This is a genomic window from Leucothrix mucor DSM 2157, assembly GCF_000419525.1.
Taxonomy (GTDB): Bacteria; Pseudomonadota; Gammaproteobacteria; order Thiotrichales; family Thiotrichaceae; genus Leucothrix; species Leucothrix mucor.
Window position 1 is genome coordinate 1,323,388 of sequence record NZ_ATTE01000001.1, and the last position, 57,671, is coordinate 1,381,058.

The following is a 57,671-nucleotide window of genomic DNA, read 5'->3' on the forward strand; positions in this document are numbered from 1 at the left end:
TTTCGATAATATTTTGGTCCGCGAAGCGTTGTCTTACTGTGTCGATCGCGAAGCCATGATTGAATTGGTTGCTGATGGGTATGGGACAGCGGGTAACGATAGTCCAATTAATGCGGCTTACCGTTATTACGCTGATGCACCGCATAAATCTTATGATCCAAAGAAAGCGAAAGCGCTATTGGCCGAAGCAGGCTATCCAGACGGCTTGGAGCTTGAGTTGATTGCATCCGTAAAGCCTGGCTATCGCTCGACAATGGCGGTTGTACTGCGCGAGATGGCGAAGCCTGGTGGCTTTAATATCAATGTGAAGACAATGGATCACTCGACTTACCTTGATCAGGTTTGGAAAAAAGGCAAATTCTATGTTGGTTTCTACAACATGATGCCAACCGAAGGTATGTCATTTAATTTGCTATTTACCTCCGGCGCTTCGTGGAATGAAACGAAATGGAACAATAAAACCTTCGATGAATACGTACGACTTGCGGATGAAACAACTGACCCAGAAAAACGTATGGAGCTTTATGCCAACGCTCAGGCATTGATGCAAAAAGAAGTCCCCGCATTGATCCCATGCTTCTTCGATATTCTTGGCGCAAAAGCAGATTACGTGAATGGCTATGAACAGCACCCACGCGGCGCGAGTTTTGCATTCCATAAAGTTTGGGTTGGCGCTAACGCTCCCGCAAAAAGCTAAAGTACGGGGCGTCTGAACATGACTATTTCTTATGTAATAAAACGACTCATCTATTTAGTGTTTACCGCTTTGTTGGTCTCTCTGATTGTGTTCAGCGTCACGCAGCTTTTGCCAGCTAACGCAGCGACAATGATCCTTGGTGAATATGCCACGGATGAATCTTTGGCTATATTAAACAATAAGCTGGGGCTCAATGACCCAGCGATCGTTCAATACCTGCGTTGGTTGGGGAATGTGGTACAGGGGGATTTTGGTATCTCCCTGCGTACTAGTCAGCCTGTTGGGCCGACGATTCTGGAAGCGTTTGGACGATCAGCCATTTTGGCGGTCATATCACTGGTACTGGTTTGTATTATCGCGATTCCACTGGGTGTTTTAGCCGCGGCTCGTCGCGGTAAAAAAACAGATCTTGGGGTTTCTTTAGTCTCTTACATCGGCGTCAGCATGCCAGAATTTGTGTTGGCGACGTTGTTATTAGTGTGGCTGGCAAGCCCGTCTGTTGGGCTTTTTCCTGCCTCCGGTTATGTCCCTTTCTCAGAAGATTTCTGGGGAGGATTGCATCATATCGCGCTCCCTGTAATGACCTTGACGATTGTATTAACGGCGCATATTAGTCGAATGATTCGCTCTGAAATGGCAGACACGCTGGAGATGGATTTCATTCGGGCGGGTCGCTTACGGGGACTCTCTAAACGACGTGTATTGTTTCGTCATGCGCTTCGCAACTCGATGTTACCAGCCATCACCGTGATCGCCTTGGATGTGGGTTATTTAATAGGTGGCGTCATTGTGGTGGAAGAGGTGTTTGCTTTTCCCGGTGTGGGTCGACAGTTGATATTAGCCATACAAAATCGCGATTTGCCGATGATACAAGCCGGTGCGCTTATCATGGCGGCTTCTTATGCTATCGCCAATTTGCTAGCTGACTTGGCATATGGTGCCCTTGATAAAAGGATTAAATACTGATGCTCTTTTTAATAAAAACACTTCGCGCGTTAATGCGTAGCCCACAAGGTGCGGTGGGTACGGTACTGGTTTTCTTGTTATTGTTGATCTCTGTATTTGGCCCATTGCTCGCGCCACAAGACCCTGAAAGCTTTAACTTTGGCGCTCGCTTTGAGCCACCATCGGCTGAGTTTCTGTTTGGTACCGACTGGTTTGGACGTGATTTGTTCAGCCGGGTTTTAGTCGGTGCTCGCTCTACGGTTCTGCTGGCGATACTAGCAACGTTTATAGGGACTGCGTCTGGTGCCTTGATCGGTATTTTTTCTGGCTTTGTTGGCGGATGGGTTGATGAACTTATCATGCGAACCATTGATGCCATCATGGCGATTCCCGGTTTACTACTGGCACTGATGATATTAACGGTGCTTGGCTCATCAAGCCTGAATGCTGTGATTGCCATTGGTATTGCGTTTGCGCCGGGTATGGCACGGATTTCACGCTCCACCACATTAGCCGTGCGTGAGCTTGATTATGTCTCTGCAGCACGTGCTCGTGGGGAAGGTAAATTGTGGATCATTTTTGCAGAAATTTTGCCGAACATGGTAGCCCCCGTCATCGTTGAAGCGACCATTCGTGTGGCCTTTGCCATTATGACACTGGCAACTTTGTCTTTCTTAGGATTAGGCGCTCAACCACCTTCTCCTGAGTGGGGCTTAATGATTGCTGATGCGCGCGAACACATGTTCCGTAGCCCTTGGCCAATTCTCGCTCCCGGTATTTCCATCGCACTGGTGGCCATTGCATTCAATCTTCTTGGGGATGGTTTGCGTGATGTGTTGAACCCTCATTCACAGGAATAAAACTATGACGCAGACAATGGTATTAGACATAAAAGATTATAGTCTGACTTATCAAACGCAGTCAGGTCCGATACGTATCCTTGAAAACATCAACCTCCAAATTGCCAAAGGTGAAGTGTTGGGGCTGGTTGGTGAGAGTGGCTCTGCTAAGTCTTCCCTTGCGTATTCTGTGATGCGTGATTTACCGGGACAGGTAGAGTCAGAAACAGGCACTATGTGGTTAAAAGGTGAAGACCTAAGGGCCATGAATGAAGAGGAGCTAATGCAGCGCCGTGGAAAGCAGATCTCCATGGTTTTCCAAAATGCCGCAACAGCATTGGACCCGACTCAATCGCTGGGTGATCATGTCGTGGAGACGCTGCAGGCGCATCAAACAGTCAGTAAACAGGATGCACTTAAACGCGTGTATGAGTTATTTGAGCTTGTTGGTTTGCCTGATCCTAGCTTGATGGCGCAAAAGTATCCGCATGAAGTATCTGGTGGTGAAAAACAGCGCGTTGTTTTAGCCATGGCTATTTCTTCCGACCCGGATTTAATTCTGTTTGATGAGCCAACCTCAGCACTAGACGCCACAACAGCTGTGAACATGTTGGATTTGTTTGCTGAAATGCAGAAAAAAATCGGCGTTGCCGGGCTGTTTATCAGCCATGACTTAGGCGTTGTTGCTGATGTTGCAGACCGTGTTGCTGTGATTTATGGTGGCAGAATTGTAGAAGTGGCGACAGTAGAGGATTTATTTGCTAATCCACGGCATCCTTATACTCAATTGTTGTTGGCCAGCCTACCCAGACCTTCAGATATTAGAAATAAACGGGGTCTTAGGATTGACGAAGGCACACCACCCCCACGACGTGGCGAGGTTCCTAGTTGTAATTTCTCTCATCGTTGTCCTAAGTATGATTCAGCAATCTGTGATCAATCTCGTGTGCTTTTAGAGGTACAAGGAGATCGTAAACTGGCTTGTGTCAGACCCGATGTTGTCATTGAAGATACACTAGTGAATGCATCGGATATTTTACCGGCGGCAACAGACGTTGTTATAGAAGTAAAAAACCTAACAGTGAAGTTAGGTCGGACCTCACTTTTAGATCAATTACTCAAAAAAGCGCCTACGCAGGTTCATGCTGTTAATAACATCGACCTCAAAATTCACCGTGGCGAAACGGTCAGTTTGGTTGGAGAGAGTGGCTGTGGTAAATCAAGCCTAGCCCGTGCGCTGGTTGGGCTAAACCCATTTGAAGGTGAGTTACGTTTGAATGGACGAGATATCAAAACCTTGGATGCGGCTTATCGTGCCGATGTTCAAATCATTTTCCAGAACCCTGATAGCTCGTTGAACCCCAGGCACACACTAGAAACTATCTTGTCACGGGCGATTAAGCTTTACCGCCCTGAGATTGCTAGTGGACAACGGAGTGAAGCGATTCAAAAACTGCTTGAGCAAGTGCGTTTACCTGCACACTACCGTAAGCGTTACCCGCATCAATTATCGGGTGGTGAGAAGCAGCGAGTTGCCATAGCTCGTGCGATTGCCGCAGACCCTAAAGTCATTATTTGTGATGAAATCACCTCTGGGCTTGATGCGGCGGTGCAGGCCGCGATCGTCACTCTATTGCGTCAAATTCAGCAAGAGACGGGTGTCGCGTTACTGTTCATTACCCATGATCTTGCGATCTTACGTCATATTGCTCATCGAACGGCGGTTATGTATTTAGGCGAAATCATAGAAACGCGTTCAATCGCGGGACTTGATCATGCGCCTTATCATCCCTACACAGAAGCGCTTTTGTCTTCTGCCAGTAGCCCTGATCCAAATACCGAAACACGCCAAGTGCGGCTTAAAGGCAGTTTGCCAGTACGAACCGCGTTGTTATCTGGATGTGGTTTTGAAAGCCGTTGCCCTAGACGCATTGGCGATATTTGCCATCAGCAACCGCCTCCAATGAGGTCGATTGCTGAAGTATCCCACCTTTTGAAGTGTCATCATGAAATTGCTGACCTCGAACAAATTGAACCGGTTTGGAAATTTACATGAGTTCAATATTACTAAGGAAATACCGCTATGAATGGAACTGATATCTTCGATTATATCGACGTCGATTCCTGCTTAAATTTACTTTCCTCTATGGTGCAGCATAAGAGTTATACAGAAACCGAAGGCGAGCGATTATTGGCAGGCGTGATGCACGAGCGCATGACCCAACTGGGTATGAGCAGTGAATTACAACCCGTTGTGGACGATCGGGTGAATGCGATTGGACGCCTTAAAGGCACTGGTGGTGGGGCTAGCCTTTTATTTAACGGACACCTTGATACAAACCCAGCGACAGAGGGTTGGACGGTAGACCCGTGGTCCGGTCTGATCGACGACGAATTCATTTATGGTATTGGCGTTTCTAACATGAAGGCAGGCGATGCCGCTTATTTCTGCGCCGTTGAAACCATTCTTAAAGCAGGTATTAAGCTAAAAGGCGATGTGGTTCTTAGTTTTGTTGTTGGCGAGCTTCAGGCTGGTATAGGAACGGTTCGGGCCATCGAACAAGGGCTTCGCGCAGATTACTTTATTAATAGTGAGCCAACTGACTTGCAAGCACTCACTATGCATGCAGGCTCAATGATGTTTGATATTGAGCTAGTGGGCGATACTCGTCATTTGTCTAAACGAGAAGAGGCGTGTGATGCCTTAGCAGCGGCAACGGTACTTGCTCAACGGATTAACAGGCTGGTTTTTTCGGGTGCAACAACACCGGATCAGATTGCTGTAAACCGAGGCCATGTCGGCTCAATGCGTGCAGGATTGGGACGTGAGTATCACGAATGGCGACCACCGCAAGTAGCGGATCAAGCTAAACTTAAAGGCTCATGTCGCTATGCCCCAGGTCAAACCATTGAGAGCGTTACGAATGACTTAGAATTGTTGTTGGAAGCGCTTAAGCTGGAATACCCAAAACTTCAAACATCGCTTCGAGTGGGTGGTCCAACCCCGAATGCTTTGCGAATGCCACCGTTTGAGGTAGATCGTGACTCACGCATTGTGAAGGTTCTGAACTCTGCATTTGAATCGGTGATGGGCTACGCTCAACCGACAGGCCCTATAGCTCCTGCTGCGTTTTTTGGTACGGACGCTGCGCATCTTGCCGCCGCTGGCATGGAAGGTGTTGTCTGTGGACCCGGTGGGGAATTTAATACCATGCCTGACGAACGTGTGCGTAAGCAACAGTTCTTGAATTGCGTGCGGATTTACATCCTATGCATCATTGAGATTTGTGGCGTTAGTGAGTAAAGGTTTCGTTGGTACATCCAATGGTGTTTGGCTGTAACTTTAGGTGTTCAAAGCCTTTGAGTCGGTCAAACACCTGAGGGTAGGTGTGGTCCGGTTCCATTAGACCAGAATAAAGTGCGATGGATATACCGATGTTACGATTGAAATTCGCTATGAGGATAAAAAGTATGCACAGCTGGCAGAAAACGAAAGAATAGAGCTAGAAAGTAAAAAGCTGGATTCGTCAGGTTTGTAATGAATTTTAGGGGTTCCTCAGGTTCAATTTTCACCTATAAATGATCTTCTCCCCATCAGTAGTAATTAGCTTTTTGGCGTGCATTATTTTTATTAGGCTGGTTAACTCAGATTCGCTTAGCTTTTTGAAAAAGAGAGCATTTATAGTGTTTTCAAGCCCTTGAACTTTGCGAGGCTTGTTGTCTCCCATCGCTTTCAACTTGGCAACAACAGCGCTAATCCTAGCCTCAGGGGATTGCTGGCTAACTGATTGAAGCGAAGCAATTTCTGTTATATCAGCCACCCGCTGGGCAAGAATCTTACTATCTCTGAGGTGCTTAATTAGCGGGTCAAAACCGGTATCTTTAGAGATAATATGGAAGTAGGCATTGTTATCTTTCCCTGCGATCTTTCCCATATAAAATGCGATATGAAAATCCAGTGCATTCGGTCCATTGCCGTCAATTTTTATGTACGCTGCATTACTCCCCAGCGCTTGCATCGCTACAGCCAGTTCAAATGACAGCTTTGCCTGATTGGCTCCAACAAAAACGATTACCTTAAAGTTGCGTCCGTTTAAGGTATCGAGATTCGTTGGTTGAACGTTCTATAGGTCGACTAAAATATAGTTGTTTTTCAAAGTCTCATTCCATTCTTATGTGGTAATGCAGAGAGGGTGTCTAACGACACGATGAGTTTCAGTTAAAATAGATCTATACTCAGAACATTAGCTTAAAAAACTTGAACGGGAGTTGAATCCCAACACTGATACAAGCAAGGAGGATGTATGGATTTTTTATTATTACCCGGTGCAGTCATTGGCTTCGTGTTTGGAGCGGCGGTCGGATGGGGCATTTCGATGTTGGTCTGGGGCGAGCCACATGTACCAATGATCACGACCTTGGTTGTTACCTGTTCGGTTGTCGGCGCGCTTGTGTTTGAGTTGCTCACGATTCGAAAAAAGAAATAAACCGCACTGCTGCCTGATGTGCTTTGCGTAGTTTTAACCCATTGAATTTGCTCTGGAACTCCCATTTCCTTATAAACGGTTAAGCTGACAAGATGGAGCGAGTAGTTCCACGGTCGTATTCTGGTTAAGGTTAATTACCCCCTGTAATTCTCCAAGCTACCCGGACGATCGATATGCAAACCCGACCTCAAAAACTTCTAAAAATAATCATTAATACCAGTCTGTTATGTTCATTCTCACTCATGACCGCTGCTGTGAATGCAGAAGACCCTTGGGGGCGGCCTAAAGAGAGCTTTGTAAACTGGGAAAATCCCCATGTCCATCCGCTGCATATCACGCCGGATGGCAGCAAGTTATTAGCGGTGAATACTCCCGATAATAGCCTATTGGTGTTTGATATTACGGGGAGTGGCGTTAACCAAGTTGCCAGTATTCCGGTGGGTTTAGACCCTGTTTCAGTGCGCGCAAGAACGGACGATGAGGTTTGGGTGGTCAACCATGTCTCCGATACCGTGAGCGTGGTGAGTCTGTCGCAGGGAAAAGTGATTGCCACTTTAAAAACAGATGACGAGCCTGCCGATGTGGTGTTTGCAGGTTCTCCGCAGCGGGCCTTTGTTTCAGCCTCTCAGGCCAATCAGCTCAATGTGTTTAATCCATCGGATTTGGGTGCTGCGCGGCAGAATATCTTTATCAATGGTGAGGACCCCAGAGCGCTGGCCGTGAGTAAGGATGGCAGCGAGGTTTATGTCGCGATCTTTGAATCAGGTAATGGCACAACCGTGGTTACTGGCGGCAAGTCCAATAGCTTTGAAGTCGATCTGGTACGGCGTCCTGAAGGACCATACGGTGGTATCAATTTGCCGCCCAATAATGGCACGGAATATAACCCGCCGATCAATACCAATATCCCAGCTCCACCACCGACTAGCATGATCGTGCGCAAGGATGATCAGGGTCGCTGGATGGATGACAATAATGGCGATTGGTCACGTTTTATTTCGGGCGATTTATCGGGGCTGGGTGGAAGCCGGGGCGGGCGAGTCAGGGGTTGGGATCTGCCCGATCGTGATGTCGCGATTGTGAATGCTAATAGCCTTTCCGTTAGCTACCAGACGCACCTAATGAATGCGAATATGGCGCTTGGGGTAAACCCAGATTCTGGTGAAGTCACGGTGGTTGGTACCGATGCAACCAATGAAATTCGCTGGGAGCCAAACCTCAACGGCACCTTTATTCGGGTCAATCTGGCGCGCTTTTTACCAGGTGGCGAGAGTACCATTGTGGATCTTAATCCTCACCTTGATTACTCGGTTCGTACCATTGGCCAGTCTCAGCGGAATCAGTCGGTGGGTGACCCCAGAGGCATTGCGTGGAATGCCGCCGGAAATCGTGCTTATATCACAGGGATGGGGTCAAACAATGTGGTGGTGATTGATGACAACGGCAACCGCACCGGACGTATCGAAGTAGGCGAGGGGCCAACGGGAATTGTTGTGGATGCGGTCAGCAACCGTGCCTTTGTGCTTAACAAGTTTGATGCCTCGATTTCGGCAATCAATCTTGGTAATGAAACTGAAACGGCACGGGTTGCGTTTTTTGATCCGACGCCGGAGTCCATTAAGAAAGGGCGTGCGCACCTTTATGATACTCATGCAACGTCCGGCTTAGGGCATGCTTCCTGCGCGTCTTGCCATATCGATGGCCGTACCGACCGCTTAGCGTGGGACTTGGGTAATCCTGCCGGTGAGCCAACAGCTTTGCGTGGCTTTAATCGTGCGGGTAATGGCATTGTTGAGGCAAATCAGCCGCCGGTAAAAGGGCCGCTGCTGACCATGACTTTGCAAGATATTATTGGTCATCCTTCCATGCATTGGTCGGGTGATAAGCCGGATATGGGTCATTTTTCTGAGGCGTTTGTTTCTTTACAGTCCGACGATGAGCCGCTGGATAATCAGAAAATAGCCGAGTTTGAAACCTTTTTAGACTCTATTCATATTCCGGGAAATCCTTATCGTAAGCTGGATAATAACTATGCCAGTGATGTGAAAGTCCCTGGGCCGCATGGCGTTGTGTCCCGAGTTGGTAATGCCACGCGTGGTAGCGAAGAGTTTGAAGACCGCTGTCGAGATTGCCACCCCGGAAATACAGGGCGAGGCAATATGCTGCGATTTAATGAAGGCTTTGGCGTGGGCATTGCGTTGCGCCCGCCAACGTGGCGTAACTTCCATGAGCGCTTTGGGCTCTGGTTTGATAATGCGACGGCCAGTAATTCCGGCTTTGGTTTCCAACAGGATGGAAGCTTTGACTCAACGCATAATGAAAGCCGATCGGCAGATATGATGGCCTTTATGCTCTCGTTTAACGGTCGTTTTCCGTATGAGGCGGAAGGCTTGAACGAAGGTAATCAAAGTAAGGATACGCATGCCGCTGTAGGGACTCAGGTAATGCTGAAAGGCTCGGTGAGTGCTGCAGACAGTTCGTTGCTCAGCCAGCTGTTTAGCATGGCAAATGCGGAGTCGGTTGGTGTCGTTGCCAAAGGCGTGATTGCGGGCGAATCCCGAGGCTATGCCTACATTGGCAATAACCAGTTTCAATCTGATCGCGAGTCTGAAGTGTTGACCACTGCGCAATTACAAGCCTTGGCCGAAGCGGGCAATGATTTGGTATACACCGCTGTGCCCGCAGGCAGTGAAGTGCGTATCGGTATTGATCGTGATTTAGACGGTGAATACGATCGCGATGAAAGAGATCAGGCGAGTGATGCAGCAGATCAACAGGCGACCGCAGGCCCAAGGCGCTGTGTTAGTAGCAGTAATATTGCTACTTTAGGTGTTGCCAGCCAATCATCAACCCTCGGTGGCAATCGCTATCCTGCCGCATTGGCGATTGATGGTGATTTCACGAACTTCACCCATACTGAAACAGGACAAACACCGGCAAGCTGGTCGCTGGCGTTGGATAAAGATTATCTAATCGAGTCCATCGTTTTGCATAATCGGGATATTGAACAGTCCCGTTTGCGCGATATATCGGTCTATATTCTTGATGCGAGCGGTGAGCAGGCAAACTTTAAATCTCACTTCCAAAATCGCCACAACCGCAACAACAGCCCGAATAGTATTACGGTGGACCTGGTTGCAATTACGGGCGCGCCAGTTGATGGCCGTAATATCAAGTTGGTGCGTAGCCCGGACACTTTGCTGCTGTCGACTAATGGCGCGGGTAATGCCGATGAAAGTGATGTGCTATCGCTAGCCGAAGTTGAGGTGCTTGGCTGTGTGGCGGAAGTCATCGACACTACTCAGCTGCCTGTGGGTAGTGCTGATAATGTCAGTGTGGCAGCCGGTGAAACGCTAACGATTGATGTGTTGGCTAATGACCTTGGAAGTGGTTTGGTACTGGCCGAGCCAAATGCCTGGTCCTTAAAAGGCGGGAATGTATCCTTGGTCGATGGCAAGCTGGTTTACAGCCCTAAAGCTGGATTCGCCGGTGAGGATAATATTTGGTATGTGTTTAGTGATTCGTTAGGCAGAACGAATAATGGTCAGGTGAATATCACCGTGACAGGCTCTCCGGGTGGCGGGGATGACAACCCAGCACCGGTTGGTAATCCTGATGATGTGACTGCCGTTGCGGGTAGCTCTGCCACATTTGATGTATTGGCGAATGATATTGGGAATGGGTTGGTGTTATCCGAGCCTAATCCTTGGTCATTAAATGGCGGCTCGGTGTCGTTGGCTGATGGCAAGCTGGTTTACACGCCTAAAGCAGGTTTTACTGGCCCCGATAATATTTGGTACACCTTTAGCGAAACCTTGGGTCGCAGCACTTACGGGCAAGTGAATATTACGGTGACTGCTGCGGTGGATGCGCCTTATCCGGTGGCGATCAGTGACTCGGTATCAACGCCTGTCAATACCGCAGTCACCATTGATGCGCTGGCTAATGACACGGGAGATGGCTTGGCATTTCTTGAGGTGAATGAGTATTCGGTTAATGGTGGAACGATTGCCATTGTTGATAATAAACTGCGGTATGTGCCAAAGGCGGATTACTCCGGAAACGATAGCTTTTGGTATGCCATTAAGGATAGCCAGAATCGTGCAAACGCAATTCAGGTGACGGTTGCGGTGGGCAATTAACGGTAGGCCGATAGCACAACGGCGCAGGCGGTTGATCGGGTACGTGATACCTTAACCGGTTTGCTAAAAAGCGTCGGCATTGACCCCATCCCAACGTATGCCAGCTGAAATATCATCATATAAGTAGGAGCGTGACACGTGAAAGGCGTTTTAATAGCATTAGTTTTATTATTTGGCTTTGTCGGCCTTCTCCTTTGGACTTTTAGCAGTTACGACCCTGCGCCGCGTGACGAGTGGGTGACCACCACCGGCATTGTTAGTGAATCTAAAATCACCCAAACTAAAAAAGCAGGCCGCGTTTGGACTCTGATGTTTGAAAATGACCCCGACCGCTTCGCACTTAATTTTGTTGAGAAAATCCCTGAGCTTGAGCCGGTGTTAACTGGCCAGATTCGCAAAGGCACCGAACTCACCATTCAGACCGTACCGCGCAGGCAGGCACTAGCGCAGAGCGCATCGAAAATTTCTATCCCGGTTTTGGTATTACAGCTTGGCGAGCGGGTGTTGTATGACCGCGATGATCAACTCGGAAAGACCAGTCAAGCGATGACGTGGATCGGGCGTGGCGCAGCGATGATGGCATGGTTGGTGTCGCTGTCATTTCTAGTATTATTGTTTCGTAATCGACGGACATAAGTTGCCTCAGCACTATCCATTGGCTAAGTATGCCCACCGTGCTGTCAGGCAAACGTAACCAACTTATTCATCGGTAACTCACGAATCCGCGTGCCAGTCAGGGCGAAAATCGCATTGGCCAGCGCAGGAATTGACGGTGGCGTTCCGGGCTCGCCCACGCCGGTAATTTTGGGGTTATTCTCCAAAATTGCCACTTCAATCTCAGGCACTTCATTCATGCGCATCGCCGGGTAGTCATGAAAATTCGACTGCACGACTTTGCCATCTTCAAAGGTAATTTCGCCACTGATCGCCGAGGTGAGGCCATAAATAACGGCAGACTGAATTTGCGCTTCAATATTACGCGGATCAATCGCCACGCCCACATCAAGGGCGCAGTACACTTTATCAATCTTAATGCCGCGATCGGTCATGCTCACATCAATAATCTGAGCGGTATGCGCACCAAACGATAGGGTGTAAGCAAAACCACAACCGCTGCCATTCTCATGTTTACGACCGGTCCAGCCTGCCATTTGCGCAACTTTCTCAACCACTTTATTGCCTGGTGGCGCTAAATCACCAAACATCGCCAATCGCATTTGGATAGGGTCAAGTTCTTTGCTGGCGGCGAGTTCATCCATAAAGCTTTCATGCAGGAAGCCATTATAAGAGGCGCCGACCGAGCGCCAGAATCCCACCGGAATGTCCAGCTCCGGCGTATAAGTGCGAATGCGCATATTCTCAATAGCATCGGGCTGTCCGGCGGTGCCTTCGGCAATTAACGGGTCTGAACCCATCGCGGGCATGGAGGAGCGCTTCGACATGGAGAGAAAAATCGAGGAGCTGGCAATTTTGATATCCACGGCCAGTGGTTTTTTAGCGCCCATCACGCCTTTAAAGCGCGCAATGGCTGCCGGGCGATAAAAGTCGTGCTGCATGTCTTCTTCACGGCTCCACGTGACCTTGACGGGCTTGCCATTGGTTTGCGCGGCGATTTTGTAAGCCATCATCGAGAAGTCATTTTCAGAGCGCCTGCCAAAGCCACCGCCTAAATAGGTAGTGTGAATGTGTACATTGCTGGCATCTAAGCCCGCCGCGTCGGCAATGGCATCGCGATTACCGGTTGGCGCTTGTGCACCGGTCCAAATATCGACGCGGCCGTCTTTAACCTGAGCCACGGCGCTCATTGGCTCCATGGTGGAATGCGCTAAGTACGGCACGCGGTATTCTGCAGTCACCAAATCACCGGCGTCGGCAAAGATCAGTTCCACATCGCCTTTTTCCTCAAAGGTGCCATTGGGCTCGGTATTAAAGCTCTCCTCAAAGGTTTGCATAATACCGGCAGTGTCAGCAGGGTAGCTGGCGGTTTCCCATTCCACCTCAATGGCGTTTGCCGCTTTAAACGCTCGCCAGGTGTTATTAGCGATAATGGCAAAGCCGTTGTTATCCAGCTGAATGATTTTCTCAACGCCGGGCATGGCTTCGGCCTTACGGGTGTCGGATGATTTGATGCCTGCCCCAAAGCGTGGGCTCATTTTAACCGTGGCGTGTAGCATGCCTTCGCGTTTTACATCGCTGGCAAACTCTGCCGTACCAGTGGTTTTAGCCGGAATATCTACGCGTGGCATCGATTTACCAATATAACGCCATTGGGACGGGTCACGCAGCGGTGGTTCGACAGGGGCTTCAATCGCTGCAGCTTTCACGGCCAGTTCGGTATAGGCGAGTTTTTCATTATTGGCGGGATTGATCACAAAGCCATCTTCGGTTTTCAGGCCGGTAGCCACCACGCCCCATTCTTGAGCCGCAGCCAGCATTAATGCCAAGCGTGCACTGGCACCGGCGCTGCGCATTTTAATAAAGCCATCCGGTGTCGACATCGAGCCGCCGGTGAGCTGCAAGCCCATAAATTTGGCGGGGATGTGCGAGAGCTCGCGTATGAAGGTGGCTTTCTTGCCGTGGTCATACTGATGGCCCGCCATGGCTTCCATCATAATGCCGACGTAGTAGCTGTTGCTGGCAGGGCCATGTTCGGTCTTAATGGTTTTCCAATCCAAATCCAACTCTTCGGCAACCATCATGGCCAGCGCGCTGTGAATGCCTTGGCCCATTTCTGCGCGTGGGGTGATCACGGTCACGCCATCCTGATCGATTTTGATATAGGGGTTTAAGCTGGCGAAATCGGGCTTGGCTGCGTCATCAGTCTCTAATAAGGGGTTGGGCACTGGCTGCAGGTATTTATAAGTGCCGAATACGACACCACCGGCAACGGCTGCGGAGGCAACTAAAAACGTCCGACGGGTAATGGTTCCTAATTTACTCATGGCAGTCGACCTCATGTCCTATATCAGTGGCTGATGGCTGTCCTTAATTCTGCGATAGTCCTCGCGATTTGCCTAATTCTTTGTTTTGGTCGGCCTAGTTCTTGCGCGCTTTGCACTTTTAGTATTGAATCAGTGTGAAATACTATCAGCGTATGCCTCTATTTTGCGCTGTGTCTCGTAATAGATAGGATATGAAATGACTCAACAAGCAGAAACGTTATCACCCAGCCAGCTAGAGCGTGCAGTCGATCAGGTGATTCAGTCGCGTAAATCGGTCAAAGTTATTGGCGATGTCGATGCGATTCCCGAGATTCCGGAAGACTTTTTTGCCAAAGTGCAGGAAGCAATGAAGGTATCGGGTTGGGCACCGTTTCATTATATGGCCCATGCTTCACACCTTGATCGTGAGATGAATTCACCGGTGCCATGGCGTTTTTATGCCTTGGATCATCAAAATTGCTTGCGCTTGATTGACGCGCTGATTGAGCATCCTGAGTTGGGCTTAACCAAAAACGCGGCCATTTTGCGCATGATCGCGGCGTATGGTGCACTGGTGATTGTGACTTGGTTGCCTGAGCCAGAAAACTGCAGCGGCGAAGAGGGCGCAACCCGTTGCGCCATGAAAAATGAAGAACATGTTGCGGCGGCGTCGGCGGCTACGCAGAATTTATTGCTGGCGGCAACGGCTCGAAATATCGACAGCTACTGGTCAAGTGGTGGTGTGTTGAGAGAAAAAGCCTGCTTTGATATTTGCAAGATTCCAGAGCAAGAGCGTTTCTTGGGCGCTGTGTTTCTGGCACCGGACATGCCGGATAGAGAGGGCGTGCGTCCGGGTAAATTACGCGATAGTCGCGGCACACCGGACCAATGGATGACCTCGGTAGAAATCTAAGTTTTTTAGCGTAACACCGTCACAACTAAACCGTTTATCTGCTCATAATTCCTAATCAGAATAAGGGCTTATAGGCGGTTTTTCTTAAAATGGCATTCGCTTGGCAATACTGAATAACGGTATTTCTGGGTTAATGGTGTTTTTAAATACATATAAGCCATTATGGCGCGCGACTTATTAAATTATGGATAGATTACGACTCTTTCTTTGCGCGCAATTAGTCGCTTAAGTACAATGCACCTGCTATTTCTGCACACCATAATGATCTCGTACACACATCACATCTGGGAAGTTCACCATGTTAAACCAAAAGCCGTCTCGATTCGGGGCGTTGATCCTTTTCGTATTGTTAGTGATCAGCGGTTGCGAAAAGGCAGATGCACCAAAACAGGCTGAGGCTGCGAACGCGGCACCGCAACAACAACGTCCACTGCCGATGGTTGATATTATTACAGCCACGCCGGAAACGCTTACCCGCACTACCAATTTGCCAGCACGTTTACAGGCTTCTCGCTCTGCCGTGATTATTCCACGCATTAGCGGTGTGATTGAAAAGCGTGTATTTACTGAAGGCGCGACGGTTAAAGCAGGCGACTTATTATATTTGCTTGATCAAGGCACATTTAATACGGCGCTTAATAATGCCAAAGCGGGCTTAAGTACGGCGCAAGCATCGGTTGCTACCGCTCAAGCGGGCCTAAAGCGTACCGAGGCGGCACTGATCCAAGCGCAGGCTAATCGCGATTACGCACGCAAGCAGTTGATCCGTTATGAGAAGTTGATTCAGACTAATGTTATTCCTCGTCAGGATTACGATCAGGCGCAGTCAACGTTTCAGGTACAGCAAAGTAATGTGAACGCGGCGGAGGCGGATATTGCTTCGGCAAAAGCGGGATTGAATTCTGCTCGCTCAATGGTGCAAGCGGCGGAGTCGAGTGTTGAAACGGCTAAGATTAACCTGAGCTATACCCGCATTACCTCACCGATTGATGGTGTGGCAGGTGGCTCTAAAGTCACGGAAGGCGCTTACGTGGTGGCTTCTCAAACGCCGATGGTGGAAGTACAACAACTTGATCCACTCTACGTCAATATTACCCAGCCAGCTAGCGCGATCCTGAAGCTACGTGAAGCGCAACGGGCCAATAGCAGCAGTACCGGTTCTGATCGCAATATCCAAATTACACTGGATGATGGCACGCCGTATCCGCATAAAGGTCGTTTGTTATTTGTGAATCAAACGGTGAATGAAAGCACTGGTGAAGTAACGATTCGCGCCGAAGTGCCTAACCCGATGAAGGACCTGATCCCTGGTTTGTATGTGCGGGTGAATGTGCCACAAGAACGCATCGACAGTGCTTATATGGTGCCTCAGCAAGCGGTGACTCGTGGCGAAGTTGACACGGTGATGGTGGTTGAAGATGACGGCAGTTTTCGTGCACAGCCGGTCACCATTGGTGGTCAGCGTAACCAAAGCTGGATTGTCACTAAAGGCTTAACACCAAACGCCAAAGTGATTGTGGATGGCATGGGCCAGATGGCAATTAAGATGGGGGCGCAGAAAGTACAGACTCGCCCGTGGAGTAGCGATAAGCCACCAGAAGCCGCTAAGGTCGTAGGGGAATAACATGGCAAAGTTCTTTATCGACCGCCCAATTTTTGCATGGGTGGTGGCAATCTTTATTATTTTTGCGGGACTGTTTTCCGCGACTAAAATCCCCATTGAGCAGTATCCGAATATTGCGGCACCGAAGATTAATATTTCATTTTTCTATACCGGTGCAACGGCGAAAACCATTCAGGACTCGGTTATTTCGGTCATTGAAAATGGCGTGAACTCGGTTGAAAACGTCGATTATGTAGAGTCCAATGCCTATTCCAATGGGACGGGAACCATCTCGTTGACCTTTAAATCCGGTACCGATGAGGATATCGCGCAGGTCAACGTCCAGAATAAACTGTCGCAAGTAGAGTCAGGCTTGCCGCAGTCGGTGCGAAATACGGGTATTACGGTATCCAAAGGTGGAACCGGATTCCTGCTGTTTAGCATGTTGTATGCGGAAGAAGGCTCGTCCATTTTACAGACGACCATCGCCGATTACGCGGTACGTACTATTCAGCCCGATTTACAGCGAATTGAAGGGGTAGGTACGGTTCAGATTTTTGGTTCTGAGCAGGCGATGCGTATCTGGGTTGACCCGCAAAAACTTAAGAGCTATGGCTTGTCGTTTGCTGATTTAACCTCCGCGATTGGCGCACAAAACGCACAGATTACAGCCGGTAGCTTGGGCGCATTGCCCAGTATGGCAGGGCAGCAATACACCACCGCGATCAATGTTTACGGTCAGCTATCCACCACGGAAGAGTTTGAAAATATCGTTATCAAGCGTAGCGATAGCGGTGCAACGGTACGCATGAGCGATGTGGCGATTATCGAGTTAGGGAGTCAGGCTTACAGCACCAGTGCCCGCTTAAATAGCCGTCCTGCGATAGGTGTGGGTGTGCAGCTTTCCTCTAGTGGTAATGCTTTGGCGGTGGCCAGTGAAGTGAAGGAACGCTTGGCTCAAATGGCGCCTTATTTCCCGGAAGGTATGAGCTGGGAAGTGCCTTACGACACCTCTACCTTCGTTGAAATCTCGCTGAAAAAGGTGTTGTACACCTTGGGTGAGGCACTGGTCTTAGTGTTTTTGGTGATGTTCTTATTCCTGCAGAATATCCGCTACACCATTATTCCGACGATTGTTGTACCGATCTCATTGCTTGGTGCGGTGGCGATTATGCAGCCGCTGGGCTTGAGTATTAACGTACTGACCATGTTTGCGATGGTACTGGTTATCGGTATCGTGGTGGATGATGCCATCGTGGTGGTGGAGAACGTCGAGCGCTTGATGGCAGAGGAAGGACTCACGCCATATCAAGCCGCGCATAAAGGGATGACGCAGATCACGGGTGCGGTTATCGGTATTACTTTAGTACTGGTGGCGGTATTTATTCCGATGGCTTCATTGGATGGCGCAACCGGTGGTATTTACCGGCAGTTCTCGTTGGTTATGGCCGCCTCGATTGCCTTCTCCGCGTTCTTAGCGCTGTCACTGACGCCTGCATTATGTGCTTCTTTATTGAAGCCGATTAGTGCAGATCACCATGAGAAAAAAGGCTTCTTTGGTTGGTTTAACCGGATGTTTTCCAAGCTGACCAAGGGCTATCGCAGACTGGTTGGCCGCTTAATTAAGCACACGGTTGTGATGTTGTTGCTGTTTATGATGGTGATTGCGGCATCGGTTTATTTGTTCCAGAAGATTCCTAGCTCATTCTTGCCGACGGAAGATCAGGGTACAGTACTGGTGACTTATCAGCTGCCAACCGGTGCGACTCAGGAACGTACGGCGCAAATGTTGGAGAAGGCTGAGAGCATTATCCGCGCAGAGTCGACGGTTAAGGACGTTATCTCGGTACTGGGCTTCAGCTTTACGGGTCAGGGGCAGAACATGGCCTTGAGCTTTATTACGCTGCATGACTGGGCAGAGCGGACGAAGCCCGGTGAGGATGCGATGTCATTAGCCGGTGCGCTAACGGGCAAGTTGCAGTCGATTAATGATGCGATGATCTTTGCCGTGACACCGCCAGCGATCTCTAGTTTGGGTTCATCTTCAGGCTTTAGTTTTTACCTGCAAGACCGTAATAGCTTAGGTCATGATGCGCTGTTGGCTGCCCGTAATCAAATGCTTGGAATGGCCAGTCAAAGCTCCATACTGACCGGTGTTCGCCCCAGTGGTTTGGAAGATGCGACGCAGATACGGGTCGATATTGACCGTGATGCAGCCTTTGCGCAAAACGTACCGCTATCGGCGATTTCATTCACCTTGGCCAGTGCCTTTGGTTCTAACTATGTAAATGACTTCCCGAATAAAGGACGCATGCAGCGTGTGTATGTGATGGCAGAAGCCAAAGCACGGATGCAGCCGGATGATATTCTGAGCATGACGATTCCGAATGCAACCGGTGAGCTTGTGCCAATGTCATCTCTGGCGTCGGTCAATTGGACGAAAGGCCCAGAGCAGGTGACGCGTTATAACGGCTTTAGCGCCATGGCGATTCAAGGCTCGGCAGCCCCCGGTTTCTCTAGTGGTGAAGCGATTAAGCACGTTGAAGAGTTGGCGACTAAGCTCGGTAAGGGCTTCTCGGTGGCCTGGAGCGGTCAGTCACTAGAAGAGATCCGTGCGGGTAACTCGGAGCTGTTCGTGTATCTGCTGTCAGGCTTGGCGGTGTTCTTGTGCTTGTCTGCCTTGTATGAGAGCTGGTCAATGCCATTTGCGGTGTTGTTAGTTGTGCCTTTAGGTATTTTGGGTGTGACGCTGGGTAACTACTTCCGAGAGTTTGATAACGATATTTACTTCAAAATCGGCATGATAACGGTGATGGGTTTGTCGGCCAAAAATGCGATTTTGATTATCGAATTTGCTAAAGAATTGCAAGAATCTGGCATGGATCGAGTTCGCGCCGTGATGAAAGCCTGCGCGCTGCGTTTCCGTCCTATCGTAATGACTTCAATGGCGTTTATTGCTGGTGTTGTGCCGCTGTATATTGCTTCTGGTGCAAGCTCTGCCAGCCAACGTGCTATCGGTACTAGTGTACTTTGGGGAATGCTGGTCGGAACCATGCTGGCATTGCTCTTTGTGCCTATTTATTATGTGGTCGTGCGTAAGCTATTTGGCGATGGGAATGGCCCCAGAGACAAGTATGCTAAGCAGTTGAAAAAAGAGGAGCCTGCAGCGGAACAGCCTGGTGAGTAAGTGATTAGGCGCTGATGGTTCTTGTCTAAAGAGGGCTATGTGAATTGGGTTGTACGAGCTTCGTACGGTTCAAGGAACATAGCCTTTTTGTTTGCTGAGTTTATGGGATCGATACCCTAGAAAAAGGCCGCAGGGCTAATATTATATTTAGCCGATAATGCTTGAATGTGATCTTTGGTTAGTTGTCTAGTGCCATTCAATATCATGGATACCAGACTTTTACCGCCGATAACTTCTTTAAGATCATCTGCTTTAAGTTGGTACTGATCCATGATGGTTCTTAAGGTTGCGACATCATTGTCGAGGCCTGTAATGTTGGCGTTGAATTCAACGAACTCTTCAGACTCATCTTCCCAACGTTCGATGGAAACAGACAAAACTTCAATTAGAGGTTTATATAAATCGTACTCTTCGATTAGTTCTTCCATCAGCGCTAAAGCTTGATGGTATTCGTCCTCATTTGAAATATGCCCAACAAAACCAGCCATTGAAAAAAGCTCTAATGCCGTGTGTTTTACTTGGTTAAAGTTCTTCATTTTGACTCCTTTGCATACTTAGCGCATAGCTTGTCATATTCAGCATGAGACACAATATGTTTGACGAACATGCGGTTGTCACGAAACTCAATAAAAGCCAGAAGGCGTAAATTGTTGCCGCCTATATCTATGACATACCATTTATCTTTGTACTTAAAGTTATCTAAGCTGGGATACAGGTTTTTCATATCCAACGGATCATTGAAGAGGTTAGCTCTCAGCGTCTTATATAATGCTTCTATTGCGGTTGCATCGTTTGGATATTTCTTCGCGGCATCATTAAATGGCTTTCTTGATATAACGTGCATAATCGCCTCTGTTCACTAAATGTGAATATATCACTTAGCAAGCTAGTTCACAAGTGGTGAACTGGTGTATTGTCTAACCAGATCTTTTATTTGTGAGGCTTAACGCTAGGTGTGCTAACCATAAAACAATTGCCCCAGCCATAAAATAGAACTCTAGCAGGCCGAGTGTAGTCGCAAAGGCTGCACTCACTACACCCCACAAAATAGGAATAACCACTAAAGCATGTCGCCATCGTGTTGTTAGTAGCACTAATATTGCAAAGCTGACCAGAGTCACAGGTGCTGGCAGCAAAGGAAACCATTCCAACTGCGTAAAAGTTCTGCCTTCTAGCAAGCCACTAAGCGGGTAAATGACCAGACCTAATAACAGTAGAAATTGTGCCAGCCATCCACGTAGCGATGACAGTGGCACCCATGAGGCTGATTTCATCAATGTAGCAGCCAATAACAGCAGACAACCCTGACCAACAAAAGCCCAACCAAACCAAGGTGCAGCCCAATTAAGATCAGCAAAATATTGGGTATGAAATACGGCACCGGTCCAAATCCAACCAACGCCCAGCAATGCTAGTACCAAGCGAACGGACTGATGATCGCTCAGCCTTTTAGTTGGTCGAAAGAGTAAACCTAGCATGGCCAGCGTTAGCAATAGGGCGACTGGATAAGCCAACCAGATTGCCTGATTATAATCACCCACCAAATAAAACCAGCTTTGCCGGTCATAAGGCGTCATATCCAATAAGGAAAATTGCAGTAGTTGTGACATTAGAGACTCTGAATGTACGTTAGCATTTTTGCTCGCATTGCTTGGTCGGGTAACACGCCACGCGCTGCACCCATATTCTCTTTCATGTGAGCGACCTTTGAGGTGGCTGGAATCGCGCAAGTCATTGCGGGGTGCGATACCACAAATTTCAGAAAGAACTGCGCCCAGTTCGTGCAGCCAATTTCACCCGCCCAAGCAGGCAATGGCTTATTGGCAAATTGGTTAAATAGTTGCCCGCCATCAAGAGGGCGATTGGCAATTACCGCAATCCCTTTTTCCTTAGCCAGTGGCAACAGGCGCTTTTCGGCTTCACGATATCGCATATTGTAAGTGAGCTGAATAAAGTCGAGTGGCTGCGTTTTCATGATTTCTTCAAGATCTTCATGGCGGCGGCCATGGGAGGTGGTGATGCCAAGGTACCTGATTTTTCCGGCTTGCTTTAGTTGCTGAAGCCTTTTCAGATGATCTTGCCAGTTCACTAGGTTATGGATTTGAAACAGGTCGAATTTATCCAAACCCCAGAGCTGAAAAGAATCGGCGATTTGCGCTTCACCATCAGAATGTGTCCAGACTTTGGTAGTTGAAAACAGTGATTCATCAGTCTTTATACCTTGTAATTTTAGGCGTTCCAGCGCATAGCCCATTACGGCTTCAGCTGAGCCGTACATGGGCGAGGAGTCGACCATTTTGCCGCCAAGGTCGAAAAAGGTTTTCAATACCTCGGTGCGTACATTGCGCGCGTCGATATTGCGGCCCACATTAAAGGTGATCCATGTGCCCATTCCAATGACTGGTAGCTGTTCTCCAGTGCTGGGAATGGGCTTGGTGATTAATGCATTGTTGTCTGTTGCAAAGGCGTTATTTGGCAGCAAGGCTAGCAGTGCAGGGACGGACAATGCCTGCAAAAACAAGCGTCGCTCCGGCATTGTGAGGAGGGTGTTTTTATCGTTTGGGATATTAAACTGTTCATCGCTCATCTTATGCCGCCTTGATACTCGTATTTGCCAAATGGGTTTAAACATTATTAGGAGTAGAGAGTGGCGCTGTCAAATGGCTAGGTTTTCTTTATTGGCTAAAGGGATGAGGCGAAATATCGACCGTGAGCAATCAATATCCCATCCCAAATAACCAAAGCGGTATTCGCCTTCCATCCCCAACAACCACATCATCAATCGCCGCGTAGCCTTTAGGATTACCCGCTAACTGCTTGAGTGTTTTCTGTGCGCCACCAATCTCAAAGACCCATTCATCATCGATAATAAAGTCACCTTGATTGTGATAATGAATCTGATGTTGGCTGCTTAGCTGCGAGACAAAAAAGCTTTCCCGTAATGATCCAAGGTTTGGGTTTGCGCATAGCACCTGAAATAAATTGGTATTATCTAAAAGCAATTTATCCGGCTTATTGACGGTGCGCATGCCACTTCCGCCACGGATGACATGCACCAAACTCCCCGCACTCATACTATCTAAATAGCGAGACAAGGTCGGCCAAGAGGTGCCAACAGCGCCGCTGAGTTTAGATACATTCAGCTCAACTGGATTGGTCGAGCACAGCATGTACAGTATCTTTTTCAGTTTATCGAGTTTGCTGGGATCAATGCCGAAAATACCGGACAGGTCAGAATCAATGGTTAGGTTTATGACCTCTAGCAACTTTGAGGAATAGTTCTCTAATGATTCACGGTAAAACGGATAGGCACCGTATTGCAGGTATTTTTTGAACTGTTCAATCGGGCGTACCTGCTGCATTATTTCGGCAGCGATACGCGTATGGTTTTCGAGAATATCGCTCAGAGCATAGGCCTCGAAAGATTGCTCGGTTTCGATTTCTAAAAACTCGCGCAGTGACAACACGGGTAGGGTGTAAACCACTGCACGTCTCGATAGGTCAGCTAACTCATGTTGCAGTCGCAATGCAGAGGAGCCTGAAAATATCACCTTCAGATCAAACGTATCGCGTATGGCTTTGAGGTGTGCGGCAAATTTGGCGGACTTATGAATTTCATCAATTAATAGCAATTCGCCACCTTCTTGATGAAAGGTTTGGGCCAGCTCAAACAGGCTGACATCGATCATTGCCGGATGATCACAGGCGATATAAAGAATACGGTGTGGTTCATGGCCGCTTTGCTTTGCGTGTTGTAGCAACAGAGTGGTTTTGCCACAACCACGCGCGCCTTTGATGCCAATCAGTTGCTCATTGAAGTCAATCTTTTGATGTAAGAAGCGTTGATAGCCCGGCTGCTTACGAGCAAGAATATTGCTAGAGGTCTGACGTAGAATGGTAGAAATCATCTGTTTGCTCTAAAGTCTATTTTATAGCAATAGTATATTCAGTCTAAAATCTGATTACTACCGATTAAACCGCTCCGCGACATTCCCCGCAATCTCCGCCGCTGAAGCCACCAACCCAGCTGCTCGGTCCGCATCGTAGCGCGCTAAAAAGTGCAAACTCTCCGGTGCCCACGGGTAATTAATCTGTACCAATTCCCCGGACTTTAACTCATTCAACACCATTACCGCCGGCACCGTCACCACGCCCATGCCATCCGCAGCCATGTGTAAACAAGCCGCCAGATTTGTAGAGGGCACGATACGAATATTGTGCACACTATTAAAATGGCTTTCGACCTCATCATACAAGCGGGTATTTCTGGCATGCGTCAAAATAGGGTGGCTGGCCAGCTCTTCGCGGGTGACTTCGGACTTTTCATGCAGTTTGAGTTTTGGCGATGCAACCCAAATTAGCGGATAGGTACCAAGGTCTTGCGAGCCATTGAGCTGATGCACAAAGGGCTCATTTTGCAGTGCCAGATCAATCGAGCGATCCAGTAATTCCTTCTCTAGATTCACCGAAACATCAACGGTTAGCTCAACAGTGATATTGGGGTAATGCTCTTTAAGCTCCCGCAGAAAGTCACGCAGCCAAGTGTTAACCACCATTTCGGTCACGCCAAGCTTTAATGAGCCTTGAAACAGAGTGCTTTTGCCCGAGGCTTTGGCTAAGGCCTCAGCGCTGCGAATGACTTGGCGAGCGTATTTAAGAAGCTCGATACCCTGACGCGTAAGGGTAACGGAGCCCGCATCGCGCTCCATTAAATGCGCACCAAGTGCAGATTCCAATGCTGAAATTCGAGCTGAGATATTCGGCTGCGTAGTGTTCAGTCGCGAGGCAGCCTTGCGAAAACTGCCAAGGTCGGCGACCCAAATAAAGGCTTCGATTTGTTTGAGATTGAAGTTCATGGGAATGATCTATCCGCTTGGTTATCGCCCGTCATCGCGCAAGTTTAGGGCATCGCTGTGGCAAGCCCTGAGCATAGCAAACTTGCTTCGAAATAGATTGATCATCCCCATGCTGTCATCACACCGAGCTGGTTAAACCGCCACCAACCATCAATGCTACTTTTTTATCTGACATAATTATTCACTTCATGGGCCTAAATGGTTTTCTTGTCATCCACGATTTTCATCGTTGCGACGCCGCTATTGCCTAACTCAACCGAAGCAAACGGGCCGCCTTGGCACATATTGCCGGGGTCAGTCACATCCATTGGACCTTCTTCGGCGAAGATCTTCTCGGCAAACTGCTCAGCATTGTCTTTTGGGCGGTAGCCTAAGAAGCTGGCTTTGTGATTATCAACCGGTGCACGGTCATTATTCGACACGCCATACACCACCGAGAAGCCAGTGACCGGCGTATCAATGGCGCGCTCAACCAAGTGAATCAAATCATCGTAAGACAACCATGAGCCGACCGCGCGGGCGTTGCTGACTTGCGCGCAAGACAGGATGCGCATGCAAACTGATTCGACTTTGCGCTTGTCCCAGTACAGGCTGGCGAGGTCTTCTGCGAAACATTTAGCCAAGCCGTAATAAGTGTCTGGGCGGTGTGGCGCATCGGTGCCGATAAAGTCGCTTTTCGGGTGCATACCCACGGCATGAATGGAGCTGGCATACACCACGCGGCGCACGCCATGCTGATAGGCCGCTTCCCAGACATTGTAAGCGCCGACAATATTGGATTGCAGAATATCATCAAACGGGGCTTCATCACCGATTGCGCCAAAGTGCACAACCATGTCTGCACCTTCGAGTACGGCCATCATGTCATCCAGCTTTGCAAGGTCGGCTTTCACATAGGACTCGCCATCGTATAGTTTACCGATGTCATCCACTAAATCGGTAGAAACCAAAGTGTCGGCCATTTTAGAGAGTGGTTCGCGAAGGTAAGAGCCAAGGCGGCCAGCAGCGCCAGTTAGTACTAATTTTTTCATAATCATCTCACTAGGTTGGGAGGTTGTTATCGGTGAATGTTAGTTTGTTGTTGGCGTTATATCACAGCCTTTTCCACGAAGCGCTGGTTGTTGAGGATGCGATCAAAGTGAAACGGTGACAGGTCAAGTTCGCGGTATTCGCCATAGGTGATTAACTCAGCGGTACCGCGACCCATGGCCGGAGACTGCTGGAAGCCATGACCGGAGAAGCCATTCACAAACAGGAAATTTTCAACTTCATGGTGCGGGCCGATAATCGCGTTTTGGTCGAAGGTGTTATAGGCGTAATGACCGACCCAGGAGTTAATTACTTTAATCGCTTCAAACTGGGGAATACGATTGGCGATGATCGGCCAGAGCTTCTCTTCCCAAATGCTGTGGTCGGCCTCGAAGTCGTTGTAATCGACCGCAGGGTCAATATCGGGTGGGCAGCCAGCAAGGTAGTATTTGCCTTCGGAGCGCATGTGTACGCCGCTGGGGTCGATGGTCAATGGCAGGTCACGGTCTAATGGCTGCTCGGCATCAAAGATAAAGGTGTAACGCTTGCGTGGCTCAACCGGAATTTCAATACCCGCCATGCGTGAGGTGAGTACTGCGCGCGGGCCGGAGGCATTCACCACTTTGCCGCAGGAAACCACTTCACCCGATTTCAGCGTGATGCTTTCGACACGTGTGCCGCTCGCATTTTTGGCCATGGAAACGACTTCATTAGTCAGGTACTCCACGCCGCGCTCTTTAGCCGAGCGTTTCCACCAGTCAAATAGCGTACCGCCATCGAAATAGCCTTCGTCGATCAGGTTGTGATTACCGCCAATAATCCCCTCTAAATTATAGAACGGATAAGCTGCCTGAATCTCGTCAGCGGTCATGTATTGAGTGCCTGCGCCGCAAGCCTGTTGCACTTTCAGGCTTTCTTGTAGCGCATCCACAAAGCCTTGGTTGTCAGCTAGATACATATAGCCATAGCTTTGGAAATGCAGCGGCGGTACGCGCTCGTCATTGCCCATGTATTTCTGAAAGTTTTTGACAAACTTGGCGGCAAATTGCGAAATGCGTACATTAATCTCTCGCGAGAATTGCTGGCGCATACAGCTGTTGGTGTGAGCGGTCGAGGTGAACTCATAGCTGGGGTCTTTTTCGACCACCAGAATGGAGCCATCAAAATCCGGATTGTCGGTTAGAAACCACGCCACGGAGGAGCCGAGCATTGCGCCGCCGATAATCACCACGTCATAACTGGATTGCTTGGGTGCTTGGGTTGGATGATTTTTTTGCATTAGACAGACTCCCCAGATTTGGCGGTATTCAGAATGTTAGTGATCTCGGTGTCACTCAAACCATAGTCACGCTTGGCAGTCGCTGCTGAAATATAGCCACGCGCCAAGTCACGTTTTACCAGCTCAGGGTCGCGTTCAGAAGCTGGGCCATAGCCGCCACCACCGGGGAATTCCATAATCACGCGCTGGCCATGCGGTACAAATTGCTTACCTTTGGCTTTCATAATAGTGCCATCGCTGCGCTTGATATGCGTCGCTGCGCCGCTTTGACCACCTTGACGACCGTGAGCCGGATGGTCTACCCGATCCAGCATGGCCGAGAAATCAAACTCATGGCCTTCGCGGGCGCTGATCTCCATATGCTGACCCAAGCCTCCGCGGAACTTGCCCGACCCGCCGCTATCCTCACGCAACTCTTTGCGCCAGATAATCACCGGCCCCGTGTGCTCAGTCGCTTCGACCGGCATGGTCATGACGCCAGAAGGGAAGGCCGTGGCATTCATGCCATCCACCGTTGGACGAGCGCCGGAGCCGCCAGAGTTAAAGGTTAGTACTTCAGCGCGAACCGCATCGGCTGGTGCCGGTGCATCGGTACGCGGGCGCACAGAGACCTGGAAGTTACACAACGTCCCAGCACCTTCAGCAGGCACGGTATGCGGGAGAATTTTATCCAGCGCATTGTAAACCGCATCCGGCAGCATGTGGCCGATCACATGGCGCAGCGCAACCGGAGCAGGGTGCAGCGCATTCACAATGGTGTTCTCAGGAGCGGTGATCACAAAAGGCGCTAAAGAGGCCGCATTGTTTGGAATTTCCGGTGCAATAGCGCACTTTAAGGCGTAGCAAGCGTAAGCCTGTGTGTACACCAGAGGTACGTTAATACCTTTTTTATCCAGCCCGGAGCTGCCAGTAAAGTCGCATAGAATGTGGTCGTCTTTGATTTCTAAATGCACTTTTAAATCAATCGGTGTGCTGTAGCCATCAATGCGCATTTCGCCATCGGCTTCCGCATTTTTAAGCGCGGCGATACGCTCAATAGTGGCCAGACGAGAGTTTTCTAAGACGAACGCTGCAATGCCGCTTAAGTCGTCCAGTCCGAACTCTTCCATCATTTCCACTAAGCGATGATGGCCGACTTCATTACAAGTCGCCAGCGCATACATATCACCCATGGCTTGATCCGGCTCGCGCACATTGCCACGAATAATGGCTTGCAGGGTTTTATCTACCACGCCACGCTCGGCAAATTTCATAATCGGGATGTACAAGCCTTCCTCGTAAATCGAGTTGGCATCGGCCCCAAAGCCGCGTCCGCCGATATCCACGATATGCGCGGTGCAGGCGAAAAAGCCGACATGCTTGCCATGATGAAATGAGGGGCTAACCACGGTGATATCGTGCAGGTGGCCGGTGCCTTCCCATGGGTCATTGGTGATGTACACATCGCCTTCGAACATATTATCTGCACCGATACGACGAATGAAATGTCCAACTGCATCGGCCATCGCATTCACATGGCCCGGTGTGCCGGTAACGGCTTGTGCCAACATGCGACCCTGAAGGTCATACACGCCCGCAGATAAGTCGCCTGCCTCCCGCACCGAGGTTGAAAACGCGGTACGAATTAGCGCTTGTGCCTGCTCTTCAACCACCGAAATCAGGCGGTTCCACATGACCTGAAAAGCGACCGTGGAGTGTTGGTTTGGATTGCCTTTGCTCATGATTTTGTCCTCACATCAATACAACCATCGCTCTGGCGAATGGCTTGGCGGCTGGATGGCAGCACGATTGTCGTTTCGTTTTCAGTAATCACGGCGGGGCCGGTGACTAATTGACCGGCTTGCAGATCATCACGCAGGATAACGCTGGCCTCGACGCTTTGGCTTAAGGCCGGATCGAACAAGCTGCGCGTGCTGGCGACGGTGGCTGGTGAGTTACCTGCGAGTACTTCAACCGGCTCAACGGCTTCGGTTGGGGTGGTGGCATTCACCGACCACACGGTAATTTCCACATCCATGCCTTCAACGGCGCGGCCAAATAAGCTGATGTAGTCATCTTCAAACAGTTGCTTAAAGACGGCCGCATCAGGGTTTAGCGCTTGTGCTTTGGTGAGTGCAACTGGCAGCTCCCAGCCTTGGCCGGAGTAGCGCATATAAGCCTTGTACTCGGAGAGAATTTCAGCCGTGGCATCGCAAGAGCGCACAAATTTGGTGGCTTCGCTTTCAAGGTCGGTGAGTAACTGGCGAATCACCTCCGGCTGGAACTCGGATAAGCGCATATACACACTGCGGTTGGCTTCAAAGCTAAAGGGCGCGCGTAAGAAACCAATGGCAGAACCGACACCGGCACCGGCTGGGACTAACAAGCGATTCACTCCGAGCTTTTCACACAGGCGTCCGGCGTGCAATGGTGCTGCGCCACCGAAGGCGATCATGGTGTAATGGGTTAAGTCTTCACCATTTTCTACAGCATGCACGCGAGCGGCATTGGCCATGTTTTCATCGACCACTTCGGCTAAGCCGTAGGCTGCGGTGAGGGCATCCATATTTAAGATGTTGCCAAGTACATTTTCCAGTGCGGCTTTGGAACTTTCGGTGTGTAGCTGGATGGAGCCGCCTGCGAAGTTATCGGGGTCGAGCTTGCCTAAGACTAAGTCAGCGTCGGTCACCGCTGGGCGCTCGCCGCCGCGACCGTAACACGCTGGGCCTGGCTCGGAGCCTGCGGACTCGGGGCCAACGCGAATTTGGCGCATGGCATCGACATTAGCGAGTGAGCCACCGCCCGCGCCGATCTCGACCATATCAATTACCGGAATCGAGATGGGCATACCGGAGCCTTTCTTAAAGCGATAGGTGCGGGCGACTTCAAACACGCGACTGGTTTTTGGAGTTTGGTTTTTGATCAGGCAGATCTTGGCGGTGGTGCCGCCCATATCAAATGACAGCACTTTATCGAGACCGTAACGTGCCGCGATATTGGCTGCAAACACAGCACCGCCGGCAGGGCCGGACTCAACCAAACGCACAGGGAACTCTGCGGCGCTTTCGATAGAGATAATGCCGCCACCGGAGTGCATTAGGAAGATATCGCAATTCACGCCTTCGCTTTTAAGCTGGCCTTCCAAGCGACCTAGGTAGCTCTTCATCAAAGGCTTGATATAGGCATTGGCAACGACGGTATTAAAGCGCTCGTACTCACGCATTTGCGGGGAGACTTCGCAGGAGAGCGAGACCATGGCATCCGGCATTTTCTCGGCCAGTACTTCACGGACTAACTGCTCATGTGCATCGTTTAAGTAGGAGTGAAGTAAGCCAACCGCAATGCTTTGGTATCCGGCGTCTTTAATGGAATCGACCAGCGCCTCCACTTCAGCGCGATCTAAAGCAATCAGCACTTCGCCTTGCGCATCCACACGCTCAAGCAGGGTAAAACGCTGCTGGCGAGGAATAAGTGGCTCGGGGATGGTAAGGTTGAGGTCGTAATGCTCGAAGCGCGACTCGGTGCGCATTTCAATCACATCACGAAAGCCTTGGGTGGTGATCAGTGCGGTTTTTGCACCGCGACGTTCGATCAGAGCGTTGGTAGCCAGCGTGGTGCCGTGAATAATCTGTCCGATTTGGGAGGGGGCAATATCGGCTTGCTTACAGACTTGTTGCATACCATCAATGATGGCGTTTTCGGGAGCTGCGTAGGTCGTTAGGACTTTGGTTGAGAATTGGTGACTACCAATCTCAAGGACGACATCGGTGAATGTGCCACCGATATCTACGCCCATGCGAATTGAAGTTTGAGTCATCTGCGGCGGTATCCTGTGTAAGTTGATGTTGACTAGAGTACGACGCCGCTATGATTGATTCCAATTATTTTATGGGATTGATAGGATCAGGATTTGTGATCTTGTGGCGCCATATCAACCACAGTCGAGGACAGGTAATATCCTGATTCACTTAAGCGCAGCAGTAATGGTTTGGCCTGCTCAATGAGTCCAAGCCGTTTCGCAGTAGCAATCACCCCGGCGCTGCCCATCATGTCCAGAGACAATTGACGTGCGATTTTACGGCCCTTGGCTTCATTAAGCCTTATGCTCCTGAACCCACTTTTCAGCAAAGTCTGCTTCAGACTCGGCATCTTCTGGCGAGTAATCTACAACTGGTATCCCCATTTCTGATATCAGTGTAAGCATTTCAGACAATGGCTTGCCGGCTACCTTTGCTGCGGCTGCGATAGATAATTGTTTGTCCCGAAACATGGAAACGCCAAGCACCAGACGAACTTGCTCAAGGTTTGGAATACCTGTCAGTTGTTCCATGCTTACGAGTAGTGCGTCCGGTTTATTACGGTTTGTGATCATCATCAAGTCCAGTTTGGCGGCTCGTAATGCGACTGATGGGTTTGTTTTTAATTCACGAACATTGACCACTTGCATTTTATGTTCTCCTTTAATACAGGAACATTTGGAGAGTGCCATGTACGACAAACTCAGGCAAATACTATATCGGCGTAATCTCACCCGTGAAGGGGGACGGCGGGTGGCGGCCGCTGGTTACATTAAATCAGCTTCGCCTCCTGCGTCGGAAGGCGCTGATTCAATGCAACCAGCGCCCTTGTTTGGGTTTGTCAGTTTGCAGTTAAAAAATGATGTAGCCTACTGAATCTGCTCGGATGGCTTTTTATTGGTGTTTAAGTTAGCGATTTTAATTATAATCGGTACTTGGTTCTAAGAGCACAGCAGGGATACTTATTTTAGTAAGTGCTGGTAAAAGCTAAACTCCATGTTGATATTGCAGGCTACAGATAGGGTCTAGAGGTTTTTGTAAGGGCCTCTAAAAAGTACAAGCCAAACCCTATTTAGACCTGTTGCTCCTGTATATTCCTGGTGAATGCGTTAGAAATACAAAAGGAGAATCTAGTATGGGTAGTGATTATGTTATAAAAGAGGTTGAATCAAGGCTTAAATCTGGCAATAACCCACTACTGTTATTAGATTTCATTGAGTCTGAATTTAGTTGGTTACGAGATGAAATGCCTGAACTGGGGGGGGCGATTGACGAGTATCTGTCAGAAATAGAGCAAATTTTAAGTGGGCATTTGCCATTAACTGATGCACAAAAAGAAGGCGTTAATGCCCGTGTCTTTTTAATGCTAATTACTCTCAGCGTGAGAAAGCCACAGAGTGACTGCTAAGCCCTAAACTACTCTTAAGTTGTTGGCTGGATTGGTCAGAACGAAGTTAAAAACGTATCGCTAAGGTCTATTTCATCAGTATTTAGCCTTTTGGGCTGTGTCATCAAACGGTCGTCTAACAAGACACCTCGTACTCTCTAGGTTTTCTCTCAGAAACACCGAAATAATGTTCCGTAAAGCCATCTCATCAATCAAGATCCCACAAACTCATCTCGTTCAATAATAACTAGGACTCTCGATATAAGAAACTTGAACAGAATATTGCTTAGCGCGACTTTTCGTTCCACTGGGCCTCATACCTCTTAACGGTATGATTCAAGCTCTTAACTCTGAAATAAGCCCAAGTATGGAATCACTTTACAAATTCTAGCGGACTTTGCTCATCAAATGATTAAACGATAGATTTCTTTTGATTTGGTGTATTAAGTGGTAAATTTAGGCTTAATATTTATGGTAGTAAGCGCGCTATGCAGGCGTTAGGTGTTTTTCCAATTAAGGAATAAGAATGACAAAAAAAGATAGAATAGCGATCGTTGTATCAGTGATTTATTCATTGTTTCCAATATTCGTAATGATAGATAGTGAAAAAGGGGCTTTTTTCTTCCTTCTTCCAGTTTTTATTTACTGGGGGTATAGGTTCATTCAAGGTGACGTTAGCTTCATAGGGAAGAAAGATGATCATTCATAGTAGGTGCAAAAAGTGCAGCGAAATTCTCAATGTTGTTGAGCTTAAAGACAACCCTGAAGGAGTCGGTATGGTCTGTGTTGACAAATCTAAATGTAAAGAGCGTCAACAAAAGGCAAAGCAAAAACACACCTAATAAGCCCCTGGTGGCGATGTAAGAAAGCTATTCGAGCCTAACAGGAAACCTTATTTTTGATCATTTTAATGATTCCAATTACTAGGCATAACGCCGATTATGCGAACCATCACCAATCATACTTAGGAGCCAAATCCCTACGGAGTTCATCCAGAAGCTTCTCCAAACCACCGTCTCAGTATTTACCGGAGCAGCGGGCTAAGTGTGAGAAGAAGCATAAAAACGCTCGCAAACTAGGGGCGATTCAAGCAATTTCTAGTGTATTAGCCTTTGCTCTATCTAGTTTCTGGAGTACTTCAGACCAGTTAACGCTGCTACTTTGCGCTCATCAATCAGTTCCTGAGCCAAATCAGTCTCTTGTGGAATATGTTGGCAAGCAGCATGAATGGACTGCCAAAGTTGTTCTTTAGCCGTACGTTTGTGAGGCTTGAAACTATTGATAGTATCATTTCAAGACAACGAACGAGACTAATGTGTTTCGTAATTCATCCGCTCTTGTAACAACTCGCGTTCTCTTTCCAATTCAAGTCGCAGCTCTTCCTCACTGGGTAGCTCAGTCATGTATTTAGACGCAAATAGATTTGCGTTATCATTCAGGACAGAATACTTGGCAACAGTATGATTGTTTTCAGTGCAGAGAATTAAACCAATCGTGGGATTGTCATCAGACCGTCGCTTTTTCTCCTCATACATGCGCACATACATATCCATTTGGCCCACGTCTTGATGTGTGAGACGCTGCATTTTCAGGTCAATGAGTAAGAAACACTTGAGGTGGAAGTTGTAGAACACCAGATCAATATAATAGTCGCCATCGTCAGTGCTGATGCGTTGTTGGCGCTCGACAAAAGCAAAGCCTTTACCCAGTTCTAACAGGAATTTTTGGAGGTTTTCAATTAAGGCTTGCTCCAGTTCGCTTTCTTGAAGTGAATCAGACGGCAAGCCAAGAAAGTCAAAGATATAAGGATCACGTAAATAGTCTTTGGGTGAAATAGCTAATGGCTTGGTCTTTTGGTCTGCCTCCTCAAGTACCGGTTGTTTTTCCTTACTGGAGAGGAGGCGTTCGTAATAGAGAGTGCCGATTTGACGGCTTAAAGCTCTTACGCTCCAGCTTTGCTCAATCGCTTCTTTCATGTACCACAAGCGGGCTTGCTCGTTTTCAATACGAGAAAGGGTGCGATAATGCGACCAACTCAATTCGTGACACAGTGTGTCACGAATTGGAAACGCTAGATAAACCAACCGCATATAGCGCAAATTTGACGTATCAAAGCCTTTACCAAATTCAGCAGTCAATGATTGCGATAATGCCTTTAGTAACGCTTTTCCATACTCCGCACGGCTTTCACCTTGCTGTTCATGCTCGACAATCAAATAGCCAATCTGCCAGTAGGTTTGAACCATCACTGTATTGAACGTAGTTACTACTTTTTGACGGCTTTGGCTCAGCAGTTCTCTAACACTATCCAGCAATTGCTTGTCTTGAGGGGCTGGGGTGTTGGTCATAGGGTATGTCCTTGGGCTTAATATATCAGGTGATTATATACTGCTAATCACCATTACCCATGACTGGTTTATAGGAAATATCCAAACCCATATAAGCAGGCCCAAAGGCAGACAAGCCCTTACTAGTCGTAAACTCCTTCGGCGCAGGCAATAAAATCACTGCCACATTCATCCCCTCAACGGGGTTGGGATTGGTCAATGGCTCACCTTTATCCAAATCCAGCAGGCAAATCAAATCCGGTATCGTGACTTGTATTTCCCCATCCAACCAGCCCAGCATATTCTCGTTTTTCACCTGAATATGGTACTCAGAGCCTTGATGCTCACCGCTGCCATTGATGTAAATATCGCCCAGTGTAAAGCCTGCTTCTGTTCTAAATTCAGCAGCGCTAATCACGCCTCTAAAGCTTACATCACCACCACCATGACGAGCAATTTTAGCGGCTAAGTCCAGCTTATCCCGCTTAGATTCGCGGAACACGCGGCCCAGCTCCAGCGCTTTTGAGATTGAGCCTTTAATCACCGAGTCTGCAATTTCTTCAATCGCCAGAGCATGATCAATCGCGGCAATGTCATTACGGCTGATCATCGCTAAGGCTCTGACAATCTGCTCAGCGCGCATATCATCCATTACATTTTCACAGATAAAGCACTCGCCAAACTCATTCGCGGTGATGATTGGCGCGGCGGGTAAGCCATTGAAGTAATAAGTTGAGTGCGTTATCTCAGGTACGGCTCTGCCAGCCGGGTCGGCATCAATAATATGGCCATCGGTCATGGCCGCCACATAGAATGAAATGGCCGTATTAGAGCCGCCCAGCTCACAGCAAATTGTCCCGTAAAATTCACTGCCGCTGTAGTCTTGCAAGCGTTTGAAGGCGGTCATAATGGCTGGCTCGCTGGTACGTGGCAGGCGGGCGTATTGTTTTTCTTCATGCTCTGGCAGGGCTGAGATTGCGCCGAGTAAATAGGGCGTGCACACCTTGGAGCCTGCGGGTACATCATCAACGCTGACTAGGCGGAACTCTTTGCCTTGTGCCAGTGCGGAGTCAATGTATTGAAGCCCTTCGTCGAGCTCGCCACCGCCGCCGGTTCCAAGAATTGCGCAGCCGTATAAAATGTCAGTCAAATCCTGACGGGATAAAATTCTCATGATTGAAGTCCTGAAGTGAGTAGCGAATTAAGCGATGACTTTTTGTGGCAAGGTTTTGGCCAGCGCGTAGTAACAAACGGCGGCGACTAGTAAGGAGTCCAGTGCCGAGAGTGGCGTCAGAAACATAATCTGAGACTCAGACAGGTAGCCAAATACAGAGGCAATCACCCAAGCGACAATGGCGGGGATGCCAATCGCAGGTAGGCTTTCAAGCTTCGTCATCGTGTAATCTCCTTTATTGATCAGGAAGAAATCGACGATATAAATAGCCGCCAATGGTGTGGCAGCGATGCCGATAAAGATCAGGAAGTCAGTGAAGTAACGGTCCATAACCCCAGCCACTGCGCCTGCCGTGGCAATCGCCGAACCGATCAGAGTGATCTTCCAGCTGGGCACTTTTGGCATAAAGGTGGATAGGGTGAGAGTGGCCGAGTAAAGGTTGGTGATATTGGTGCTCCAGGTCGCAAACACCAGTACCAGTAGCGCTGAAAATACCACGCCCATGCCAATCATAATTAAGGTGATGTCAGCTTGTGAGGTCACGATGGCGGGAATCGAGGCGACTGTCATAACTAGCGGAAAAGTAATGCCAATGCCAACCAGTGAGGCGATATGGCTTTGTTTGTCGTTAGGGCAGTAGCGGGTAAAGTCTGGCATAAGCACGGCGGTGAGCACGGAAAGGCCGATGTTAATGGAGATCAGTGTCATTACCGTGTCCGCTTGCGAACCACCTTCCCAGACTGTGCTGGCGTCCATTTTTGTGAATGCAAGGTAGGCGATATAAAACAAAAACAGGGCCAGTAACGGCACAGACAAAATCGAGAAACGCTCAACGGCGGCATAGCCGAAAATGGTGGTCGCGGTCATTAGGATGGACGATAAAATCACCGCCACCTGAATATTGATCTCCCAACCGACCAGCTCTTTGATGCCGTCAGCCAGCGCGGCTCCAAACACTTCGCAGGTCACCGAATACCAACCCAGCAGGGTAATCGCCATCAGGATATTGGCCAGCTTGGCACCGGTTTTACCGAATGAAAACTGGATGATCATATAGGTGCTAAGGCGTGAGCGGGAACCGATAATGCCGGTAAACAGTGAGAGCAGGGCGACAAAACCGCAGCCCAGCCAGAACCCCAAGTTAGCGTTTAAAAAGCCGCTATTGATCGCGGTATCGGAGCTCACCCAGATCGCTGGGAGGGTAATACCAATGGCACAAATCACCATTGCTACGCGTAAGCCCGTTGTATTGATATGAGCAGGAACCGGTTCGAGCGTGTAGTCTTCGGTCAGCTCGCCGAGTGTGGTTTTGCTTATTGCTTGCGGTGCGTCAGCCATGATGTCTCCCTTGTGTTGTGTATCCTGAGACTCAGCATAATGAATGTTAGATTGCTTAAACATAGGCTGATATGATCTGATACATTGAGTAATGCAAATGTATCAGATTACTAACGACTAACCACAGGCTTTACCTATGCTAAAGCAACTCAGCGCCGCCGATTTAAGAGCGCTCTCTATTTTTCAGACCATTTGCCGCAGTGGTGGATTTGCCGCTGCGCAAGATGCTTTGGATTTAAATCAGTCTACCATTAGCAATCACATTGCCGGCTTTGAAAGTCGCATTGGCTTTACGCTGTGTACGCGAGGCCGCAAAGGGTTTCAGCTCACTGAGCGGGGCAAGGTGGTGCTTAGCTTGTATGAAAAGCTGGCGGTGAATCTGGATAGTTTTTGCAATGATCTGCAGTCACTGCATGACGAATCATCCGGTGTGTTGCGTGTGGGCATGTTGGATCATATTATGACTGAGCAGCGGTTTTCGACCGTCTCACTCATTGCTGAGTTTACGCGGCAAGCGCCGAATGTGGAGCTGCATCTGATTGAGAATACTCAGTTTAATTTGCATACCGCGTTGGTGGAGGAGCAGATTGATCTGGTGATTGGCGTGGTGGTGTCGAACAGTAATTTTGTGAAAGCGACCAAGCTCTATGATGAGCTGCATCATGTGTATTGCGGTCAGGGGCATCCGTATTTTGATAAGCCCAGTGAGGCGCTGTCTGAGCGGGATCTTGAGATTGCCAACTGGGTTACTAATGGCTATCCGCCTGGGATATTTTCGATGCAACCTTTCCCGTGGGTGAAGTCTTCGGTGATCGCTAATAATATTGAAACCATTGCCATGACGTTAATGGCAGGGCGGCACATTGCTTATTTGCCGGCGCATTTTGCGGAGAAGTTTGAAACGCAGGGGCTGTTGCAGAAGTTGATGCCAGAGAGTATGTCGCAGGATGTAGAGATTTCGATTGTGGCTAAAGCAGGGCGTCGCCAGAGTGCGGCAATGCGGAAGTTTCAGCGGATTTGTATAGAACAAACCCGCTGAATCTGTGGCTTGAAATCATTCCCGATAGTAGCCGCTGCTGATTATCAAGTGTTTGCCACCGTATAATAATTCTATTTGCTCGATTTAAGAAACAATGATGCTCTTGGTCAGGTGTTTTTCCAAGCACAATACCACCTTACACTTGCGCCATATTCAACAAATATAAGAAGGATGCAACCATGAACACAAAGACGGCAATGAAATGGTAACGGAGCCAGTAAAAGTCCATTACTTCTATGATCCGATGTGCGGATGGTGCTTTGGCGCGACGCCTTTGATTGAAGCATTGGCTGAGTCAGAGAAGGTAGAAATACGCTTTCATCCCGGTGGTATGATTCAACGTCAGACTATACCAAAGCAGTTTAAAGATCACATTCTCAAAAGTGACCAATCAATTGCAACGGTGACGGGAGCGTTATTTGGCGAAGCCTATGTGAATCGCCTGAACGGCACTGATGACTTGGTCTTTGACTCCTATCTGCCAACCAGAGCGATCCTGGTTGCCGAAGAGATGGGAGCCGGTCCATTGACCATGCTCAAGGCTATTCAGGCGGCGCATTTTCAACAAGGGAAACACGTTGAGCAGCCAGAGACATTAGCCGAAATTGCAACATCAATCGGTTTGGATAAAATATCCTGGTCAGAAAATATGAAACATGCTGAGTCACGAGCGGTTGAAGCAATACAACAAAGCCAGAAATTAATGGGCCAATATCAGGTGCAAGGCTTTCCAACGTTAATTGCTGAAACTGCTAATGGTCTTCAAAGGCTGGAACATACTTCGTACTACAAAAATGTTCCGGGCTGGAAGAACCTGCTAAGTACTCTCAGCTGATTAGAAAAATCACCACACAACAATAAGTTAAAATAGAGGTAAATTAGATGAATCGCAGACAGTTTATAATTCGTTCGGGAGTGTTATTAGGTACTTCAATGAGTACTTTATTTGCCGAGGCAATCGCACAGCAAAGCCTGCCAAAGACACCTAAAATGCCTGTTTTATTTATTGGGCATGGTAGCCCAATGAATGCGATTCAAAACAATCGGTATCACCAAAGCTGGAATAAACTGGGTCAGAAATTACCTGCACCCAGTGCCATTTTGGTGGTATCCGCCCATTGGCTAAGCTATGGAACGACGCAGGTTATGGCGACGCCAGAGCCGGAAACGATTAATGATTTTGGTGGGTTTCCGCAGGCGCTTTTTGACAAGCAGTATCCGGCGAAAGGCTCTTTGGAAACGGCAGAACTTACTAAGGAATTGCTGCAAGGACGAAGTCAATCTGGCTTCCAATTGACTGCAGAATTAGAGCACAAACGTGGTCTCGATCATGGTACTTGGAGTGTGTTGGCTGCGATGTACCCTGATGCGAATATTCCGGTATTGCAGCTAAGTATTGATTATGAAAAACCGGCGGCGTATCACTATGATATTGGTCGCCAACTGGCTGCATTGCGTGAACGAGGTGTACTGATTATTGGCAGTGGTAATATCGTGCATAATCTTCGCGCACCACGTATGGCCAATAGAAAGCCTTATGATTGGGGTCTTGAACTGGATAGTCAGTTAGGATCAGCTATGGCTGATCACAATGATAAACCGCTCATTGATGCACCGACTAAACAAATTAAAATCATGGAGCTGGCTCACCCAACTCTGGAACATTACCTGCCTCTGCTTTACACCTTAGGGGCGAAAAGCAAGCAGGATAAAGTTGAGTTTTTTAATACTGACTTTGCGAGTAGCGCGATTTCAATGCGCTCGGTGATGTACTCCGCTTAGCAGTGTAAGGTTCTTCTCCGAAGACTGCACAGTATTGGTCGTCACTTAAAAGAGGCTCCAACAAAGCTCCCGCAGGCAATAGACAATCTAAAGCCTGCGCTTTTGTGCACTTCCGATGATTAGCAAAACCCATCATCCGCTTCCCGATAGTAGCCACTGCGGAATAAAGTCTTACCCTTTTCTCCCACAACCCAATACTGATGTGCTTCATTCAGCGTTGGCAATTGATAATCATCAAACTGCTTATTCAACACACTCTCGGGCACACTGTATTTGCGTGCGCGGTTGTTTTTAGCGATCAGTTTTTCCGACTGCAATATCACCACTAACGTCACCAACGCATGATAGTCACGTGCCAGATCAGCAATCAGTGCCCGAAAGTCGCTGCGTAGATTAGTGGCATCCCAAACAACGCCTTGCTTCTTGCGCAATGACACCCGCAGCAACTCTTTAGCCGCCTGAATGATCTGGCCTTTGTTCTTTTGTATCGAACGATCGCCATTAAATTCCTCACGCAACACATCCAGAGAAACTAGTTCGTAGTCCGGATAGTTCTGATTAATCCATGTGGATTTTCCCGAACCACTGGGTGCACACATCACCACCACATGTGGATGATCTTCCCGATGCTGATAGGTCGTACCTAAGGCTTCTTCCGGCTGCGTGATCTTGCCATTTTCCAGCTGATATAAAGCATGCGAATACACGTAGTCCTGAACATGAGACGGTAATTGATCCAACTCAGGCGCCAGTTTACTACGCACATCTAACGACTGATTCCACACACCATACTCTTCTGCAAGCAGCTTAAACTCTTCCAGATAAAGCAATTGCTGAGCCATATCAGGACAGGTTCGACCTCGCATATCCGCCACTTCCAACCAGTACACTAACTCCGTATTCACTTGCCGCGCCAGTCGCCAATAATCATTGGCGGACTTGTTTCTGACGACTAACAATTTAGGCATGTGGTGTTCACCGACCAAATTCAGCACCGTCCAAATCACTTCAAAAGGTAATTCCCAATCCTGTAATTTGAAGGCTAAATAAGAGCGCCCAATATCCTCATGCTGTGGCGCACCAATACGGATTGTTCCCTGAATATCTATTTCACGGGTACGAATTGGCTTGGCGATGTCATGAAGAATCACGCCTAAAATAAGCGCCTGACGCTGCCATCCTTGTATATGACTCGCCTCATTTCCAAACAATAAATACAGCTCATCCAACACCATGCCAGTGTGAATATGCACATCACCTTCGCCATGCCATTCTGGATCTTGCGGCGTACATTTGAAACGATTTAGGTAATCAATGTGCGGGCCTAACATCTCTACACACTCATCGATATCAGGCGCTGCATCGACTGCCAGACTTTCTAACCAGACTGTTATTTTCATGATGTGCCCTCCTTTTTCTGAGCCTGTAAACCAGCCTGCAAGCCATTCGGCACTATCTCAGCTTGCATCCAATGTTGGTCGGTTTGCACGTGGTTTGGCCGCACCCATTTGGCAACACTCTGCTTAAATTCATCATAAGCAAACTGCTCAGCCAAGCGCGCGACATAGCCTTCCACCACACCTTGATCAATATGAATGTCACGGATCAACGCTTCATCCCACACGCCACGATAAAGCACCGGCGGGGTATGGATACCCAGTAGTTCAAACCATTCCTCGGTTTCGGTCCAACTCATGCAGTTGTTATCAGCACTCCATACGGAGAAGCCATAAAAATAGCTCTGTAAATTTTGATACGCCACTGAGTGCCGGGCGTACAGGTTTTCACCGCAGATACGCCATCCCTCGGGAATCTCATGTGCGATAGTGCTATGCCAGCGCTTGACCCAATCGCGAGAAGGGTGATTTCGGCTATCCAAAGAACGCGCATGGGTATGGTCACGATAGAGCGTGGTATTTTCGCCATCCATTTTTTCGGTGACGATAATCTCGCGCCCCACAAAATGATCGGTATTGGCTGTGCACACATCATCGCTGCTTACACCCGGAGACCAAGGTAAGTGATGCGTGCGCGGATATTTTATGTAATTTGACATTGTCTTAATCCTACGGAACACGCCAAATGTTCAATTAGATATTAGATTGAATTTAGCTGGCTCCAAACACTTTTAAAGCACACGAATTCGAACGACTGAGTATTAAAACTGAGTAGTTAAGCGCCGTTAAAGAACGACATCGTGCGTTAAGTTATTGCTGTGTTTGATTAAGATAATTACATGACTCTGATGGAGTTGTCGGCCATAGGCCTAGTTAGAATTATTCTCCGAGAGTAAATGGTTTACTTCCGGCTGTCTACCAGTGAATTTCAGGAAAGGAAGTAAAGTGTTGAGCCGGACTGAATAGGTTATTGATCGTCGCAACGACTTTGCTCCAACTGCATTCTCGCCAGACAGTCTTGCAAGCTTTGCCCGGGCTCATCGTTAAAGACACGTGCTAACACCTTAATACTTTGAATACGGTCCAAGCGAAAAGTACGAAACGTTTGGCGCAGTTCACACCATGCGCTGAGCGTCCATACATTACCCCAGAAAAATAGGCCTAGCGGCTTCACTTCGCGCTGGCTAAGTTCTCCATCGGCACGTTGATAACTCAGCTCAATATAATGATGGTCGTGAATGGCTTTACGGCAAATATCGAGGGTACTTTCCAAGTCTTCACGCTGGCCAAAGCGGGGCGCATAGAGCTTGCTGTCATCCAGCACATGTCGCAGCTCTTCGGGGATGACGGCATAGACTTTATCCATCACCGACTGCGCGCTAATGCTTAACTCCGCACCGCCCCAGGATTGCAGCATGCGAGAACCCAAAACCAAGGCTTCGATCTCGTCAGCATCAAACATCAATGGGGGAATATCCAGCGAATAACGCAAGTGGTAACCGACGCCTGTTTCACCTTCAACAGGCACGCCGGAGAGACTCAAATCCTGCATGTCGCGATAGATAGTCCGGGGCGAAACTTCTAAGCGATCAGACAGTTCTTGCGCTGTTACCAAGCGCTTATTCCGCAGTATTTGTACGATTTGGAATAGTCGGTCAGCACGGCGCATAGTCAGATATCCTTTGCTCAGTTCATTGAATATAAACCGATACGATTGCCTTCGCTATCTAAAAACTGCGCGAAATAGCCTTTGTCGTCGCCAATGTTAGTTTTAGGAACCAGTACCTTACTGCCTCGTTCAATGGCGCGATCGAGTATGGTGGTTAAGTCGTCTGCACCGAAGTAAATCACTTGTCCGGTCGCCGATGGTTCATAGTCTTCTGCCTCTATTAACATGCCGCAAGTATCCGTTTCGGAGCCATCGAACATCGACATTTTCATACCCGGCATATCCTCATCGCGAAACGTGCTTTGGGTGACATAGCTGTAAAACTGTTTGGCACGGGCCATATCTGTTACGGGGATTTCGAACCATACTGCTACTTTACTCATTTCCATTGGGAAGCTCCTTTGTGTGTTGAATGAGAGTTGAGTATGCAGGGGTCTTACTGACAGCTTTATGTCAGTAGTGGGGTTAGCAAGCTAAAACTAAAACTCTGTCACCCTCAATATCGCAGTCCAGAAACTACGAGTGACCCAATATCATTTTTTTCGCTAAACACTGAAAATGTGATTATCGATGAGGCGCAGCAATACCCGGAATTGTTTCGTGTATTGAGGGGGGGGTAATTGATGCGAACCGCAAATTAAAAGGGCGTTTCCTGCTGACGGGGTCCAGCTCGCCTGAGATAGTGAAGGGGATTACTGAAAGTTTGGCAGGTCGTATTGCAACGGTAGAAATCAAGCTGAATTCTGTTATTAAACGACAAGCGCTTCGTGGGCTGGAAAACTTTATCACAGACGTGAAATGCCCTTATGGCATTGTGATCAATAGGGGCAAACGGGTTGAGTTTCTCACTGAAAAAATTGTGCAGATACCGGTGCAATTTATCTAGAAGTGGTACGCATATCGATAGGTAATCACCAGAATCACCACGAATTGATTTTCATAAATATTTAAATTAATTGCAGTTTTTTAGTTTTTCTCTCCTATGCTTAATTTCTTAAGTAGTCAACGAACTGACTCCTAGGGGCATTGTAAGATCGCTACGATTCAAAACGTACACAACCCAGAGAATAATTAAATGGACTCAGTTTCCAACCGCTCTTTTTTTTATATTTCAACATTCACTATCATCTCAGCACTGCTTTTAAGTGTTGCCATGAGCCTGCTATCAGTCGCTCACGCCACCTCATGGAGGCCACCACCAGGGGAAGTGACAGGCTACAATCTCAAATTTGCAACCGTTGTAAATAAAGTCAATCAGTACACCGATTTCGTTCAAACCCGTGGCAAAAAATGGGTCGAGAAAAACAGTGCAGACCGTGTCATCCATAGCTATACAGAAGCAAACCGGGATGCTTCGTCAGTTTATCTAAAGGATCACTCGCGTAAATTGCGACTTGAGCTCAATTTGCAAAATAAGACGCTCTATGTTTATGACCATTGGAAGTTTGGATCAACGAAGCGGGATATTGGCCTTATCCACCACAGCTTTTTAGTAGTGCCACCAAAGATACAACCCGCGCCAGTGTCCCCTAGTGAAGCGTGTCGTAGAGCCGGTGGAGAGATGAAGTCGGGTCTGGGGGTAGGGAATATATTTTGTGTTAAGCCGGCCAAGGATGCTGGCAAACGATGCACCGATAGTAGCCAATGTGAAGGGCGTTGTGATTATAAACCATTGGTACCAGGTGGTACGTCCGAAGTCATTGGTCAGTGTCAGGTGACTATTCCATCTTCCAACTGTTATCAGGAAATGAGAGCTGGTCGGGTTGGCCCCAAAATTTGCCCTTAAGTAGTGTCAGCATTGTGCAGCTATGGCCATTGTAATATGGCCATAGCTGCTTATTTCATCAGACTCTCTGGGAATTTGGGCTATAAAATGCACTCACCCAAAGCACTTTTAATCAACAACACCGCACGCTCAGCAGACACGTTTTTATGGTCTAAAAACGGGTTCAACTCCACCACATCCATCGCCAACATGTTCTGGCTCTCAGCGCACAGCTCTAGCAGCAAATGCGCTTCGCGGTAGTTCACGCCACCTTGTACCGTGGTGCCGGTGCCGGGAATAACCGAAGGATCACAGCCATCCAGATCAAAGCTCAAATGGAAGCCTGCCGTATTATGGCCCACTAATCGAATCGCTTCGCGGCTTACCGCAGCCATGCCCATCTCATCAATATCGCGCATAGTGAACACGTGAATGCCCGCATCGCGAATGATTTTCTGCTCATTGCTATCGATATCACGCACGCCGATCAGTACCACATTTTCCGGTTTAACTTTTGCGCCAGGGGCCAGAATATCAATCAGATCCTGATCGCCTTTGCCCAGTAAATGCGCCAGTGGCATGCCATGAATATTGCCGGATGGGGATGACTCCGGCGTATTCATATCGCCATGTGCGTCGAACCAAATCAAGCCGATTTCCTGTTGCTTCGTCTCGCGGTAAAAATGCGAGGTCGCAGAGACTGAGCCCATGGCCACCGAGTGATCGCCACCGGTAATCAGTGGGAAATTTCCCTGCTCCAGCGTAGCATAAGCCACATTGGCCAGATCAGTACAAACCTGCAGTATTTCTTGCTTGTAACGGGCTGAGCTTTGGCCGTCGACTTTGCGTTCCTGTGTTTCTTTTTGCGGAACGCTAATGTCGATATCGCGGGCCACTTCATAACCCATTTTGCGCAATGCGGCGCGTAAGCCAGCCACTCGTAAAGCCGAGGGGCCAGCGTCGGTGCCACGGCGTGATGCGCCTAAATCGAGCGGCACGCCGATCACTTGGATCGTGGTTTGATGTCTGGTCATAGCGTTATTCCTTGCGTTAAACGTTAAGCATTAAGCGATTTTTGAAAGAGCACCGGAGCGACGAACCATTCCGTACAGGTCACGTGGGTCATCTGGGTCGGCAATCATATCAAGGTTTTCATACATGCCCGTCATGCCTGGCTTGCCCAGTTGATCGCGAATATAGCGCAGTGCTGAGAAATCTTCCGTTGCAAAGCCAACGCTATCAAACAGGGTGACTTCTTCGTCATTCTTACGACCAGCCAGCTCACCACGAATCACTTGCCACATTTCATTGACTGGGTAGTCGGCCGCTAATTGCTGTAATTCACCTTCGATGCGTGTTTGAGGTGGGTATTCAACAAACAAACTAGCGCGCAATACTAAGGCTTTTTCCAGCTCTGTTTTGCCGGGGCAATCACCGCCAACGGCATTGATATGAACGCCAGGGCCAACCATGTCATCAGTTAGGATCGTGGCATTTTGCTTATCAGCCGTAACGGTGGTAATGATGTCTGCACCTTGAGCCGCTTCACGAGCCGATGAGCATACGGTGATATCAAAACCATAGCCTTGCAGGTTCGCTTTGCACTTGTCAGTTGCCGCTGGGTCAATGTCGTACAAGCGTAGCTGATCAATGCCTAATAAGGTTTTGAATGCCAGCGCCTGAAACTCCGACTGTGCGCCGTTACCAATAATCGCCATGCAGCGTGAATCTTTACGGGCCAGATACTTTGCGGCAACCACAGAGGTTGATGCGGTACGCAATGCGGTCAGAATCGTCATTTCAGAGAACAGAATCGGGTAGCCGGTGTACACTTTTGACAATACGCCAAAGGCAGTTACCGTTTGTAAGCCTTCCTTCATATTCTTTGGGTGGCCATTCACGTATTTGAAGCCGTATAGCTCGCCATCGCTGGTTGGCATTAATTCGATCACGCCTTTATCTGAGTGCGACGCAACGCGTGGGGTTTTATCAAATAATTCCCAGCGTTTGAAATCTTCTTCGATGTACTCTGCAATGCCTTTCAGCATGTTTTCCATGCCAATTTTGCCAACAATTTTCATCATGTGATCAACACTGACAAAAGGCACGATATTCAGGTCCTTATTCATTTGCATGTTGCTTACCGTCATTTTTAATCTCCCATTCCAAGTATGCTCGGCAGGTGTACCGCAGCAATGAGAAAAGTTTAGCAACCTTGAATATCAATCAAAATAGCAATAATATACAAATATTTACTATTAAATTGCCATTATGTCAGTGGTGATTGACCAAATTGACATTATTATGAATAATTACACTCACGATAGCCTCGACCGGCAACTGATTGCGCTCTTGCGCTTGGATGGGCGTGCGTCCTTATCGAAGCTGGCGGATAAGCTCAAAGTCTCACGCGGTACGGTGCAAAATCGGCTTGATCGTTTGGAAGCCTCGGGAACGTTGTTGGGCTTTACCGTACGGGTACGTGAAGACTACGGGCTGGATACCATTCGCGCGATTATGATGATCGAAGTGGTCGGTAAATCGACCTCGCAAGTGATTCGTTTGCTGCGCGGTTTTCCGGAGTTGATTACCTTGCACACGACTAATGGCTCGTGGGATTTGGTGGCCGAAATGCAGGCGTCGAGTCTGGCGGACTTTGATCGGGTGCTGCGGGAAATTCGGGTGATTGATGGGGTGTTGAATAGCGAAACCAGTATTTTATTGAGTACGGTTTAGGGGAGGGGGATTGTAACGGGGGATGTCTAATCTAACTTCAATCGAGCCATCATCGCGGCTGACACTGTCGCTGGGTGTCACGCAAACCATTGCCTGGGCCTCAAGCTATTACCTAATTGCGATTTTGGCGACTCCCATGTCGATGGCATTAGGGGTTACTACGGTTAACATCTATGCCGCTTTCTCCACGGCGCTAATTCTGAGCGCGATTGTTGGTCCGGCAGCAGGGCGCTTAATTGATCGGTTTGGCGGCAAGCCGGTGCTGTTGTTGACTAACCTGATTTTTGCGGCGGGGCTTGCCATTTTATCCGTAGCAGACACTATTTTCGTGCTGTGGCTAGGGTGGATCACGCTCGGCTTGGCTATGGGCATGGGGCTCTACGAAGCAGCGTTTGCCACACTGGCAAGGTTGCTAGGCGCTAATGCACGGCAGTCAATTACCGGAATAACATTGATTGCCGGGTTCGCAAGCACTATCGGCTGGCCTTTAACAACCTGGAGCGAAGCCGAGTTTGGTTGGCGCGCGGCCTGTCTGATTTGGGCAGGGGTTCATCTAGTCATCGCCATGCCATTAAACTACTACTGTATTCCGGATATTGAGAAACCAGTAGTAGATACACCAACAAACGATGCCGGGAACAAGGTAACGGTTGATTTGAATATGATACTCCTGGCTGTTGCGTTTGGTGCCTTGTGGACGGTGGCATCCGGCGTTGCGGCGCATTTGCCGGGTATATTACAAGAGGCGGGTATTACGCTGGCGATGGCGGTTCTGGCGGGGATGTGTCTGGGGCCTGCGCAGGTGTTAGCCAGAATAATTGAGTTTGGTTACCTCAAACAATATCACCCGATTATCTCTGCAAAATTCTGTGCGCTCGCGCATCCCTTGGGGGCATTGTTGCTGATATTGGGATTACCGTTTAAAGCTTTTTTGTTTGTGATCTTACACGGCGTGTCATCGGGGCTGACCTCTATTATCAAAGGCACTTTACCGTTGTCCATTTATGGTGCTGAGCATTACGGCTATCGCCTCGGATTAATCGGTATTCCCGGTCGCATTGGGCAAGCGATTGCGCCCGTGTTTTTTAGCATTGTCATTGAGCACTACGGGTTAAATGTGTTGTGGCTGACTAGTAGTTTGCTGGTGATTGCGCTGGTTTGCTTTTCTGTGCTGAGTAAACGGGTTTGTTAGTTTCATGAGCATACCCCCCGGTCATATAATCGGTGTCGTACTTAACTTTGATTGTCAGCAGGGTTTTGTGTGACAGCTGTTTTTATCTATGTTAACTATAACGCTCAGTTGTGAAGTGAACTAGGCGATATGCTCGTTAAGCATGCCTAATCACTTCATATCAATTTAATCAGGAATAAGTAATGGCCTCCACATCGCTAAAAACCCCTTTATCCATGCTCGACTTAGCCACTGTACGCGAAGGTAAATCAGTCGCGGATGCATTGCAGACCAGTGTGAAAACCGCACAACATGCAGAAAGCCTCGGCTTTAATCGGTATTGGTTGGCCGAACATCATAATATGGGGGGAATTGCCAGCTCAGCGACGGCCGTTTTAATCGGACATATCGCAGGCAAGACAAACACTATGCGCATTGGCTCAGGCGGCATTATGCTACCGAACCATGCGCCATTAGTGGTGGCAGAGGCGTTTGGTACATTGGCTGAGTTATATCCCGGCCGGATTGATTTGGGCTTAGGGCGCGCGCCGGGAACCGATCAGGCAACGATGCGGGCATTGCGTCGTAACCGCTTAAATAGTGCAGAAGATTTTCCTAATGAAGTAAGTGAGCTTCAGCGGTTATTAGCCGCGCCCAGCGCAGGTCAAGTCATCACCGCCACACCGGGCGCAGGTACTAATGTGCCGATCTGGTTATTAGGCAGTAGTTTATTTTCGGCACAATTGGCCGGAGAGCGCGGACTGCCATACTCGTTCGCCTCGCACTTTGCGCCACGGATGTTGTTAGAGGCATTGCAGGTGTATCGCCGTTCATTTAAGCCCTCAGCGGCCTTAGACAAGCCCTATGTCATGATTGGCGCCCCCGTGATCGCGGCTGACACGGATGATGAAGCAGAGTATTTGGCTAGCAGTATCTATCAGCGCATTCTTGGCTTACTGAAAGGTGATCTCGGCAAATTACCTGCACCGGTCGATAATTATTTGAATAGCCTACATCCACAAGAACGGCACGCCATTAAAGATTTCTTGGCTGCTGCTGTGATTGGTAGCCCTGAAACGGTTGCAAGCGGCTTGCAGGAATTGATTGCATTGACTCAAGCGGATGAGCTGATGTTGGTGTGTGATGTGTATGAGCCTGAGTTGCGGTTTAAGTCCATGAGTATCGCGGCGCAGGTCTGATAGTTGTGTCAGTCGCAAGGCGGGGCGCATAGTCAGATATCCGTCAAACATCAACATTTACGTATTTCTCTGGCGTGTACAAAGGTAGTGTATTAAAGTGTATTACAAATCACTACATATGCAGGAGTGTCTATGAGCATCACAAGTATCAGGCTTAACGAAGATATAGATAAGCCATTAGAGTCCTTGGCAAAAAAAATGGATAGAAGTAAAAACTATCTTATAAATCAAGCGATAAGGGAGTTTCTGGCAAAGCAGTTAGTCGAAGACTCCCGATGGGAGGACACGCTCGAAGCGCTTGATTCGATAAAGGCCGGAAAGTCTATAGATGAGGATGATGTTAATGCATGGCTAAACTCTTGGGGTACAGGAAGTCGGGGACCTAAGCCAGAAGTATGAAGATAAAGTACTCACCAGAATCTATCGATGATCTTACTCGCGTCGTTGAGTTCATTGAAAACAAAAATCCATATGCAGCCCGTCGAATTGCCATAGACCTTCAGGAGGGCGTGGATCGGCTTAAGCAGTTTCCAGAAATTGGCTTGCCTGTGTTGAAGGCAAACGATCCGGAAAAAATTCGTGACCTGTATATTCGGGATTACACTGTTCGCTACCTTATCAATGAAGATATTATTTATGTCTTACGGGTTTGGCATAATAAGGAAAACGAAAAAAACTTATAATCTGGTCGCCATGTGTCTCAACCTAATGGAAGTGTTTTTTCGTCTGGATTCAGCAAGCTATCTAAGATTAAAACAGGAAGTAGCCGATAAACCAGCCACCCCTTTAACTATTATCTTCATTAAGTTAAGTATTTAAATATTTTATTGTAAGATAAACCTCTGAAGTTTAAGAAGTTTTCATTTGGCTGACTTTTCACGCACGTGATTTATACAAAAACTCGCCGTTTACTGATGTACACTAGGGGTAAATAGGCCACAGTATTCGACCAGTACTCATAAGTATTTTAAATAACGAGGTATTTTGGTTAAAGACTGTCATTCTAACCCCCGAGAATTTTAAGGCAGGCCCTTAATGGCGAGATATGATAAGCGCTATAGTGTTAAGCGGATAAGCATCATTGCCTTTCTGTTTGTCGCTATGCTGATTATCGCTTGCTCCTTTTTGATCAGTTGCAATTTAAGGCTGCAAAAAAACATGCTGGAAGCTTCTAGCGTGTCGTATGAACTCCGCATTTTGATTGATCGCACTACCAGTCAGGCTAACTTACTATTCAACCCCGAGAATATCAGCCAGCTGAGTGACAGAATTCTATTCAATGTCCGTGATGACTTAGTCAAAACAACCGGAAAAATTTCTGAAAACAATGAACAGCTACGAAAGCTGCTACTAAGTGGGCAGGGCCTTTGGGTAATGGTCACACCAAGTCTGGATCGCCAACAAGTATCCGTTGAAATGGATAAAGTAGATAAAACTTGGGCCCGCTTTCAGGCGCGAGTTGATGATATTTCCAACTACAATTTAATCACCTTGCGTGCGGGTAATAAGTATTGGCAGCCAGTCGATGCATTGATTGCCACTAATGGCCCTTTGTTTAATAGCATCACGAAGCTCAACCAATTAATTTATGAGGCCTCTCTGCTGCAAAATACCCGATTGCGAATGCTCTATGCAGCCGTATTGGCGCTGGTACTTGCAGGCATTTGGGCTGTTTGGTTTTTAACGCTTCGACCCTTAGCGCGCCGTTTAAAAGCAAGCTACCTTGAGATCATGGATAAAAATCAACACCTTGATTATCAGGCAAATCATGACTCACTAACAGGCTTATCCAATAGGACGTGTTTTAATACCAAGGTTCATCACATTGAGAATCGGGTATCGGCGGTTGATGCCTGCTGTTTGGTATTGGTCGATCTTGATGATTTTAAAATGATAAATGATAGCTTGGGGCACGACGCCGGAGATGCCATGCTTAAAAAAGTGGCGCGTGATTTACGCCGTCTGCAGCTGCATGGTGAGCAAGCGTATCGTTTGGGTGGGGATGAATTTGCATTGCTGATTGATGAGCCGACGACTCGCGAAGATTTAACCGCGCGGCTGGATCGTTTACTCAGTTATGTGCGCGAGCCATTGACGTTTCAGGGAATGCAAATTCATTGTTACTGCAGTATTGGCGTAGCGTGGGGCGGGGAGCATGGCGCTAGAACCCTGACTGCTTTGTTCAAAGCGGCTGATAATGCATTGTACCGAGTGAAGCAAAGCGGCCGGAATAATTACTGTTTTTATACAGACATTAGTGATGACGATATTCTCGGAGTCAATACCGCGGATGAGAACCAGTTATCCGCATCCCGTTATATTCAGTAGGGGCCATTACAGGTAATGACAACTTCTATGGGGAAAAATCTAAAGACACTATTAATCACTGTTTCGCTTGGTCTGCTAGGTAGCGTGGCCATGGGTGATGAGCCGCAAACAGAAGTAGAGCTAACGCATTGGTGGAATCAGCCCGGTGAGGTAGCGGCTTTAAATGAGATAAAAAAAGGGGTTGAGCAGCGCGGAGGCCGCTTTGTTGATACACCGATCGCTACTTGGGATAAGCTGCGTTCCGGCATTATTAACCGGATTACAGTTGGCTACCCACCCGCTGCTACGCATTGGCTGGTCGATGACGATATCTTTGACTTATATAAGATGGGCGTCGTTCATGCGGCCCCAATGGAACACAATGGCCAGCCGATTAAAGAGGTCTTGCTTGAGAAGATCTATGACGATGTTACCGAGAATGGCCAGTTAGTCGTTTTGCCATTGGGGATTCATGTTCAGAATTCTACCTTGTTTAATGCCTCGATTTATCGGGAACTGAAGCTGCCGTTGCCAACCACTTGGAATCAAGTCTTTGCTCAAGCTCCTGCAATCATTGAAGCGGGTTATTTGCCTGTTGCGATCAGCAATGAGGCTTGGCAACTTCACTTAGTGTTTAACACCATTTTGCTGGAAGTCATGGGCCATGCGGATTATGAAAAAATCTATCTGAAAAATCACTCGATTGAACCTTGGAGAGAGCAGTTGACGAGAAGCTTTGAGCTTTTCTTACAACTAAAAGCGATCGCGGATGAGGGTCAGAAAACCCGTTCCTGGGATATGGCGGCGCGCATGGTGGGGAATAAAAAAGCCGCGATGCATGTCATGGGTGATTTTGCGAAAGCGGAACTCACCAAACAAGGCTTGAAAGCGGGCGATGATTTTCTCTGTTCACTATCTCCCGGCTCTGGGAATACGATTATTTATGCCATTGATGCTTTCTTAATGTTGAATGTGAAAGAGCCTTACTTAAAAAGAGGGCAGGATTTACTGTTTGAGGTGGCACTTGATCCTATAGTGCAGGCAGCTTACAACGCTAAAAAAGGCAGTATTCCGATTCGCCATGGGGTTGATTTAAGTCAGTTGGATGCCTGTGCTCAGGCAAGCTATCAGCAATGGGTTAACCCTGACACGCAGGTTACGCGTTTTTCAGGCGTTGCAAATCCGTTACGGACTTCCTTTTTTCAGGCGGCGTTGAGTAGGGCTTGGAAAGAAACTGGCCTCAGCGCTGAGCAATTGGCGGATGAGTTGATTAAGAGTGATGAGTCGAGCATGCAGCCGAGAGCTAGAAAATAGTTGGGTGTGCGCTGAAATAAGCCCGTATTCCATGACTTTACGGGGTTTCAAGGCGAATTAACTGACTTCTTCCTAAAGTAAAATTGATCTGTTGCGGGGTAGGCTTTAAACTTGCGATCAATTTGCCCCTGAGCGTAAGCTCAAATTTTTACCTAATCGACTGTAAGGAAGACAAATGACAATCAAGCGTGTTGGCCATCGATATATTGACGTTGCAAGTGGAAAGACAATTGATACGTGGTTCCCGCGTGCGAATAAGGAAATTGCCAGAAGTTGTTTGGCACAAAAAGTCGGTTTAATTAAGAGCGATTTTGTTGAGCTGGAGATCGATGTTGATGCTGCTCCGGCAACTACTGAGGACGTTTACCTGAGACTGCATTTGCTGTCTGAGTGCGCATACAAGCCGCATGAAATCAATCTGGATGGCATGTTTGGTTTGCTGCCAAATGTTGCATGGACTTCAGCTGGCCCGGTGATGCCTGCGACCGTTGAAGAGCTGCGTGGTCTGATCGCTGAAGAGAACCAGCACCTGACCATTACTTCCATTGATAAATTCCCACGTATGACTGATTACGTGATCCCAGAAGGCGTGCGTATCGGTGATGCGGATCGTGTTCGTTTGGGTGCGCATCTGGCATCTGGCACCACGGTAATGCATGAAGGCTTTGTAAACTTCAATGCGGGTACTTTGGGTGATTCAATGGTTGAAGGCCGCATCAGTGCTGGTGTAATCGTTGGTAAGAACTCGGATATCGGTGGTGGCGCGTCTACCATGGGTACGCTGTCTGGCGGTGGTAAGCAGATTATTTCTGTCGGTGAAAAATGCCTGCTGGGCGCTAACTCTGGCTTAGGTATTCCACTAGGTGATGAGTGTATCGTTGAAGCGGGTCTGTATTTGACTGCGGGCGCTAAAGTGAAAACACCAGAGGGTGAGGTGGTTACTGCCCGTGAATTGGCGGGTAAGTCTGGCTTATTGTATCGCCGTAACAGTGTGAATGGCGCAATTGAAGCCGTTGCTACTAGCTCTGGTTTGTGGGGCGGTCTGAATGAGACGCTGCACAGCAATGATTAAGCGCTAAGCGTTATCGATTTAAAAAAGCCGGTGATATTCGCCGGCTTTTTTTATGAGCGCGTACAACACAATTAATCATCGTTGTCGTCTAACACATATCCGTAGCCGATGTTAACCAGACCGACGTAGCTCACCTTCCCAGAGGCATCCATTCTTTCCTGAACCGTGATATAGCTGTTCGCTTTAATGTTTAAAGAGCCATAGATTTACACACAAAAAAAGACCGGTTAATAAACCGGCCTTTCCGACTTCATACCCTAAACATGGGGAAATGTATGTTGGATAAAAGTCTACAGAACACAACTTGTGTGAGTATTAGAACTGAACTCTCATACCCGTTAGGTAACCGAAGTCGCTACCATCTTCATCATTGTCACCAATCTCAGCGAACACGCTCACATTGTCGTTATACGCGTGTGTTGCATTTGCATACCAGTGAACAATATCATCGCCACCGTCTGGTGATTCCAACGTGGCACCCACTGCGCCAGTTGTTTTGCTCATCAGCGGAAATTCAACCACGGCATTGGTGAAGTCAGCATCGTCATTGGTGCTGTAATCAAGGCCAACGTTAGTTTTGCCCAGATCAAATGACGCCATAATACCAGTGGTTTGAATGGAATCAGCAGAGGCGGTTTCTTTATAGTCTTGGTAAACTAATCCCAGATCAGCAGGGCCAAGCTTAGTCGTCAGCAATAAATCGGTTACTGAGTCATCATCATTTTCTTCAAGATCATGCGATAAAACTGCACTAAAGCGCGTATTTTGGTAGCCGAACTTAACCGTGTCGTTGCCGCCTGTTTCAGGAAATGCGTTACCGCCATCCATTTCAACAGCCTTTTCTACACCAAAATCATCACTGCCCCAGTACTGGCGACCGATAGAGGTGCTAAATGAACCATTTTTCAGGCCGACATAGGCTTCATCGACTACTTCATCATCGCTGCCATCACCCTGATCTTTAAAGTCCAGAACCACGGTACCAAATGCTTCCATGCCGTTGTTCAGTTTGTAGTTTGCACCAAACGTTAGCTCCAGATCATCGTAGTCGATATCCAACTCTTCATCAGGACCGATTGGCTGATAGGCCTGAATTTGGTAGTCGCCTTCCAGTTTCAATGTCAGGTCATCCTGCTCATAGATGGTCGCCGCAGAGGCAACACTGGACGCGGTCAAACCCGCAATAACGCTTGTAAGGATCAGTTTTTTCATTGTCTTCTCGCAGTCAATTTTAAAATAATTTTCTGCCGATGAGCCAAGGGAGCACATCAGAGTATTGGCAGCCAATGTTGCTTTAACGCAACATATGGAGCGAGTATAGAGACAGTTTTCTGGCAAAGCGCTGACATGAAAATGACATTAATGTCAGAAAGTGTTCAGGCGGGATTTGAGGGCGGGAAATGAATCTCAAAGCAGGTTTCTCCCGCTTCAGATTGCGCGGTAATGGTGCCGTCGTAGGTTTCAATAATGGACTTGGTGATTGCCAGCCCAAGCCCCGCACCAATACTGCAATCATTCTCTCTTGAGCTATCGCCACGGTAAAACCGGTCGAAAATAAAGGGCAGGGAGGCTTTGGAGATGGTGTCTCCGGTATTGGCAATGGTGATGCTCAGGCCGCTATCTAATTGCCGGATAGCAATGTGAATGACTGAGCCTTCTGAAGCGTGTCGTATGGCGTTGGATAAGAGATTATTGATCGCGCGCTGCAGCATGTGTTTATCGACATACAGCTCGCCATCGCCGCTGAGCTCAATGGTGATGGCTTTGTCATCAGCCAGTATTTGATGGTATTCGATGAGTTGAGTAATTTCTTTGTTCAAATCCAGCTGCTCTTTATTTTGATACAGCAATAGGTTCTCTGCCTTAGCCAGATACAGCGTGTCGTTAATGGTTTTGTTGATTCGCTCCAGCTCTTCAAGGTTTGATCCCAGAATATCGCGGTACTCCGCAGAGTCACGATCTTGCGATAGCGCCACTTGCGTTTGAGTCGTCATATTGGTCAGTGGTGTTCGCAGCTCATGAGCGATATCGGTAGAGAAATCACTGAGCCGCTGAAAGCCCAGATCTAAACGGTCTAGCATTGAGTTTTGAACTTGGCCTAACGCTTCCAGCTCCGAGGGGAGCTTCTCAGTAGGTATCCGAATGTCTAGCTTGCCGGGGCGTATTTGGTCCAGATAGGTTTTAAATTGCTTTAAAGGCCGCAAGCCTCGATTGACGATTACGACACTATAGATACCGGCCAGAATACTCACGATGAGAGTGAACCAGAAAATCAGGGTATTAACGGCTTCAAAAAACTCAATGTGGTGATTGATATTGAGCCCAATGACTAAGGTATTGTGATCATCAACAAAGAAGGAGACAGCGTGGTAATAATCGTTGTCATCCTTCCATTGTCGGACATAAGTCGCTGTTTTATCGCGAAGGAAAAAACTGGCGACATCTGGAGGTAATGATGTCGGGGAGTTCTGAAAGGTCACCTGTTGGTCTTTGATATTCCAGATGTTCACTAAGACTTTTTCGTAGCGAGATATGGTCTCTGGGTCGGTGTAATCCAAGGTCGAGCTCTTGCTCAATCCTTCAAATTTAGTTTCAAGACTCTTAGTGGTCAGATCATAAAAATGCGCTTTGATCATGTGCTCAGCGATATCGCCAACAATGATGTGAACCAGAATGGTGCTTCCAAGAAACATCAGAACCAGCTTTCTGCGCACCGAGGACTTGCGGTTAAATAACATCAAGAATTTGCTTCGAATTTGTAACCCATGCCGCGAATGGTATGGATGAGCAGTTTATTGTAGGGCTTGTCGACTTTGCTGCGCAGCCGTTTAACGGCGACATCAATGACATTAGTATCGCTGTCAAAGTTCATATCCCAGACCAAGGAGGCGATGGTGCTGCGCGATAAAACCTGTCCGGCTTTGCGCATAAACAGTTCCAGCAACAGGAACTCTTTGGCCGTTAAGGAGATCAATTCGCCTTGTCGGGTGGCGGTGCGTTTTAACAGATCCAACTCAAGGTCTTCGATCACGATGGAGTTGACGTTATTGGCCGAGGATTGCTTGGTGGTTTGCCGCAGGGCATTTTGAATACGGGCGAGTAGCTCGGCAAAGGCATAAGGTTTGACCAGATAGTCATTGGCACCCAACTCGAAACCTCTGACCCGATCATCGACCTGATCTTTAGCGGTCAACATAATAATGGGCGTAGCAATCTCACTACTGCGTAGGGTGTTAAGCACCTGCCAGCCGTTGAGCTTGGGGAGCATGATATCCAGCACAATCAGGTCGTACGATTCACTACTGGCATGGTACAAGCCA

50 protein-coding genes and 1 pseudogene (2 of these 51 only partly in view) are annotated in these 57,671 nt (G+C 48.2%); 24 read left to right on the plus strand and 27 right to left on the minus strand.

What is annotated here, in order from left to right; all coding sequences use genetic code 11:
- The 5 genes in view from LEUMU_RS0105875 to LEUMU_RS0105895 are tightly spaced (at most 27 nt apart) and all read left to right on the plus strand, a layout consistent with a single transcriptional unit that may run on beyond the window.
- Window positions 1-697 carry the 3' portion of an ABC transporter substrate-binding protein gene (locus LEUMU_RS0105875; RefSeq protein ID WP_022951348.1) on the plus strand. 866 nt of this gene lie to the left of the window's left edge, so the window shows 697 of its 1,563 coding nt (coding positions 867-1,563); the start codon falls outside the window, past its left edge; it ends in the stop codon at window positions 695-697.
- Window positions 698-715: 18 nt separating this feature from the next.
- Window positions 716-1,663, plus strand: a complete 948-nt coding sequence (locus LEUMU_RS0105880) for an ABC transporter permease (protein ID WP_022951349.1) — start codon at window positions 716-718, stop codon at window positions 1,661-1,663.
- On the plus strand, window positions 1,663-2,502 hold the full coding sequence (locus tag LEUMU_RS0105885; protein ID WP_022951350.1) for an ABC transporter permease: 840 nt from the start codon (window positions 1,663-1,665) through the stop codon (window positions 2,500-2,502). The genes LEUMU_RS0105880 and LEUMU_RS0105885 overlap by 1 nt, the downstream gene beginning before the upstream one ends.
- A 4-nt stretch (window positions 2,503-2,506) precedes the next feature.
- The gene (locus LEUMU_RS24900; protein ID WP_022951351.1) at window positions 2,507-4,537 is read left to right on the plus strand and encodes a dipeptide ABC transporter ATP-binding protein; all 2,031 of its coding nucleotides are present in this window, start codon (window positions 2,507-2,509) and stop codon (window positions 4,535-4,537) included.
- 27 nt (window positions 4,538-4,564) lie between these two features.
- A complete protein-coding gene (locus tag LEUMU_RS0105895) occupies window positions 4,565-5,785 on the plus strand; it encodes a M20 family metallopeptidase (protein ID WP_022951352.1) in 1,221 nt (406 codons plus the stop codon).
- A gap of 265 nt (window positions 5,786-6,050) precedes the next feature.
- On the opposite strand, the pseudogene LEUMU_RS24905 reads toward LEUMU_RS0105895, so the two are convergent.
- A pseudogene (locus LEUMU_RS24905) lies at window positions 6,051-6,593 on the minus strand (PIN domain-containing protein); the annotation flags it as partial.
- A 192-nt stretch (window positions 6,594-6,785) separates the two neighbouring features.
- Here LEUMU_RS24905 and LEUMU_RS0105905 point away from each other — a divergent pair.
- The 3 genes from LEUMU_RS0105905 to LEUMU_RS0105915 all read left to right on the plus strand — a co-directional run bounded on the left by LEUMU_RS0105905 (window position 6,786) and on the right by LEUMU_RS0105915 (window position 11,746).
- Window positions 6,786-6,968: a hypothetical protein gene (locus LEUMU_RS0105905; RefSeq protein WP_022951353.1), complete on the plus strand. Its 183-nt coding sequence runs from the start codon at window positions 6,786-6,788 to the stop codon at window positions 6,966-6,968.
- 173 nt (window positions 6,969-7,141) lie between these two features.
- Window positions 7,142-11,110 carry an Ig-like domain-containing protein gene (locus LEUMU_RS0105910; protein ID WP_022951354.1) on the plus strand — a complete coding sequence of 1,323 codons (3,969 nt, stop codon included), beginning with the start codon at window positions 7,142-7,144 and terminating at the stop codon, window positions 11,108-11,110.
- A gap of 138 nt (window positions 11,111-11,248) precedes the next feature.
- Window positions 11,249-11,746 carry a hypothetical protein gene (locus LEUMU_RS0105915; RefSeq protein WP_022951355.1) on the plus strand — a complete coding sequence of 166 codons (498 nt, stop codon included), beginning with the start codon at window positions 11,249-11,251 and terminating at the stop codon, window positions 11,744-11,746.
- 44 nt (window positions 11,747-11,790) lie between these two features.
- Here the strand turns inward: LEUMU_RS0105915 and LEUMU_RS0105920 are convergent, their stop codons facing one another.
- A complete protein-coding gene (locus tag LEUMU_RS0105920) occupies window positions 11,791-14,052 on the minus strand; it encodes a xanthine dehydrogenase family protein molybdopterin-binding subunit (protein WP_022951356.1) in 2,262 nt (753 codons plus the stop codon).
- Window positions 14,053-14,248: 196 nt separating this feature from the next.
- Between LEUMU_RS0105920 and LEUMU_RS24910 the strand changes: the two genes are divergently transcribed.
- The 3 genes from LEUMU_RS24910 (at window position 14,249) to LEUMU_RS0105935 (ending at window position 19,734) form a co-directional block, all read left to right on the plus strand.
- A complete protein-coding gene (locus tag LEUMU_RS24910; RefSeq protein ID WP_022951357.1) occupies window positions 14,249-14,944 on the plus strand; it encodes a nitroreductase family protein in 696 nt (231 codons plus the stop codon).
- A gap of 298 nt (window positions 14,945-15,242) precedes the next feature.
- Window positions 15,243-16,568: an efflux RND transporter periplasmic adaptor subunit gene (locus LEUMU_RS24915; protein WP_022951358.1), complete on the plus strand. Its 1,326-nt coding sequence runs from the start codon at window positions 15,243-15,245 to the stop codon at window positions 16,566-16,568.
- Between the two features lies 1 nt (window position 16,569).
- Window positions 16,570-19,734, plus strand: a complete 3,165-nt coding sequence (locus tag LEUMU_RS0105935; protein ID WP_022951359.1) for an efflux RND transporter permease subunit — start codon at window positions 16,570-16,572, stop codon at window positions 19,732-19,734.
- Between the two features lie 116 nt (window positions 19,735-19,850).
- Here LEUMU_RS0105935 and LEUMU_RS0105940 read toward each other — a convergent pair whose 3' ends face one another.
- The 12 genes from LEUMU_RS0105940 to LEUMU_RS0105995 all read right to left on the minus strand — a co-directional run bounded on the left by LEUMU_RS0105940 (window position 19,851) and on the right by LEUMU_RS0105995 (window position 31,324).
- Window positions 19,851-20,270 (minus strand): helix-turn-helix domain-containing protein, encoded by a 420-nt coding sequence (locus LEUMU_RS0105940; RefSeq protein ID WP_022951360.1) that lies wholly within the window; start codon window positions 20,268-20,270, stop codon window positions 19,851-19,853.
- Window positions 20,267-20,578, minus strand: a complete 312-nt coding sequence (locus tag LEUMU_RS0105945; RefSeq protein ID WP_022951361.1) for a type II toxin-antitoxin system HigB family toxin — start codon at window positions 20,576-20,578, stop codon at window positions 20,267-20,269. The genes LEUMU_RS0105940 and LEUMU_RS0105945 overlap by 4 nt, the downstream gene beginning before the upstream one ends.
- Window positions 20,579-20,651: 73 nt before the next feature.
- Window positions 20,652-21,344: a DUF6064 family protein gene (locus tag LEUMU_RS0105950; protein WP_022951362.1), complete on the minus strand. Its 693-nt coding sequence runs from the start codon at window positions 21,342-21,344 to the stop codon at window positions 20,652-20,654.
- Entirely contained in the window at window positions 21,344-22,321 is a 978-nt protein-coding gene (locus LEUMU_RS0105955; RefSeq protein WP_022951363.1) for an aldo/keto reductase, read from the minus strand. Before LEUMU_RS0105955 ends, LEUMU_RS0105950 begins: the two co-directional genes overlap by 1 nt.
- Window positions 22,322-22,451: 130 nt before the next feature.
- Window positions 22,452-23,642, minus strand: coding sequence for an ATP-binding protein (locus LEUMU_RS0105960; RefSeq protein ID WP_022951364.1), 1,191 nt, complete (start codon window positions 23,640-23,642; stop codon window positions 22,452-22,454).
- Between the two features lie 57 nt (window positions 23,643-23,699).
- A complete protein-coding gene (locus LEUMU_RS0105965) occupies window positions 23,700-24,590 on the minus strand; it encodes a LysR family transcriptional regulator (protein ID WP_022951365.1) in 891 nt (296 codons plus the stop codon).
- A gap of 194 nt (window positions 24,591-24,784) precedes the next feature.
- Window positions 24,785-25,621: an NAD-dependent epimerase/dehydratase family protein gene (locus LEUMU_RS0105970; RefSeq protein WP_022951366.1), complete on the minus strand. Its 837-nt coding sequence runs from the start codon at window positions 25,619-25,621 to the stop codon at window positions 24,785-24,787.
- 56 nt (window positions 25,622-25,677) lie between these two features.
- A complete protein-coding gene (locus tag LEUMU_RS0105975; RefSeq protein ID WP_022951367.1) occupies window positions 25,678-26,898 on the minus strand; it encodes an NAD(P)/FAD-dependent oxidoreductase in 1,221 nt (406 codons plus the stop codon).
- Window positions 26,898-28,619, minus strand: coding sequence for a hydantoinase B/oxoprolinase family protein (locus tag LEUMU_RS0105980; RefSeq protein WP_022951368.1), 1,722 nt, complete (start codon window positions 28,617-28,619; stop codon window positions 26,898-26,900). Before LEUMU_RS0105980 ends, LEUMU_RS0105975 begins: the two co-directional genes overlap by 1 nt.
- Window positions 28,616-30,694, minus strand: coding sequence for a hydantoinase/oxoprolinase family protein (locus tag LEUMU_RS0105985; RefSeq protein WP_022951369.1), 2,079 nt, complete (start codon window positions 30,692-30,694; stop codon window positions 28,616-28,618). Before LEUMU_RS0105985 ends, LEUMU_RS0105980 begins: the two co-directional genes overlap by 4 nt.
- 86 nt (window positions 30,695-30,780) lie before the next feature.
- Window positions 30,781-31,026: a PIN domain-containing protein gene (locus LEUMU_RS29410; RefSeq protein WP_084708048.1), complete on the minus strand. Its 246-nt coding sequence runs from the start codon at window positions 31,024-31,026 to the stop codon at window positions 30,781-30,783.
- Window positions 30,971-31,324, minus strand: coding sequence for a UPF0175 family protein (locus tag LEUMU_RS0105995; protein ID WP_022951371.1), 354 nt, complete (start codon window positions 31,322-31,324; stop codon window positions 30,971-30,973). The genes LEUMU_RS29410 and LEUMU_RS0105995 overlap by 56 nt, the downstream gene beginning before the upstream one ends.
- Before the next feature lie 485 nt (window positions 31,325-31,809).
- Between LEUMU_RS0105995 and LEUMU_RS0106005 the strand changes: the two genes are divergently transcribed.
- Window positions 31,810-32,082: a hypothetical protein gene (locus tag LEUMU_RS0106005; RefSeq protein ID WP_022951373.1), complete on the plus strand. Its 273-nt coding sequence runs from the start codon at window positions 31,810-31,812 to the stop codon at window positions 32,080-32,082.
- 1,289 nt (window positions 32,083-33,371) lie between these two features.
- Here the strand turns inward: LEUMU_RS0106005 and LEUMU_RS0106020 are convergent.
- From LEUMU_RS0106020 to LEUMU_RS0106030, 3 genes are read right to left on the minus strand one after another with little or no spacing between them, the layout of a single operon-like run.
- Complete coding sequence (locus tag LEUMU_RS0106020) at window positions 33,372-34,409, minus strand: PDDEXK nuclease domain-containing protein (RefSeq protein ID WP_022951376.1); 1,038 nt, start codon at window positions 34,407-34,409, stop codon at window positions 33,372-33,374.
- Between the two features lie 43 nt (window positions 34,410-34,452).
- On the minus strand, window positions 34,453-35,562 hold the full coding sequence (locus LEUMU_RS0106025; RefSeq protein WP_022951377.1) for an S-methyl thiohydantoin desulfurase family protein: 1,110 nt from the start codon (window positions 35,560-35,562) through the stop codon (window positions 34,453-34,455).
- Window positions 35,563-35,589: 27 nt separating this feature from the next.
- Complete coding sequence (locus LEUMU_RS0106030; protein ID WP_022951378.1) at window positions 35,590-36,900, minus strand: purine-cytosine permease family protein; 1,311 nt, start codon at window positions 36,898-36,900, stop codon at window positions 35,590-35,592.
- Between the two features lie 136 nt (window positions 36,901-37,036).
- On the opposite strand from LEUMU_RS0106030, the gene LEUMU_RS0106035 reads away from it, so the two are divergent.
- The 3 genes from LEUMU_RS0106035 (at window position 37,037) to ygiD (ending at window position 39,721) form a co-directional block, all read left to right on the plus strand.
- Complete coding sequence (locus tag LEUMU_RS0106035; RefSeq protein WP_022951379.1) at window positions 37,037-37,939, plus strand: LysR family transcriptional regulator; 903 nt, start codon at window positions 37,037-37,039, stop codon at window positions 37,937-37,939.
- A gap of 202 nt (window positions 37,940-38,141) precedes the next feature.
- On the plus strand, window positions 38,142-38,774 hold the full coding sequence (locus LEUMU_RS0106040) for a DsbA family protein (protein ID WP_022951380.1): 633 nt from the start codon (window positions 38,142-38,144) through the stop codon (window positions 38,772-38,774).
- 98 nt (window positions 38,775-38,872) lie between these two features.
- Entirely contained in the window at window positions 38,873-39,721 is an 849-nt protein-coding gene (ygiD, locus tag LEUMU_RS0106045; RefSeq protein ID WP_022951381.1) for a 4,5-DOPA-extradiol-dioxygenase, read from the plus strand.
- 119 nt (window positions 39,722-39,840) lie between these two features.
- On the opposite strand, the gene LEUMU_RS24925 is transcribed toward ygiD, so the two are convergent.
- From LEUMU_RS24925 to LEUMU_RS0106065, 4 genes are all read right to left on the minus strand, one after another.
- A complete protein-coding gene (locus tag LEUMU_RS24925; protein WP_022951382.1) occupies window positions 39,841-41,121 on the minus strand; it encodes an AAA family ATPase in 1,281 nt (426 codons plus the stop codon).
- Window positions 41,118-41,777 carry an RNA ligase family protein gene (locus LEUMU_RS0106055; RefSeq protein ID WP_022951383.1) on the minus strand — a complete coding sequence of 220 codons (660 nt, stop codon included), beginning with the start codon at window positions 41,775-41,777 and terminating at the stop codon, window positions 41,118-41,120. The genes LEUMU_RS24925 and LEUMU_RS0106055 overlap by 4 nt, the downstream gene beginning before the upstream one ends.
- A 308-nt stretch (window positions 41,778-42,085) precedes the next feature.
- On the minus strand, window positions 42,086-42,787 hold the full coding sequence (locus LEUMU_RS0106060) for a helix-turn-helix transcriptional regulator (RefSeq protein WP_022951384.1): 702 nt from the start codon (window positions 42,785-42,787) through the stop codon (window positions 42,086-42,088).
- Window positions 42,788-42,804: 17 nt separating this feature from the next.
- The gene (locus LEUMU_RS0106065) at window positions 42,805-43,176 is read right to left on the minus strand and encodes a VOC family protein (protein ID WP_022951385.1); all 372 of its coding nucleotides are present in this window, start codon (window positions 43,174-43,176) and stop codon (window positions 42,805-42,807) included.
- A 686-nt stretch (window positions 43,177-43,862) separates the two neighbouring features.
- Here LEUMU_RS0106065 and LEUMU_RS24930 point away from each other — a divergent pair.
- Entirely contained in the window at window positions 43,863-44,573 is a 711-nt protein-coding gene (locus LEUMU_RS24930; RefSeq protein WP_022951387.1) for a hypothetical protein, read from the plus strand.
- A gap of 80 nt (window positions 44,574-44,653) precedes the next feature.
- Here the strand turns inward: LEUMU_RS24930 and rocF are convergent, their stop codons facing one another.
- Together rocF and LEUMU_RS0106085 are read right to left on the minus strand one after the other, a co-directional pair.
- Complete coding sequence (gene rocF / locus LEUMU_RS0106080; protein WP_022951388.1) at window positions 44,654-45,586, minus strand: arginase; 933 nt, start codon at window positions 45,584-45,586, stop codon at window positions 44,654-44,656.
- 30 nt (window positions 45,587-45,616) lie between these two features.
- Window positions 45,617-46,702: an ornithine cyclodeaminase gene (locus tag LEUMU_RS0106085; RefSeq protein WP_022951389.1), complete on the minus strand. Its 1,086-nt coding sequence runs from the start codon at window positions 46,700-46,702 to the stop codon at window positions 45,617-45,619.
- Window positions 46,703-46,856: 154 nt separating this feature from the next.
- On the opposite strand from LEUMU_RS0106085, the gene LEUMU_RS0106090 reads away from it, so the two are divergent.
- The 8 genes from LEUMU_RS0106090 to LEUMU_RS0106125 all read left to right on the plus strand — a co-directional run bounded on the left by LEUMU_RS0106090 (window position 46,857) and on the right by LEUMU_RS0106125 (window position 54,351).
- On the plus strand, window positions 46,857-47,288 hold the full coding sequence (locus LEUMU_RS0106090; protein ID WP_211223018.1) for an Lrp/AsnC family transcriptional regulator: 432 nt from the start codon (window positions 46,857-46,859) through the stop codon (window positions 47,286-47,288).
- 22 nt (window positions 47,289-47,310) lie between these two features.
- The gene (locus LEUMU_RS0106095; protein WP_022951391.1) at window positions 47,311-48,480 is read left to right on the plus strand and encodes an MFS transporter; all 1,170 of its coding nucleotides are present in this window, start codon (window positions 47,311-47,313) and stop codon (window positions 48,478-48,480) included.
- Between the two features lie 182 nt (window positions 48,481-48,662).
- A complete protein-coding gene (locus tag LEUMU_RS0106100) occupies window positions 48,663-49,658 on the plus strand; it encodes an LLM class flavin-dependent oxidoreductase (protein WP_022951392.1) in 996 nt (331 codons plus the stop codon).
- Window positions 49,659-49,790: 132 nt separating this feature from the next.
- Window positions 49,791-50,057 carry a CopG family ribbon-helix-helix protein gene (locus LEUMU_RS0106105; protein ID WP_022951393.1) on the plus strand — a complete coding sequence of 89 codons (267 nt, stop codon included), beginning with the start codon at window positions 49,791-49,793 and terminating at the stop codon, window positions 50,055-50,057.
- Window positions 50,054-50,341, plus strand: coding sequence for a type II toxin-antitoxin system RelE/ParE family toxin (locus tag LEUMU_RS0106110; protein WP_022951394.1), 288 nt, complete (start codon window positions 50,054-50,056; stop codon window positions 50,339-50,341). Before LEUMU_RS0106105 ends, LEUMU_RS0106110 begins: the two co-directional genes overlap by 4 nt.
- Before the next feature lie 352 nt (window positions 50,342-50,693).
- Window positions 50,694-51,986: a GGDEF domain-containing protein gene (locus LEUMU_RS0106115; RefSeq protein WP_022951395.1), complete on the plus strand. Its 1,293-nt coding sequence runs from the start codon at window positions 50,694-50,696 to the stop codon at window positions 51,984-51,986.
- A gap of 15 nt (window positions 51,987-52,001) precedes the next feature.
- Window positions 52,002-53,279 carry an ABC transporter substrate-binding protein gene (locus tag LEUMU_RS0106120; RefSeq protein ID WP_084708051.1) on the plus strand — a complete coding sequence of 426 codons (1,278 nt, stop codon included), beginning with the start codon at window positions 52,002-52,004 and terminating at the stop codon, window positions 53,277-53,279.
- A 175-nt stretch (window positions 53,280-53,454) separates the two neighbouring features.
- Window positions 53,455-54,351, plus strand: a complete 897-nt coding sequence (locus LEUMU_RS0106125; RefSeq protein ID WP_022951397.1) for a DapH/DapD/GlmU-related protein — start codon at window positions 53,455-53,457, stop codon at window positions 54,349-54,351.
- Between the two features lie 71 nt (window positions 54,352-54,422).
- On the opposite strand, the gene LEUMU_RS29460 is transcribed toward LEUMU_RS0106125, so the two are convergent.
- The 4 genes from LEUMU_RS29460 to LEUMU_RS0106140 form a co-directional block, all read right to left on the minus strand.
- Window positions 54,423-54,557 carry a DUF3316 domain-containing protein gene (locus LEUMU_RS29460; RefSeq protein WP_483804609.1) on the minus strand — a complete coding sequence of 45 codons (135 nt, stop codon included), beginning with the start codon at window positions 54,555-54,557 and terminating at the stop codon, window positions 54,423-54,425.
- A gap of 109 nt (window positions 54,558-54,666) precedes the next feature.
- Window positions 54,667-55,563: a porin gene (locus LEUMU_RS0106130; RefSeq protein ID WP_022951398.1), complete on the minus strand. Its 897-nt coding sequence runs from the start codon at window positions 55,561-55,563 to the stop codon at window positions 54,667-54,669.
- 164 nt (window positions 55,564-55,727) lie between these two features.
- Complete coding sequence (locus tag LEUMU_RS0106135; RefSeq protein ID WP_022951399.1) at window positions 55,728-57,089, minus strand: heavy metal sensor histidine kinase; 1,362 nt, start codon at window positions 57,087-57,089, stop codon at window positions 55,728-55,730.
- On the minus strand, window positions 57,089-57,671 hold the 3' portion of the coding sequence (locus LEUMU_RS0106140; RefSeq protein WP_022951400.1) for a heavy metal response regulator transcription factor. Its footprint extends 104 nt past the window's final position; 583 of the gene's 687 nt are visible here — the last part of the coding sequence; its start codon lies off the right edge, out of view; it ends in the stop codon at window positions 57,089-57,091. Before LEUMU_RS0106140 ends, LEUMU_RS0106135 begins: the two co-directional genes overlap by 1 nt.

Bases quoted from the DNA above. Each gene is read 5' to 3' on its own strand.
- LEUMU_RS0106100 (WP_022951392.1), top strand. From the start codon at position 48,663: ATGGCCTCCACATCGCTAAAAACCCCTTTATCCATGCTCGACTTAGCC.
- LEUMU_RS24915 (WP_022951358.1), top strand. From the start codon at position 15,243: ATGTTAAACCAAAAGCCGTCTCGATTCGGGGCGTTGATCCTTTTCGTA.
- LEUMU_RS24900 (WP_022951351.1), top strand. From the start codon at position 2,507: ATGACGCAGACAATGGTATTAGACATAAAAGATTATAGTCTGACTTAT.
- LEUMU_RS0105975 (WP_022951367.1), bottom strand. From the start codon at position 26,898: ATGCAAAAAAATCATCCAACCCAAGCACCCAAGCAATCCAGTTATGAC.
- LEUMU_RS0105985 (WP_022951369.1), bottom strand. From the start codon at position 30,694: ATGACTCAAACTTCAATTCGCATGGGCGTAGATATCGGTGGCACATTC.
- rocF (WP_022951388.1), bottom strand. From the start codon at position 45,586: ATGACCAGACATCAAACCACGATCCAAGTGATCGGCGTGCCGCTCGAT.
- LEUMU_RS0105950 (WP_022951362.1), bottom strand. From the start codon at position 21,344: ATGTCACAACTACTGCAATTTTCCTTATTGGATATGACGCCTTATGAC.
- LEUMU_RS0105910 (WP_022951354.1), top strand. From the start codon at position 7,142: ATGCAAACCCGACCTCAAAAACTTCTAAAAATAATCATTAATACCAGT.
- LEUMU_RS0105885 (WP_022951350.1), top strand. From the start codon at position 1,663: ATGCTCTTTTTAATAAAAACACTTCGCGCGTTAATGCGTAGCCCACAA.
- LEUMU_RS0106105 (WP_022951393.1), top strand. From the start codon at position 49,791: ATGAGCATCACAAGTATCAGGCTTAACGAAGATATAGATAAGCCATTA.
- LEUMU_RS0106040 (WP_022951380.1), top strand. From the start codon at position 38,142: ATGGTAACGGAGCCAGTAAAAGTCCATTACTTCTATGATCCGATGTGC.
- LEUMU_RS29410 (WP_084708048.1), bottom strand. From the start codon at position 31,026: ATGCCGAGTCTGAAGCAGACTTTGCTGAAAAGTGGGTTCAGGAGCATA.
- LEUMU_RS0106030 (WP_022951378.1), bottom strand. From the start codon at position 36,900: ATGGCTGACGCACCGCAAGCAATAAGCAAAACCACACTCGGCGAGCTG.
- LEUMU_RS0106020 (WP_022951376.1), bottom strand. From the start codon at position 34,409: ATGACCAACACCCCAGCCCCTCAAGACAAGCAATTGCTGGATAGTGTT.
- LEUMU_RS0106085 (WP_022951389.1), bottom strand. From the start codon at position 46,702: ATGACGGTAAGCAACATGCAAATGAATAAGGACCTGAATATCGTGCCT.
- LEUMU_RS0106135 (WP_022951399.1), bottom strand. From the start codon at position 57,089: ATGTTATTTAACCGCAAGTCCTCGGTGCGCAGAAAGCTGGTTCTGATG.
- LEUMU_RS0106005 (WP_022951373.1), top strand. From the start codon at position 31,810: ATGGGTAGTGATTATGTTATAAAAGAGGTTGAATCAAGGCTTAAATCT.
- LEUMU_RS0105995 (WP_022951371.1), bottom strand. From the start codon at position 31,324: ATGCAAGTGGTCAATGTTCGTGAATTAAAAACAAACCCATCAGTCGCA.
- LEUMU_RS24925 (WP_022951382.1), bottom strand. From the start codon at position 41,121: ATGAAAATAACAGTCTGGTTAGAAAGTCTGGCAGTCGATGCAGCGCCT.
- ygiD (WP_022951381.1), top strand. From the start codon at position 38,873: ATGAGTACTTTATTTGCCGAGGCAATCGCACAGCAAAGCCTGCCAAAG.
- LEUMU_RS0106065 (WP_022951385.1), bottom strand. From the start codon at position 43,176: ATGGAAATGAGTAAAGTAGCAGTATGGTTCGAAATCCCCGTAACAGAT.
- LEUMU_RS0105920 (WP_022951356.1), bottom strand. From the start codon at position 14,052: ATGAGTAAATTAGGAACCATTACCCGTCGGACGTTTTTAGTTGCCTCC.
- LEUMU_RS0106120 (WP_084708051.1), top strand. From the start codon at position 52,002: ATGACAACTTCTATGGGGAAAAATCTAAAGACACTATTAATCACTGTT.
- LEUMU_RS24910 (WP_022951357.1), top strand. From the start codon at position 14,249: ATGACTCAACAAGCAGAAACGTTATCACCCAGCCAGCTAGAGCGTGCA.
- LEUMU_RS0105945 (WP_022951361.1), bottom strand. From the start codon at position 20,578: ATGCACGTTATATCAAGAAAGCCATTTAATGATGCCGCGAAGAAATAT.
- LEUMU_RS0106110 (WP_022951394.1), top strand. From the start codon at position 50,054: ATGAAGATAAAGTACTCACCAGAATCTATCGATGATCTTACTCGCGTC.
- LEUMU_RS0105960 (WP_022951364.1), bottom strand. From the start codon at position 23,642: ATGATTTCTACCATTCTACGTCAGACCTCTAGCAATATTCTTGCTCGT.
- LEUMU_RS0105970 (WP_022951366.1), bottom strand. From the start codon at position 25,621: ATGAAAAAATTAGTACTAACTGGCGCTGCTGGCCGCCTTGGCTCTTAC.
- LEUMU_RS0106130 (WP_022951398.1), bottom strand. From the start codon at position 55,563: ATGAAAAAACTGATCCTTACAAGCGTTATTGCGGGTTTGACCGCGTCC.
- LEUMU_RS0105880 (WP_022951349.1), top strand. From the start codon at position 716: ATGACTATTTCTTATGTAATAAAACGACTCATCTATTTAGTGTTTACC.
- LEUMU_RS0106055 (WP_022951383.1), bottom strand. From the start codon at position 41,777: ATGTCAAATTACATAAAATATCCGCGCACGCATCACTTACCTTGGTCT.
- LEUMU_RS0106095 (WP_022951391.1), top strand. From the start codon at position 47,311: ATGTCTAATCTAACTTCAATCGAGCCATCATCGCGGCTGACACTGTCG.
- LEUMU_RS0105895 (WP_022951352.1), top strand. From the start codon at position 4,565: ATGAATGGAACTGATATCTTCGATTATATCGACGTCGATTCCTGCTTA.
- LEUMU_RS0106060 (WP_022951384.1), bottom strand. From the start codon at position 42,787: ATGCGCCGTGCTGACCGACTATTCCAAATCGTACAAATACTGCGGAAT.
- LEUMU_RS0105935 (WP_022951359.1), top strand. From the start codon at position 16,570: ATGGCAAAGTTCTTTATCGACCGCCCAATTTTTGCATGGGTGGTGGCA.
- LEUMU_RS0105905 (WP_022951353.1), top strand. From the start codon at position 6,786: ATGGATTTTTTATTATTACCCGGTGCAGTCATTGGCTTCGTGTTTGGA.
- LEUMU_RS0105940 (WP_022951360.1), bottom strand. From the start codon at position 20,270: ATGAAGAACTTTAACCAAGTAAAACACACGGCATTAGAGCTTTTTTCA.
- LEUMU_RS0105955 (WP_022951363.1), bottom strand. From the start codon at position 22,321: ATGAGCGATGAACAGTTTAATATCCCAAACGATAAAAACACCCTCCTC.
- LEUMU_RS0106125 (WP_022951397.1), top strand. From the start codon at position 53,455: ATGACAATCAAGCGTGTTGGCCATCGATATATTGACGTTGCAAGTGGA.
- LEUMU_RS0106035 (WP_022951379.1), top strand. From the start codon at position 37,037: ATGCTAAAGCAACTCAGCGCCGCCGATTTAAGAGCGCTCTCTATTTTT.
- LEUMU_RS0106115 (WP_022951395.1), top strand. From the start codon at position 50,694: ATGGCGAGATATGATAAGCGCTATAGTGTTAAGCGGATAAGCATCATT.
- LEUMU_RS0105980 (WP_022951368.1), bottom strand. From the start codon at position 28,619: ATGAGCAAAGGCAATCCAAACCAACACTCCACGGTCGCTTTTCAGGTC.
- LEUMU_RS0105965 (WP_022951365.1), bottom strand. From the start codon at position 24,590: ATGAACTTCAATCTCAAACAAATCGAAGCCTTTATTTGGGTCGCCGAC.
- LEUMU_RS24930 (WP_022951387.1), top strand. From the start codon at position 43,863: ATGGACTCAGTTTCCAACCGCTCTTTTTTTTATATTTCAACATTCACT.
- LEUMU_RS0106025 (WP_022951377.1), bottom strand. From the start codon at position 35,562: ATGAGAATTTTATCCCGTCAGGATTTGACTGACATTTTATACGGCTGC.
- LEUMU_RS0106090 (WP_211223018.1), top strand. From the start codon at position 46,857: ATGAATAATTACACTCACGATAGCCTCGACCGGCAACTGATTGCGCTC.